Annotated in this window: 55 protein-coding genes and 1 pseudogene (1 of these 56 running past the window's edge); 38 read left to right on the top strand and 18 right to left on the bottom strand. The window is 71.8% G+C overall.

Going from position 1 to position 56,017, the window contains the following annotated elements:
• The 14 genes and pseudogenes from MKK64_RS11800 to MKK64_RS11735 form a co-directional block, all read left to right on the top strand.
• A pseudogene (locus MKK64_RS11800) lies at positions 1-360 on the top strand (TonB-dependent siderophore receptor); its annotated part reaches 357 nt to the left of the window's first position; the annotation flags it as partial.
• A gap of 196 nt (positions 361-556) precedes the next feature.
• Positions 557-2,647: an ABC transporter ATP-binding protein/permease gene (locus tag MKK64_RS11795; protein ID WP_243934991.1), complete on the top strand. Its 2,091-nt coding sequence runs from the start codon at positions 557-559 to the stop codon at positions 2,645-2,647.
• 12 nt (positions 2,648-2,659) lie between these two features.
• Positions 2,660-3,799 (top strand): PLP-dependent cysteine synthase family protein, encoded by a 1,140-nt coding sequence (locus tag MKK64_RS11790; RefSeq protein WP_243934988.1) that lies wholly within the window; start codon positions 2,660-2,662, stop codon positions 3,797-3,799.
• Positions 3,792-4,535 (top strand): YitT family protein, encoded by a 744-nt coding sequence (locus MKK64_RS11785; RefSeq protein ID WP_243934986.1) that lies wholly within the window; start codon positions 3,792-3,794, stop codon positions 4,533-4,535. Before MKK64_RS11790 ends, MKK64_RS11785 begins: the two co-directional genes overlap by 8 nt.
• A 161-nt stretch (positions 4,536-4,696) precedes the next feature.
• Positions 4,697-5,509: a tonB-system energizer ExbB gene (exbB, locus tag MKK64_RS11780; RefSeq protein ID WP_313898907.1), complete on the top strand. Its 813-nt coding sequence runs from the start codon at positions 4,697-4,699 to the stop codon at positions 5,507-5,509.
• 4 nt (positions 5,510-5,513) lie between these two features.
• Positions 5,514-5,948, top strand: a complete 435-nt coding sequence (gene exbD, locus MKK64_RS11775) for a TonB system transport protein ExbD (RefSeq protein WP_243934982.1) — start codon at positions 5,514-5,516, stop codon at positions 5,946-5,948.
• Positions 5,945-6,853 (top strand): energy transducer TonB, encoded by a 909-nt coding sequence (locus MKK64_RS11770; RefSeq protein ID WP_243934981.1) that lies wholly within the window; start codon positions 5,945-5,947, stop codon positions 6,851-6,853. The genes exbD and MKK64_RS11770 overlap by 4 nt, the downstream gene beginning before the upstream one ends.
• Before the next feature lie 102 nt (positions 6,854-6,955).
• Complete coding sequence (locus tag MKK64_RS11765) at positions 6,956-8,317, top strand: M16 family metallopeptidase (protein ID WP_243934979.1); 1,362 nt, start codon at positions 6,956-6,958, stop codon at positions 8,315-8,317.
• Positions 8,314-9,594 carry a M16 family metallopeptidase gene (locus MKK64_RS11760; protein WP_243934977.1) on the top strand — a complete coding sequence of 427 codons (1,281 nt, stop codon included), beginning with the start codon at positions 8,314-8,316 and terminating at the stop codon, positions 9,592-9,594. The genes MKK64_RS11765 and MKK64_RS11760 overlap by 4 nt, the downstream gene beginning before the upstream one ends.
• Positions 9,595-9,673: 79 nt before the next feature.
• A complete protein-coding gene (locus MKK64_RS11755) occupies positions 9,674-10,084 on the top strand; it encodes a hypothetical protein (protein WP_243934975.1) in 411 nt (136 codons plus the stop codon).
• Positions 10,085-10,173: 89 nt separating this feature from the next.
• The gene (locus MKK64_RS11750; RefSeq protein WP_243934974.1) at positions 10,174-11,202 is read left to right on the top strand and encodes a DUF2891 domain-containing protein; all 1,029 of its coding nucleotides are present in this window, start codon (positions 10,174-10,176) and stop codon (positions 11,200-11,202) included.
• Between the two features lie 237 nt (positions 11,203-11,439).
• On the top strand, positions 11,440-11,601 hold the full coding sequence (locus MKK64_RS11745; protein WP_187274833.1) for a YqaE/Pmp3 family membrane protein: 162 nt from the start codon (positions 11,440-11,442) through the stop codon (positions 11,599-11,601).
• Positions 11,602-11,626: 25 nt separating this feature from the next.
• Positions 11,627-11,878, top strand: a complete 252-nt coding sequence (locus MKK64_RS11740) for a hypothetical protein (RefSeq protein ID WP_147727082.1) — start codon at positions 11,627-11,629, stop codon at positions 11,876-11,878.
• A gap of 130 nt (positions 11,879-12,008) precedes the next feature.
• The gene (locus MKK64_RS11735) at positions 12,009-12,212 is read left to right on the top strand and encodes a hypothetical protein (protein ID WP_147727083.1); all 204 of its coding nucleotides are present in this window, start codon (positions 12,009-12,011) and stop codon (positions 12,210-12,212) included.
• 6 nt (positions 12,213-12,218) lie between these two features.
• On the opposite strand, the gene MKK64_RS11730 is transcribed toward MKK64_RS11735, so the two are convergent.
• From MKK64_RS11730 to MKK64_RS11715, 4 genes are read right to left on the bottom strand one after another with little or no spacing between them, the layout of a single operon-like run.
• Positions 12,219-12,401 carry a hypothetical protein gene (locus MKK64_RS11730; RefSeq protein ID WP_243934972.1) on the bottom strand — a complete coding sequence of 61 codons (183 nt, stop codon included), beginning with the start codon at positions 12,399-12,401 and terminating at the stop codon, positions 12,219-12,221.
• Positions 12,402-12,408: 7 nt separating this feature from the next.
• Positions 12,409-12,975: a YceI family protein gene (locus tag MKK64_RS11725; protein ID WP_243934970.1), complete on the bottom strand. Its 567-nt coding sequence runs from the start codon at positions 12,973-12,975 to the stop codon at positions 12,409-12,411.
• Complete coding sequence (locus MKK64_RS11720) at positions 12,972-13,577, bottom strand: cytochrome b (RefSeq protein ID WP_243934962.1); 606 nt, start codon at positions 13,575-13,577, stop codon at positions 12,972-12,974. The genes MKK64_RS11725 and MKK64_RS11720 overlap by 4 nt, the downstream gene beginning before the upstream one ends.
• Positions 13,578-13,628: 51 nt before the next feature.
• A complete protein-coding gene (locus MKK64_RS11715) occupies positions 13,629-14,204 on the bottom strand; it encodes a YceI family protein (protein WP_243935061.1) in 576 nt (191 codons plus the stop codon).
• Positions 14,205-14,341: 137 nt separating this feature from the next.
• Here MKK64_RS11715 and MKK64_RS11710 point away from each other — a divergent pair, with 137 nt between their 5' ends.
• Positions 14,342-15,289: a LysR family transcriptional regulator gene (locus tag MKK64_RS11710; protein WP_243934960.1), complete on the top strand. Its 948-nt coding sequence runs from the start codon at positions 14,342-14,344 to the stop codon at positions 15,287-15,289.
• A gap of 70 nt (positions 15,290-15,359) precedes the next feature.
• Here the strand turns inward: MKK64_RS11710 and MKK64_RS11705 are convergent, their stop codons facing one another.
• A complete protein-coding gene (locus MKK64_RS11705; protein ID WP_243934958.1) occupies positions 15,360-15,737 on the bottom strand; it encodes a hypothetical protein in 378 nt (125 codons plus the stop codon).
• Between the two features lie 97 nt (positions 15,738-15,834).
• On the opposite strand from MKK64_RS11705, the gene MKK64_RS11700 reads away from it, so the two are divergent.
• Entirely contained in the window at positions 15,835-16,773 is a 939-nt protein-coding gene (locus tag MKK64_RS11700) for a LysR family transcriptional regulator (RefSeq protein WP_243934956.1), read from the top strand.
• A 138-nt stretch (positions 16,774-16,911) separates the two neighbouring features.
• On the opposite strand, the gene MKK64_RS11695 is transcribed toward MKK64_RS11700, so the two are convergent.
• From MKK64_RS11695 to MKK64_RS11685, 3 genes are all read right to left on the bottom strand, one after another.
• Positions 16,912-18,564, bottom strand: a complete 1,653-nt coding sequence (locus tag MKK64_RS11695) for an ABC transporter substrate-binding protein (protein WP_243934950.1) — start codon at positions 18,562-18,564, stop codon at positions 16,912-16,914.
• Positions 18,565-18,774: 210 nt separating this feature from the next.
• Entirely contained in the window at positions 18,775-20,406 is a 1,632-nt protein-coding gene (locus MKK64_RS11690; protein WP_243934949.1) for an alpha-D-glucose phosphate-specific phosphoglucomutase, read from the bottom strand.
• Between the two features lie 60 nt (positions 20,407-20,466).
• The gene (locus tag MKK64_RS11685) at positions 20,467-21,087 is read right to left on the bottom strand and encodes a WHG domain-containing protein (protein ID WP_243934947.1); all 621 of its coding nucleotides are present in this window, start codon (positions 21,085-21,087) and stop codon (positions 20,467-20,469) included.
• A gap of 205 nt (positions 21,088-21,292) precedes the next feature.
• Here MKK64_RS11685 and MKK64_RS11680 point away from each other — a divergent pair, with 205 nt between their 5' ends.
• A complete protein-coding gene (locus MKK64_RS11680; RefSeq protein ID WP_243934945.1) occupies positions 21,293-24,712 on the top strand; it encodes an acyl-[ACP]--phospholipid O-acyltransferase in 3,420 nt (1,139 codons plus the stop codon).
• 160 nt (positions 24,713-24,872) lie between these two features.
• A complete protein-coding gene (gene scpA, locus MKK64_RS11675; RefSeq protein ID WP_243934943.1) occupies positions 24,873-27,038 on the top strand; it encodes a methylmalonyl-CoA mutase in 2,166 nt (721 codons plus the stop codon).
• A gap of 17 nt (positions 27,039-27,055) precedes the next feature.
• Here the strand turns inward: scpA and MKK64_RS11670 are convergent, their stop codons facing one another.
• The gene (locus MKK64_RS11670) at positions 27,056-27,259 is read right to left on the bottom strand and encodes a hypothetical protein (RefSeq protein WP_147727153.1); all 204 of its coding nucleotides are present in this window, start codon (positions 27,257-27,259) and stop codon (positions 27,056-27,058) included.
• A gap of 107 nt (positions 27,260-27,366) precedes the next feature.
• Here MKK64_RS11670 and MKK64_RS11665 point away from each other — a divergent pair, with 107 nt between their 5' ends.
• From MKK64_RS11665 to MKK64_RS11640, 6 genes are all read left to right on the top strand, one after another.
• Positions 27,367-27,528, top strand: a complete 162-nt coding sequence (locus tag MKK64_RS11665) for a hypothetical protein (protein WP_187274878.1) — start codon at positions 27,367-27,369, stop codon at positions 27,526-27,528.
• A gap of 311 nt (positions 27,529-27,839) precedes the next feature.
• The gene (locus tag MKK64_RS11660) at positions 27,840-28,454 is read left to right on the top strand and encodes a hypothetical protein (RefSeq protein ID WP_243934938.1); all 615 of its coding nucleotides are present in this window, start codon (positions 27,840-27,842) and stop codon (positions 28,452-28,454) included.
• A complete protein-coding gene (locus tag MKK64_RS11655) occupies positions 28,441-28,815 on the top strand; it encodes a transcriptional regulator (RefSeq protein ID WP_147727150.1) in 375 nt (124 codons plus the stop codon). Before MKK64_RS11660 ends, MKK64_RS11655 begins: the two co-directional genes overlap by 14 nt.
• 48 nt (positions 28,816-28,863) lie before the next feature.
• Positions 28,864-29,589 (top strand): di-trans,poly-cis-decaprenylcistransferase, encoded by a 726-nt coding sequence (locus MKK64_RS11650; RefSeq protein WP_243934936.1) that lies wholly within the window; start codon positions 28,864-28,866, stop codon positions 29,587-29,589.
• Positions 29,590-29,634: 45 nt separating this feature from the next.
• Positions 29,635-31,155: a magnesium-protoporphyrin IX monomethyl ester anaerobic oxidative cyclase gene (bchE, locus tag MKK64_RS11645; RefSeq protein ID WP_243934927.1), complete on the top strand. Its 1,521-nt coding sequence runs from the start codon at positions 29,635-29,637 to the stop codon at positions 31,153-31,155.
• Positions 31,156-31,230: 75 nt separating this feature from the next.
• Entirely contained in the window at positions 31,231-31,761 is a 531-nt protein-coding gene (locus MKK64_RS11640) for an ankyrin repeat domain-containing protein (RefSeq protein WP_243934925.1), read from the top strand.
• Positions 31,762-31,765: 4 nt separating this feature from the next.
• Here the strand turns inward: MKK64_RS11640 and MKK64_RS11635 are convergent, their stop codons facing one another.
• A complete protein-coding gene (locus tag MKK64_RS11635; RefSeq protein ID WP_243934924.1) occupies positions 31,766-32,932 on the bottom strand; it encodes a transglycosylase SLT domain-containing protein in 1,167 nt (388 codons plus the stop codon).
• Positions 32,933-33,246: 314 nt separating this feature from the next.
• Here MKK64_RS11635 and MKK64_RS11630 point away from each other — a divergent pair, with 314 nt between their 5' ends.
• From MKK64_RS11630 to MKK64_RS11580, 11 genes are all read left to right on the top strand, one after another.
• Positions 33,247-34,440, top strand: a complete 1,194-nt coding sequence (locus MKK64_RS11630; protein ID WP_147728787.1) for an inositol-3-phosphate synthase — start codon at positions 33,247-33,249, stop codon at positions 34,438-34,440.
• A complete protein-coding gene (locus MKK64_RS11625; protein WP_243934922.1) occupies positions 34,440-35,372 on the top strand; it encodes an HD domain-containing protein in 933 nt (310 codons plus the stop codon). Before MKK64_RS11630 ends, MKK64_RS11625 begins: the two co-directional genes overlap by 1 nt.
• 95 nt (positions 35,373-35,467) lie before the next feature.
• Positions 35,468-36,652 (top strand): class I SAM-dependent methyltransferase, encoded by a 1,185-nt coding sequence (locus tag MKK64_RS11620; RefSeq protein ID WP_243934920.1) that lies wholly within the window; start codon positions 35,468-35,470, stop codon positions 36,650-36,652.
• Entirely contained in the window at positions 36,652-37,674 is a 1,023-nt protein-coding gene (locus MKK64_RS11615; protein ID WP_243934918.1) for a Gfo/Idh/MocA family protein, read from the top strand. Before MKK64_RS11620 ends, MKK64_RS11615 begins: the two co-directional genes overlap by 1 nt.
• Positions 37,671-39,260, top strand: coding sequence for a YcaO-like family protein (locus MKK64_RS11610; protein WP_243934916.1), 1,590 nt, complete (start codon positions 37,671-37,673; stop codon positions 39,258-39,260). Before MKK64_RS11615 ends, MKK64_RS11610 begins: the two co-directional genes overlap by 4 nt.
• Entirely contained in the window at positions 39,257-40,123 is an 867-nt protein-coding gene (locus MKK64_RS11605; RefSeq protein ID WP_243934914.1) for a sugar phosphate isomerase/epimerase family protein, read from the top strand. Before MKK64_RS11610 ends, MKK64_RS11605 begins: the two co-directional genes overlap by 4 nt.
• Positions 40,120-41,355, top strand: coding sequence for a glycosyltransferase family 4 protein (locus tag MKK64_RS11600; RefSeq protein ID WP_243934909.1), 1,236 nt, complete (start codon positions 40,120-40,122; stop codon positions 41,353-41,355). Before MKK64_RS11605 ends, MKK64_RS11600 begins: the two co-directional genes overlap by 4 nt.
• Positions 41,356-41,372: 17 nt before the next feature.
• Positions 41,373-42,131, top strand: coding sequence for a PIG-L deacetylase family protein (locus MKK64_RS11595; protein ID WP_243934907.1), 759 nt, complete (start codon positions 41,373-41,375; stop codon positions 42,129-42,131).
• Complete coding sequence (locus MKK64_RS11590; protein WP_243934905.1) at positions 42,118-42,777, top strand: uracil-DNA glycosylase; 660 nt, start codon at positions 42,118-42,120, stop codon at positions 42,775-42,777. Before MKK64_RS11595 ends, MKK64_RS11590 begins: the two co-directional genes overlap by 14 nt.
• 145 nt (positions 42,778-42,922) lie before the next feature.
• Positions 42,923-43,960, top strand: a complete 1,038-nt coding sequence (locus MKK64_RS11585) for a lysylphosphatidylglycerol synthase domain-containing protein (RefSeq protein WP_243934903.1) — start codon at positions 42,923-42,925, stop codon at positions 43,958-43,960.
• A gap of 18 nt (positions 43,961-43,978) precedes the next feature.
• Positions 43,979-45,253, top strand: coding sequence for an ATP-binding protein (locus MKK64_RS11580; protein WP_243934901.1), 1,275 nt, complete (start codon positions 43,979-43,981; stop codon positions 45,251-45,253).
• On the opposite strand, the gene MKK64_RS11575 is transcribed toward MKK64_RS11580, so the two are convergent.
• From MKK64_RS11575 to MKK64_RS11540, 8 genes are all read right to left on the bottom strand, one after another.
• Positions 45,244-46,608: a sigma-54-dependent transcriptional regulator gene (locus MKK64_RS11575; protein WP_147727057.1), complete on the bottom strand. Its 1,365-nt coding sequence runs from the start codon at positions 46,606-46,608 to the stop codon at positions 45,244-45,246. The two genes, MKK64_RS11580 and MKK64_RS11575, sit on opposite strands and share 10 nt — an antisense overlap.
• An 83-nt stretch (positions 46,609-46,691) precedes the next feature.
• Positions 46,692-47,030, bottom strand: a complete 339-nt coding sequence (gene fliN / locus MKK64_RS11570; RefSeq protein WP_147727056.1) for a flagellar motor switch protein FliN — start codon at positions 47,028-47,030, stop codon at positions 46,692-46,694.
• 17 nt (positions 47,031-47,047) lie between these two features.
• Positions 47,048-47,659, bottom strand: coding sequence for a FliH/SctL family protein (locus MKK64_RS11565; protein WP_243934899.1), 612 nt, complete (start codon positions 47,657-47,659; stop codon positions 47,048-47,050).
• The gene (locus MKK64_RS11560; protein WP_147728882.1) at positions 47,656-48,708 is read right to left on the bottom strand and encodes a flagellar motor switch protein FliG; all 1,053 of its coding nucleotides are present in this window, start codon (positions 48,706-48,708) and stop codon (positions 47,656-47,658) included. Before MKK64_RS11560 ends, MKK64_RS11565 begins: the two co-directional genes overlap by 4 nt.
• A gap of 50 nt (positions 48,709-48,758) precedes the next feature.
• Positions 48,759-50,375: a flagellar basal-body MS-ring/collar protein FliF gene (gene fliF, locus MKK64_RS11555; RefSeq protein ID WP_147728883.1), complete on the bottom strand. Its 1,617-nt coding sequence runs from the start codon at positions 50,373-50,375 to the stop codon at positions 48,759-48,761.
• Positions 50,376-50,595: 220 nt separating this feature from the next.
• Positions 50,596-50,871 (bottom strand): DUF1153 domain-containing protein, encoded by a 276-nt coding sequence (locus tag MKK64_RS11550; protein WP_147728884.1) that lies wholly within the window; start codon positions 50,869-50,871, stop codon positions 50,596-50,598.
• A gap of 92 nt (positions 50,872-50,963) precedes the next feature.
• Complete coding sequence (locus tag MKK64_RS11545) at positions 50,964-51,644, bottom strand: flagellar hook assembly protein FlgD (protein ID WP_243934892.1); 681 nt, start codon at positions 51,642-51,644, stop codon at positions 50,964-50,966.
• A gap of 13 nt (positions 51,645-51,657) precedes the next feature.
• The gene (locus MKK64_RS11540; RefSeq protein ID WP_243934886.1) at positions 51,658-53,013 is read right to left on the bottom strand and encodes a flagellar hook-length control protein FliK; all 1,356 of its coding nucleotides are present in this window, start codon (positions 53,011-53,013) and stop codon (positions 51,658-51,660) included.
• 264 nt (positions 53,014-53,277) lie between these two features.
• Here MKK64_RS11540 and mnmA point away from each other — a divergent pair, with 264 nt between their 5' ends.
• The 3 genes from mnmA to MKK64_RS11525 are packed head-to-tail and all read left to right on the top strand — an operon-like array spanning position 53,278 to position 55,931.
• Positions 53,278-54,435 carry a tRNA 2-thiouridine(34) synthase MnmA gene (mnmA, locus tag MKK64_RS11535; protein WP_243934884.1) on the top strand — a complete coding sequence of 386 codons (1,158 nt, stop codon included), beginning with the start codon at positions 53,278-53,280 and terminating at the stop codon, positions 54,433-54,435.
• A 51-nt stretch (positions 54,436-54,486) separates the two neighbouring features.
• Positions 54,487-55,137, top strand: coding sequence for a class I SAM-dependent methyltransferase (locus MKK64_RS11530; RefSeq protein ID WP_147729569.1), 651 nt, complete (start codon positions 54,487-54,489; stop codon positions 55,135-55,137).
• Complete coding sequence (locus tag MKK64_RS11525; protein WP_147860349.1) at positions 55,134-55,931, top strand: TVP38/TMEM64 family protein; 798 nt, start codon at positions 55,134-55,136, stop codon at positions 55,929-55,931. Before MKK64_RS11530 ends, MKK64_RS11525 begins: the two co-directional genes overlap by 4 nt.
• The last annotated feature ends 86 nt before the right edge of the window (positions 55,932-56,017 follow it).

Here is a 56,017-nt window from a genome sequence, read left to right as displayed (position 1 = left end):
CAGACCTTCGAGGCCGGGCAGGACACGAATGCCTACAATCTCTACGGCCATCCAAAGCATCTCGCCAGCCTGTGGGGGACGTATACGCTGCAGGACGGCCCCCTCGCCGGGCTGACCTTCGGGGGCGGCGTGCGCTACGTCGGAACCTTCCTGACCTCACCCGATCGCGCGACCGTGTACCGCATCAATGGATACGACACCTTCGACGCCGCGATCTCGTACGACCGGCCCGACTATACGATCAGCCTCAAGGTCGACAACATCCTGAACAGGTACTCGCTCGTGCCGTCCCTGATCACGACCTACCTGGCCCCCATCCAGGGCCGCAACGTGACGCTGCAGGCGACCTACCGCTTCTGACCATCACGACCGACCGCACGGCCCCGCCATGCCAGGCGCCCCGGCCCCGTCGACGACGCGGTCGGGTCGACGCCGGGCGCGGGCCCTCGGCCCGGGCGGGCCGGGGCCGGGTTCGCGACGCGCGGCTCTCGCAGCAGGCCCCGCAGGTCGCTCATGCCGGCCCGGCGGGCCGGCACCAATCGTCGAGGACAATTTCATGATCTGGCTCGGTGCCACCCTCATCGCCGCCTCCGCGGCGGTGCTTTCGGCCGAGGGCTTCGGCCTGGGGTCCCACCGGCTGCTGGCCGGCTTCCTCGTCCTGGCCGCCGCGGCGAGCTTCCGCGCGGGGCCGGTCTCGGCCTTCCACCGGGTGCTGATGGCCCTGTTCGGCTGCGAGGCGGCCGTCCTCGCGCTGAACGTCCTCGCCGATGCGGGCGGCCTGCTCGCGGACCGGCCGCCGGCGCTCACCGTCACCGAGCCGGTGGTGATGACGCTCTGCCTGTCGGTGGCGGCGTTGCGCGTCCTGGCCGGCCTCCCGGTCGTGCGCCGGGCGCTCGCGATCGCCGACCGCTTCTTCGCCTCGCCGGAGCGCACGCACATGACTATCCTCGGCCGACGCCTCGCGATCCCCGACCGGGTGCTCGCGCGCGTCGGCGTCGTCGTGATCGTGCTCCTCAACCAGGTCGTCGTCGTCTTCCAGATCCAGACGCTCCTCATCTCGTCGCGCTTCATGGACGCGCTGCAGGCCTATGACGGCCCGACCTTCTGGCACACGCTCCTCGTCACGATGCCGCTCTGGCTGCTGCCCTACCTCTGCTTTTACCTGCTGCATCATATCCTGACCGCGCTCCTGGCGGTGCGCTGGCGCCGGAGCATGAGCGCCGACTACACCCGGCGCTGGATCGCGACGGGCGCGCATTACCGGATGGGGCTCGCCGGCCCCGGGACCGACAACCCGGACCAGCGCATCCAGGAGGACGTTCCGCTCTTCATCGACGGGGGCCATGGCGGCGGCTCCGGGGTCGTCGACCTCACCTTCAGCGTGATCGGCACGTTCAGCTCGTTACTGGCCTACGCCCTGATCCTCTGGAAGCTCTCGGACAAGCTGCGCCCGTTCGGGCCGGACATCGTCATCCCCGGCCTGCTGCTCTGGGCCGCGGTCCTGTACGCGGTGGTGATCACGGCGGTGACGATCGCGATCGGCCGCCCGCTGATCCCGCTCTCCTTCCGCCGCCAGCACGTCGAGGCGGATTACCGCTACGGCCTCGCGCGCCTGCGCGAGTACGGCGAGCAGATCGCCCTGATGGCCGGCGGACGCACCGAAGCCGGCATCGCCGACCGGCTGTTCGGCCACGTGCAGCGCAACGCCTACGCGATGATCGTGATGACGGCCGGCCTCTCGCTCTTCCAGGTGACCTGCACGCTGCTGAGCCACAATCTGCCCTACATCGCCCTCGGCGCCCTGTTCCTCACGCATCAGGTGACGCTGGGCGACCTCAGCCAGGCTGCCGCCGCGTTCGGGTCGGTGTCCGCCGCGCTGACCTTCTTCTCCGCGCGGTTCACGAGCCTCGCCGCGCTGAAGGCCGTCATCGACCGCCTGTTCAGCTTCGACGACGCCCTCGACCGCATGGCGGCGCCGGGGGGCGGCCGCGTGGAGGTCGGCCGGGACGGGGCGATCGCGCTGGCGGAGGCCGCCATCCGCCTGCCCGACGGGACCGCCCTGGCCGAGGGCCTGTCGCTGCGCTTCGTGCCCGGGGAGAACGTCCTGATCACCGGGCCGTCCGGCACCGGCAAGTCGACGCTGTTCCGGGTGCTGGCCGGGATCTGGCCGCACTGGAGCGGGCGGATGAGCCTGCCGGAGGGGGCAAGCCTCCTCGTGCTGCCGCAGGCGCCCTACCTCCCGGTCGGCTCGCTGCGGGCGGCGGTGAGCTACCCGGCGCCGGCCGACGCCTTCGCGGACGAGGCGGTGGCCGCTGCGCTCCGCGACGCGGGCCTCGGCCACCTCGCCGCCTCCCTCGACCGCGACGAGAACTGGTCGCAGACGCTGTCGGGCGGCGAGCGGCAGCGCGTCGCGATCGCGCGCGCCCTGCTGGCGACGCCCGACTGGCTGCTGCTCGACGAGGCGACCTCGGCGATGGATCCGGCGCTGGAGCGCCAGGTCTACGAGACCCTGAAACGGCGGCTGCCGCAAACGACGCTGATCTCGATCGGCCACCGCGACAACCTGATCGCCCACCATGCACGCCGGATCGACGTGCCGCGCGACGGCGACGGCTTCCGCTGCCCGCTCGCCGCGCAGGCCGCCTGAGCGCGCGGCCCGATGCAGGAGCCTTCGATCGACGGGCACCGCCCGACCCCGGACCGCAGCTGGCTGCGAGACGCCCTCGACGCCGTGGGCGCGGAAGCGGCACGCAGCGCCGACACGCACCTGCTGCGCGTGCCGCTCGCCGGCCGGGCGGGGATCGACCTCTACGTGAAGGACGAATCCGCCCACGCGACCGGCAGCCTCAAGCACCGCCTCGCCCGCTCGCTGTTCCTCTACGGGCTGTGCAACGGCTGGATCGGGCGCGACACCACCGTCGTCGAGGCGTCGAGCGGCTCGACCGCCGTCTCGGAAGCCTACTTCGCGCAGATGCTCGGGCTGCCCTTCGTGGCGGTCATGCCGGCCTCCACCGCGGCCGAGAAGGCGGCGCAGATCGCACGCTTCGGCGGCCGCAGCCACTTCGTGGACGATCCCGCCGCGGTCCACGCCGAGGCCGCGCGGATCGCGGCCGGGACCGGCGGCCACTTCATGGACCAGTTCACCCATGCCGAGCGGGCGACCGACTGGCGGGGCAACAACAACATCGCGCAATCGATCTTCGGCCAGCTGGCGCGGGAGCGCTTCCCCGTGCCGGCCTGGATCGTGGTGGGGGCGGGGACGGGCGGCACCTCGGCGACGATCGGGCGCTACCTGCGCTACCGGGGCCATCCGACGCGCCTCTGCCTCGCCGACCCCGAGGCCTCGGTGTTCCACCGCCACCTCGCCGATCCCGCGGTGACCTCCGCCCGCGGGCCGTGCTCGGTCGTGGAGGGCATCGGCCGGACCCGGCTGGAGCCGTCCTTCCTGCCGCTTCTCATCGACCGCTGGGTCGCGGTGCCGGATGCGGCGAGCCTCGGTGCGGCGCGGGTGCTGGCGGAGGTGCTGGGGCGCTCGTGCGGCGGCTCGACGGGCGCCAATCTCTGGGCCTGCGCGCAGGTGATCGACGGGATGGCGGCGCGCGGCGAGAGCGGCTCGGTCGTCACCCTGCTGTGCGATTCGGGCGAGCGCTACCGCAGCACGCATCTCGACGACGCATGGGTCTCGGCCCGGGGCCTCGACCTGCGCGAGCCGATGCGCGCCATGGCCGCCTTCCTCGCGGGCGTCGCGCCGGTCGGGCCGACGCTCGCGACGCCCCCTCGGAGCTCCGCACATGCCTGAACCGATCGAGGCAGGACCCGCCCGCCGTCACAGCGTCCTGGAGGATGGGCTCGGGATCCTGGTCGGGACGCTCCTGGCCAGTTTCGGCGTGGTGCTCTACGCCCGGGCTGCGCTGCTCGTGGGCGGGGTCGTCGGCCTCGCGCAGGTGCTGGCCTTCATCAGCCCGGTGCCCCTCTGGCTGGGCCTGTTCCTCCTCAACCTGCCCTTCTACGGGTTCGCCCTGCGCACGAGCGGACGCGCCTTCGTCCTGCGCACGCTGCTCGCCGTGACGCTCGAATCCGTGGTCGCGCGGGAGGCTGCCGGCTGGCTCGAGATCGCCGCAATCGATCCAACCTTCGCAGCGGTCGCGGGCGGCGCCCTGATTGGCGTCGGGCTGTTGTGCCTGTTCCGGCACGACACGAGCCTCGGCGGCATCGGCATGCTCTCGGTCTACCTGCAGGCACGCTACGGCCTGCGCGCGGGCGGGGTCCAGATGGCCTGCGACCTCGCGATCCTCGCGGCCGGCTCCTGCCTTCTGCCGGCCCAGAACCTCGTCCTCTCGGTCCTCGGCGCGATCGTGATGAACGGCGTGCTCGTCGTCCACCACCGCGCGGATCGCTACGTCGGCGTCACCCGGGTGCTGCGCACCGGCATGCACGAACCCTCGAAAACTGCGTCACCGAGCTGTCGCTTTTCCAGCCTCGTCCGTCAGAACAGGTGGGACCGACGTGTTCCTGGCTGCAGGGGGACGAAATAATGCGCATACTGACGAGCAATCGCACCGGGGGCCGGGCGAGAGCAACGATAGGGCGGATCGCCGGCACGTTCGGTCTGTTGGCGGCGCTTTGGGCGTTGCCGGTGCAGGCGCAAGGCCCTGTCCCCGCCGCCGACGGCGTCGCGTCGCCTGCGGCGCCGACCGTGGAGGTTCTTCCGGCCACGATCGCCGTGGAGGTCAAGCCCGAGGCGGCCGCCGGCGCCGCGCCGCCGGCGGCCGGGGCCTCGCCGGCCCCGGCGGCCAAGCCGCACCGCGACCTCTCGCCGTTGGGCATGTTCCTGAACGCGGACCCGGTGGTGCAGGGCGTGATGGTGCTGCTCGCCGCGGCCTCGGTCCTGACCTGGACGATCCTGCTCGCCCGGGCGCTGGGCCTTCTGCTGGCCAAGCGCCGCCTGCGGGCGAGCCTCGCGGCGATCCGCGCGGCGACGAGCCTGGACGACGCCGCCCGTCAGGTCCGGCACGGCCTCGGGGCGCAGCTCCTCGTCGAGACCGAGGAGGAGCTCGCCCTCTCCCAGGGATTGCCGAGCGAGGGCATCAAGGAGCGCGTCGCCATCGCCCTCGAGCGGATCGAGGCGGCCGCCGCCAAGCGCATGGCGGTCGGCATCTCCATCCTGGCCACGATCGGCTCGGTCGGCCCCTTCGTCGGCCTGTTCGGGACGGTCTGGGGCATCATGCGCAGCTTCATCGGCATCGCGAACTCCAACACCACCAACCTCGCCGTGGTCGCCCCCGGCATCGCCGAGGCGCTGCTCGCCACCGGCATCGGCCTCGTCGCGGCGATCCCCGCCGTGGTGATCTACAACGGGCTCGCGCGCAGCGTCGTCGCCTACCGCATGCTGGCGACCGACGCGGTGGCCCTGATCATGCGCCACCTGTCGCGCGACCTCGATCGGCGCGAGGCCGGCACCTTCCCGGCGCCCGGCAAGGCCGCCCGGCTGCGCGTGGCGGCGGAGTAGCGCGATGGCCGTCCGGCTCGGATCCCACGCCAACGGCGACCTCGCCGAGAACGCCGAGATCAACATCACGCCGTTCATCGACGTGATCCTGGTGCTGCTGATCATCTTCATGGTCGCCGCCCCCCTGTCGACGGTGGACGTCGCGGTCGAGCTGCCGACCGCGAGCGCGCCCCAGCAGGCCCGTCCCGACAAGCCCGTCTTCGTCAGCGTGCGGTCGGACCTGACCGTGGCGCTCGGCGAGGACGCGGTGGATCGGGCCGCCCTGGGCGGCGCCATCGACGCGGCGACCAAGGGCAACAAGGATGAGCGCGTCTTCCTGCGCGCCGACCGGGGCGTGCCCTACGGCGAGCTGATGGGGGTGATGAACCTTCTGCGGGCGGCGGGCTACCTCAAGGTCGGGCTCGTGGGCCTCGAGGACGTCGGCGGGGGGCAGCCATGATCCACCCGCCGCCGGAAGCCTTCGTGCGCGCCGTCGAGGCGGTGCGCCTGCGCCGGGAGGCGCTGAGCCGCACCCGGTCGCCCGGGCGGATCCTCGGCTGGGCGGCGGCGGCGGGCCTCACCCTCGGCCTGCATGCGGGACTCTACCTCCTCCTGACCCGCCGGGACGATCCGCCTCCCGCCTGGCCGGAGATGCCGGCGGCGGTGATGATCACCCTGTCCCCGATCGCGGTGACCGCGCGCTCGGAGGTCGACAACACCACCACCGGGCCGCCCGCGGACGCCCGCACGCAGGCCGAGCCCGAGCCGGTGGAGGAGGCCCCGCCGCCCCCGGCGCCCGAGCCGGTCGTCGACGTCCCGCCGCCCCCGCCGGACGTGAAGCCGCAGGCCGTGCTGCCTCCGAAGCCGCCCGAGGCGAGGGCGGCCGAGAAGCCGGTCGAGAAGGAGAAGCCGAAGAAGCCGGTCGAGAAGCCCAAGCCCGTCGATCGCAAGCCGAAGCCGGTCGAGACGCGCAAGCCGGTCGAGCGCAAGGAGAAGCCGAGCGTGGCCGCGCGCGCCGGCGGCGGGCCGCGGTCGGATCGGCGGACGGCCGACGTCACCGCGGCCGCCGCCGCCGGGTCGGCGGTGAGCGAGGCCTCGCGGGCGAGCTGGCAGAACGAGGTCCGGGCCAGGATGGTGCGGGCCAAGCGCTTCCCGTCCGAGGCGCGCGGCCAGACGGGCGTCGCGGTGGTCGCCGTCACCTTCGGGGCGGGCGGCAGCGCGTCCGGCGTCAGGCTGGTCACCTCCTCGGGCAACGCCGCCTTCGACGCCGAGGCCATGGCGGTGATGTACCGGGCCGCCCCCTACCCGCCGCCGCCCGGCGGCCGCACCACCAGCCTGACGGTGCCGCTCGTGTTCCGCCGTTAGGCCCCCGTCGCCCGACACGTGGCCGCTCGATGGCGAGCGGTCGCGCCCGCCCGCTCCCCGACCGCCGCGGACGAACCGCGGCTTCCCGCAGAGGCCCCTCCCATGATCCCTTCGACCGGCCCGCATCGCGTCGATCCCGTCCTCGATCCGGGCGGCGCCGCGTCCCCGGGCCTTTCGGTGACCGGCACCCGGCTCGCCAACGGCCTGCAGGTCGTCGCGATCCCCGATCGCCGCAGCCCGATCGTCACGCACATGGTTTGGTATCGCAACGGCGCGGCCGACGACCCGCCGGGCAAGTCGGGCATCGCGCACTTCCTCGAGCACCTGATGTTCAAGGGAACCCGGACCCATCCGGCGGGGCACTTCACCCAGGTGCTGGCGGCGCTGGGCGGCCAGGAGAACGCCTTCACCGCCTACGACTTCACCTGCTACTTCCAGCGCGTCCCGGCCGAGCACCTCGCCCTCTGCATGACCTACGAGGCCGACCGCATGCGCAACCTCGTCCTGACGGACGAGGCGGTGGCGAGCGAGCGCGACGTGGTCCTGGCCGAGCGCGGCATGATCTGCGACTCGGACCCGGGCGCGCTCCTGCACGAGGCCGTCGCGACCGCGGCCTTCCCCGCCCATCCCTACGGCCGCCCGGTGATCGGCTGGCGCCACGAGATCGAGGGCCTCGGGCGCGCGGACGCCCTCGCGTACTACGAGCGCTTCTACACGCCGTCGAACGCCATCCTGGTCGTGGCCGGCAACGCCGAGCCGGAGCGGGTGCACGCCATGGCCGAGGCCGCCTACGGGGCGATCCCGGCGGCCGGGGCCGCGCCGGAGCGCCGCCGGGTGCAGGATCCGCCCGCCCGCGCGCAACGGCGGATCACGCTCGCCGATGCCAAGGTGCGCCAGCCGCACATGGCGCGGGTGTTCGCCGTGCCGTCCTACGGCACGGGCCGGCCCGGCGAGGCGGAGGCCTTCGAGGTGCTGGCCGTCCTCCTCGGCCACGGCCCGACCTCCGTCCTGCACACCCGGCTCGTCGTCGGGCGCCGCTGCGCGACGGCGATCGGCGCCGGGTACTCGGGCGCGCACATGCTGGAGCAGGCGCAGCTGTCGATCTCGGGCGTGCCCGCATCCGGCACCACGCCCGAAGCGCTCGACGAGGCCGTCGAGGAGATCCTGAGCGCGCTCGCCGAGTCCGGCTTCGCGGCCGAGGACGTGGTCCGGGCCAAGCGTCACCTCGTGGCCGCGGCGCTCTACGAGCGCGACAGCCAGTCGTCGCTGGCCCAATGGTACGGCACCCTCCTCGCCTGCGGGCTCGACCTCGAGGCCATCGGCGCCTGGGTGTCCCGCGTCGAGGCGGTGACGCCCGAGGCGCTGCGGGCCGCCCTGCTCACGCTCGACCGGCGCACCGGCGTGTCCGGCTACCTCCGCGACGACGCCGCAGCGGCCCGACTCCCCCGAGAGGCGATCCCATGACGATCCACGTCCCCCCCGTCTCCCTCGCCGAGCGGGTCCGATCGGTCCGCAGCCCCGGCGGGATCGAGGCCTGGCTCTTCGAGGACCACGCCCTGCCGATCCTGTCGGCGAGCATCGGCTTCCGGGGCGGTGCCGCGCTCGACCCGCCGGGCAAGGCGGGCACCGCGCTGCTGATGGCCCGGCTGCTCACGGAGGGCGCCGGCCTCCTCGACAGCGAGGGCTTCGGCCGGGCGCTCGCCGACGACGCGATCCGCCTGTCGTTCGGCCTGGAGCGGGACGGCCTGCGGGCGCGCCTGCGGACCCAGTCCAGCACGGTGGACAGGGCCTTCGCGCTCCTGCGGCTCGCGGTGAACGAGCCGCACTTCGCCCCTGCGCCCCTGGCGCGGGTGCGAAGTGCGGCGACCGCCGGCGTGCGGCAGAGCCTCGCCGATGCCGGCCAGACCGCGCATCTGGCGTTCTTCGCGCGCGGCTTTGCCGGCCACGCCTACGCGAGCCCGGCCGCAGGCGACCTCGCGAGCCTCGAGGCGATCGACGGCGCCGACGTCGTCGCCCTGCATCGCCGCATGCTCACCCGAACGGGCCTCCTCGTCGCCGTGGTCGGGGCGATCGGCCCGGAGGCGCTGGCAGGGTTGCTCGACAAGGCCTTCGCGGACCTGCCCGAGGGCGAGGCGGCGGCCACGCCGCCCGTCGCGCTCGCCGGCCTGGGCGAGCGCGAGGTCGTCCGCCTCGACGTCCCGAACGCCGCGATCGTCCTCGGACGGCCGGGCATCCGCCTCGACGATCCGGACTTCACGGCCTCGCAGGTCGTGAACCACTGCTTCGGCGGCGGCACGTTCACCGCGCGCCTGATGCGGGAGGTCCGGGAGAAGCGTGGCCTGTGCTACGCGATCGGGTCGGGGTTGGACGCCGCCGCGGCGGCCTGCACGCTCAGGATCTCGACCTCGGTCGCCAACGCGCGGGTCGGCGAGACGCTGGCCGTCGTCGCCGACGAGGTCGCGCGGCTCGCCTCGGACGGGATCGGCCCGGACGAGCTGGAGGCGGCCAAGAGCGCCATGATCGGCGCCTACGGGCTGAACTTCGACACCTCGGTGTCGATCGCCGAGCTGCTCCTCACCCTGCAGTTCCAGGGGCGGGGGCGCGATTGGCTCGACGCGCGCAACCGGCGCATCGCCGCGATCACGACGGAGGATGCGGCCCGTGCGATCGGCCGCCTCTTCGGGGACGGGGCGATGCTCACGACGATCGCCGGCGATCCGCCGGCCGGAGCCGACGCCTGACTGGATCGGGACGGCATCCCGCCGGCCCGGCGCCCGCGAGGCGCGCATCGAGACGAGGGGGAGCAAGCGGATGAGGACGATGGTTCATGCGGCCGTGATGGCGGCGGCGATCCTGGCCGAGCCCGGCCTGGCGGCGGCGCAGGCGAGGCGCCCCGATCCCGGCCTGGAGCTCGGCGGCCAGGACTCGCAGTACAACAGCGACACCAAGGCGATGCGCAACCAGCTGCAGGGCGGGGCGAAGGAGCTCGGCGCCGCGGCGGCCCCCGCGCCGGTCCGCAAGGCGGCCCGGCCCGAGAAGACGTTCGGCCCCGACCTGGCCGCCTTCGTGGCCGCCCCGGTCGGCGTGATCGTGACGCCGATCAACGCGGGCCTGCGCGCCTTCGACGCCGCGATGGCGCCCCTGAACGACGCCCTGCGGCCGATCACCGGTCCCCTGGTGCTGGCGCCGCCCCCCACCCCGGTGCCGGTGCCGGTGGGACCCGGCAAGTAGGCGGCCCATCCAGGGGCGCGAAGCAGGACCTCGGGACGCCGCGGGCGGCCCCAGGCCCGGCTTCGCGCCGCCTCGCCGGGAGATCCGCATTGCGCCACCGCTTGACCCCCGAGGTCGCCGCCCGCTTCGCCGTCGTGACGCTCGGGCATGTCACCCGGGAATATCCGAACCACCTGGCCCATGTGCTGCGGGGACCGGAGGATGCGGCCACGCCGGCGACGCTGCACCCGGTCTTTTACGGCAGCTACGATTGGCACTCGTGCGTCCACGGCCACTGGCTCCTGGCGCGCCTGCTCCGCCGCTTCCCGGACAGCGCCGAGGCGCCCGCGATCCGCGCCCTGTTCGATCGCCAGCTGACGGACGAGAAGATCGCCGGCGAGTGCGCCTATCTCGCCGCCCCGACCGCGCGGGGGTTCGAGCGCCCCTACGGATGGGCCTGGCTCCTGAAGCTCGCCGACGAGCTGCGGCACCTGCCGGAGACGCGATGGTCCCGCGCGCTCGCCCCCCTCGCCGGATTGTTCGCGCAACGCTTCCGGGACTTCCTGCCGATCGCCGGCCACCCGGTGCGCGTCGGCACCCACCCCAACACCGCCTTCGGCCTGCGGATGGCCTTCGACCATGCCGAGGGAACCGGCGACGCGGCCCTGGCCGGGCTCCTCGCCGACACGGCCGAGGCCTGGTACGGCGAGGATGTCGACTGCCCGGCCTGGGGCGAGCCGGGGGGCGACGAGTTCCAGTCGCCCAGCCTGATCGAAGCGGAATGCATGCGAAGCCTGCTCCCGTCGGCGCGCTTCCTCCCGTGGCTCGATCGCTTCCTGCCGCGCCTCGCGCACGGCCAGCCCGCAACTCTGTTCGCGCCGGTCGTCCCGACGGATCGCAGCGACGGCAAGATCGCCCATCTCGACGGTCTCAACCTGAGCCGGGCCTGGTGCTTCCGCGCGCTGGCCGAAGCCCTGCCGTCGGGCGATCCCCGCCGGCCGATGATGCTGGAAGCAGCCGAGGCGCATCTCGACGCCAGCCTCCCGCACCTGACGACGCACTACATGGGCGCCCACTGGCTCGCCAGCTTTGCGGTGCTGACGATGGATACGGAAGCCGCGAACGCCCGGGAGGGATGACCTTCGAGCCGGAGGAGCGGGGCGGCCCGGAGCGGCAGCCGAAAACGCCGACCGCCGATCCGCGACGGTCGGTCAAACGACAAAGCATGCCAACCGTTGCGACAGGCTCTCTCACCGCGCCCACGCCGCTTGGGCGAGCCTGAGTCGGAACAAATCGGGCTGAAACAGCCTGAGTGTGCGGGGCAGCATCGGCCGACGCCGTGCGGCCGACAACATCGTCTGGGGATGCGACGCGCCATGGTCATGATCATCATCTGCTTCCTGGCGCCGTGGCTGGCGATGTTCCTGCGCGGGAAGGTGATCCAGGGCATCCTGTGCATCCTCCTCCACATCACCGTCATCGGCTGGATTCCGGCAACGATCTGGGCCCTGGTGGTCACGCGCAAGGAAGCTGCGTAGGGGCGTCGGACCCGGGGAGGCTTTCATGCAGAGCAGGCTCGCGAAGACGATCATCGGGGCGATCCTCGCCGTCGCCCTGGCCGTCGCCGTATCCTACGGCTTGATCACCCAGCAGACCGCCGATCAGATCCAGACGAAGGCCGACCAGACATTGCAGACCGGCCCTGGTGTTCCGCCGGCCGGGCCCGGGCAGCCGGCGCCGGCGCCGCCGAACCCACAGGCGCCGACGCAGCCCGGCACGACGCCGGCAACCCCACCCGCGGCGCCGCGGCCATGAGGAGGTCGCAGCCGGCACCGAGGCGCGAGATGTCGGATCCGCCGCGATGAGGTCGAAGGGCCGCTCCGCATGAGGGCGCCTCCGGACCCGGCAGGCTCCCGGAGTGCACCTCCATCCGAAGGATAGGCCCATGCTGATGACCGTGCTTCTGCTGGCCTTCCTCGGCATCCTCGTGGTGATGCTGGTCACGCGCCGGCATATCGGACGGCTCGGATCGCTGGCGACGCTGATCGCAGCCGCGGCGCTGGCCCTCTGGCTGATCGACAGCGGCCTGGTCCCGGGGTCCAAGGGCCCGCTCGAGGGCGACCGGGCGACGACGTTTCGCGACCGGTGATCGCCGTTAGTCGACGGGCGCGGTCGCGCCGAGATCCCGACCGGCTGCGCCCTTGCGCCGCCGGTCATCCGCGCCTTCGGCTTCGTTCGGCGCGGCCTCGGCCGCGTCGGCTCGGAAATGGCTTCGGCTCGGCGAAGGACGACCGGCAGCGTGCCGGCCGAGGTCGCAGGCAGCCGGCACTTCGAGCATCGCGATCCTAGCGCGCAGCGTCCTTCCGGCGCGCCACGAGATCCAGGTCGACGCCGACCTCGAGGGCGACCCATTGGCCCGACGCCCACGGCCCCTGCCCGACGCCGAAATCGGTGCGCACGAGATCGAGATGCCCGGTGGCGTGAGCGGCATCGCCGGCAAGGGTGAGGCGGAAGGGCAGGGTCGCGTCGCGGCGGATGCCGCGGATCGTGAGGCTGCCGACGGCCTCGTAGGCGTCGCCGCCCCTGGGCACGAAGCGCGTCGCCTCGAAGCGGGCCTGAGGCGTCGCCTTGGTGGCGAACCAGTCGGCCTGCGGCAGGGCCTCGTCACGCTGGACGTCGCCGGTCTCGGCGCTGGCGAGGTCGACGGTCACCAGCGCATGCCCGGTCTCCGGGGCGGCCGGGTCGAAGGCGATCTCGGCCTCGAAGCGCTTGAAGCGGCCCTTGAACGGGACGCCGACCTGAACCCCCGAGAAGCCGAGGCGGCTCTTGGCCGGATCGACGGCCCAATCCGCGGCCTCGGCGCAGGCGGGTGCGGCGAGGATCGCGGCGGCGAGCAGCAGGCGATACGTCATCGGGGCGAAACCTCGCGGCGGGTGGGGCCGAGCGACGGCAGCATCCGCCGCAGGGTGTCGTCCCGCAGGACGAAATGGTGCCGCAGGGCGGCGCCGGCATGCAGCACGAGAAGGGCGATCAGGAACCAGGCGCCGGACGCATGGACCAGCTTCGATCCGGCCTCGACCGCCGCCTTGTTCGGGAGGTCCGTGACGATCGGCAGATGCGGCCAGGGCACGACGCCGTACAGGACCGTCGGGATGTTGAACGGCGAGGCCGAGACCAGCGCCCAGCCGACCAGGGGCATCGCGATGATCAGGGCGTAGAGCACGGCGTGGGCGAGATGCGCCGCGCCCCGCTCCAGGGCCGGCATCGCCGCCGGCAGGGGCGGGGGCCTGTGGAAGGCGCGCCAGCCGAGCCGGAGCAGCGACAGCACGAGCACGGTGATGCCGACCGACTTGTGCCACTGGTAGAGCTGGAACCGGCGCATCGGCGCCAGGTCCGCATGCGTCATCGCGAGGCCGATGCCGAGGAGCGCGAGCACCAGGGCCGCGATCGCCCAGTGGAAGGCGATCGCGACGCGGGTGTACCGGAGCGGGGCAGGGGCCACGGCATCGGGCATGGTCGTTCCTGGCATCGCGATCTCGGGGCCGCGGTCGTGCGCGGCTTGGGCCTATTCGGTGCGCTCGAACGCGCCGGCGATGGTGAGGTGCAGCTCGTCGCCGATCAGCGGCACGTAGGTCTTCACGCCGAATTCCGAGCGCTTGATCGTGCCCTTGGCGTCGAAGCCGACCGTGTACTTCTTGCTCAGCGGGTTCACGCCGGCGCCGACCAGGGTCACGTCGAGGGTCACCGGCTTGGTCACGCCGTGGAGCGTCAGGTTGCCGGCGACCTTGGCCTTGTCCTTGCCCTCGGGCGTGACCTTGGTCGAGACGAAGGTCATCTCCGGGTACTTGGTCGCGTCGAGCCACTGGTCGCCCTTCAGCTCGTCGGTGAGCTTGGAGCTGGTGGTGGTGACCGACGCGACGGGTATCGTGATCTTGAGGCTGCTCTGGGCCGGGCTCTTCGGCTGGAGGTCGAGGGTGCCCGAAACCTCGGAGAAGCCGCCGGAATAGTTCGAGAAGCCCATGTGCGACACGGTGAACCCGACCTGGGTGTGGCCGGCATCGACCGCGTAGGCGCCGGCCTGGATCTGGGCCGGGTCGCGGGTCGGCGGTGTCTGCGCCAGCGCCGGGGCGGCGGCGAGCATGAGTGCGATCGACAGGGCGGAGGGGCTGAAGGGCTTCACGAAGAGCTCCGGGCTCGCTGGCACGGCGGGATGCGCCGTTCGGAGGCGCCGAGATAGGCCGCTTCCCAGCGGGGCGGAAGCGCGGTAACCGGAGACGCATGGTTGCGATTCCGGAAACCTTCACCGGGCATCTCGACGACGTGCGTGCCTTCTGCGCGGTGGTCGACCTCGGCAGCGTGACCCAGGCGGCGGCCTTCGTGCGCGAGACCAAGGGCAGCGTCAGCCGCCGCGTCTCGCGGCTGGAGGCGGTGCTCGGCGTGACGCTGCTGGCGCGAACCTCGCGCGCGGTCTCGCCGACGGCCGACGGGCTGGCCTTCCACGCCCGCGCCCAGGAGAGCCTTGCGCTCCTCGACGAGGCTTTGGAGACGGCGCGCGGCGCCCGAACCGAACCGCGCGGGCACCTGCGCGTCACCGCCTCCATCGATTTCGGCGTCGAGGTGCTGCCCGATCTCGTGGCGAGCTTCCGCGCGCGCTACCCGCAGATCACGATCGAACTGCTGATCACCGACAACCGGCTGGACCTCGCCGCCAACCGCGTCGACCTCGCCCTGCGGCTCGGCGGCGCGCATCCGGACAGCGGCTACATGGCGCCGATCCTCGCCGAGCTGACGATCGGCCTCTACGCCGCCCCGGCCTATCTCGCCCGGAAGCCGGCTCCGGCCGACCTCGCCGGGCTCTGCGACCACGACGTGGTGTTCTCGCGCGAGCGCGTCGGCGCCTCGCAGATCGCGGTGTCGGACCGGCTCGGGCGCGAGGCGCTGATCGACGTGCGCCCGGTGGTGCGGGCGACGGATTTCGCCACCGTGCTGCGGTTGACGCTGGCCGGCGTCGGCATCGGCCACATCCCGAGCCTCGTCGCCGCGAAGGCGCTGGGCGCCGGCACGCTGGTTCCGGTGATGCCCGATTGGGCGAGCCGCGGCGGGACGCTCCGGGCGGTCAGCCTCGCGGGGCGCGAATTGCCGGCGCGGGTCCGGCTGTTCCGCGAGCATGTCCGCGCGGAGGTGGCGCGCGCGTCGTCCGGTCGGCGGCTCCATGATCCGGCCTGACGGCGTCTGCCGGCTCCCGGCCTCGTCGCGAGGCCGGGAGGGTCGGCACGGCCGGGCATGCCCGGAGCGCTCAGTCGACGGCCGCGGCTTCCAGCGTGACGGCCTTGGTCCGGGAGGGCTGGACCAGGATGCGGTCGCCGACGCGGCTGATCTCGATCGTCTCGGCGGGCGAGTCGGCCGGGCGCGGGGTCGAGAGCGTCACGCTCTGGTCGTCGGCCAGGACCGTCTCGAAGCGGACGGCGGGGGCTGCGGCGCGCGGCGCCAGGGTGACGACGACGCGATACCCTTTCGGCTCGGCGGTGTAGTAGGCGACGCCGGACAGGGTCCCGAGGTCGACGCTGCCGGCCGCGGCCGGCTTGATCTCGGCTGCGCCTGCACTGCCGAGGCCGGCGGTGAGGGCGACGATGGCCGCGAGGGCGACGGTGCGGCTGCGAGTCGTGATGGACATGATCGTGAGACCTTCGTGCTGCCAAGGGCCCGATGCCCTTGCCTTGGTCACGAATATGTTCTGCAGTGCAGCATGGATCAAACCGATCGTATCGCTGATGACTATCGATCACATCGATCTTAGCCGCATCGACCTGAACTTGCTCGTCGCCCTCGACGCGATGCTGGCCGAGCGCAGCGTGACCCGCGCCGCGGCTCGCATCGGCATCGGCCAGTCGGCGATGAGCTCGAGCCTCGCCCGCCTGCGCCGGATGTTCGACGACGAGCTGCTGACCCGCGCCCCCGACGGCATGCGGCCGACGCCACGCGCCCTGGCGCTGGCCGAGCCCGTCCGCGCGGCCCTGCGGCAGATCCAGGCGATCGTCCGGCGCGAGGCGGCGTTCGATCCGGCCACGACCGAGCGGACCTTCACGGTCAGCCTGCCGGACAGCACCGAGGTCCTGCTCGGGCCCCGGCTGCTCGGCTACCTGCGCGCCGAGGCGCCGGGCATCCGCCTGCTGCTGCGCTCGGTCGACCGCACGCACATCCTGGAGGAGCTCGACGCCGACCGGGTCGACCTCGCCATCGGCTTCGGGTTCGAGGGGCAGACCCATCACAAGCAGCGCCTGCTCTACCGCGACACCTACGTCTGCCTGTTCGACGCCGGCCAGGTCGGGCTCGCGCCGCCGATCTCCCTGGACGACTACCTGCGCTTCCCGCACATCCTGACCAGCCTGCGCGAGACCGCCCACGGTGTCGTGGACGACGCGCTGGCCAAGCTCGGGCGGGCGCGGACGCTGGCGCTGACGACGCCGCGGTTCCTGGTGGTGCCGTTCCTGGTGCGCGCCGCCCCGGTGATCACGACGATGCACGCGCGGCTCGCCACCTACTTCGCCGACGCGCTCGGGCTGACGGTGAGCCCGGCGCCGGTGGAGCTGGACGCGGTCTCGGTCTCGATGCTGTGGCACGCCTCCTACGACGACGACCCGGCCCACCGCTGGCTGCGGCAGGTGCTGGTGCGGCTGGCGGGCGAGACGGCCGAGGTCGAGCGGCTTTAACGGGGTGGGGCAGGGGGCCGGCGCATCGCCGACCCCGCATCCCTGACCACGCTCTTCCCTCCCCCCTCTGCGGGGGAGGGAGTACCCGTCACGCATCTGCTGCGCGATCCGGTAGCGAAGGAAACCCGCGCCGCCCCATCACGCCAGCGTCGTCAGGTCCTGGAACCAGTGCTGGGCCTGGGTGTAGCCCTTCACCTTCGGCGAGAGCGCGTGCGGGTTGGTGTCGTGCACGACCCAGACCTGCACCGCCTCGTCGACCACGATCTCGTGGATGCGGGCCAGCAGCTTGTCCTGCTCCGCCGGGTCGAGGCTGGCCTTGACCTTGTCGCAGAGCGCATCGACCTCGGCGTTCTTCCAGTGGCTCCAGTTCACGCCGTTCGGGGCGATCTGGCGCGAATCGTAGAAGCGCAGGATCGCGTAGAACGGATCGGAGGTGACGTAGGCGATGTTGCCGGCCGAGACGCCCTTCTGGCTCGGGTCGGCCGCGCCCTGGCGCCAGCCGGTATAGGCGACCTCCAGCTCGACGGTCTTGAACTCGACCTGGATGCCGATCTCGGCCCAGCTCTGCTGGATGAACTCGTTGATCGGCAGGGACAGCATCTGCCCGGTGCCGCCGGTGGGGATCAGGATCGTCGCCTTGACCGGGTTCTTTACCGAGAAGCCGGCCTCCTCCACGAGCGTCTTGGCCGCCGCGACGTCGGTCTTGATCTGGAAGGTCGGCTTGCCGAACCACGGGCTCGACGCCTGCACCTGCCCGACGGCCGGGGCGGCCAGGCCGCCCATCAGCTGCACCACGCCGTCGCGGTCGATCGCGAGGTTGGCGGCCTTGCGCAGGCGGATGTCGCGCCAGGGCGAGCCCTCGACCATCGAGAGGTGGTAGTTCCAGACATGCGGCGTGTCGTTACCGACGATCCGCATGCCGGCGGCCTTCAGACGCGGCACGGCGTCGGGCGCGGGCAATTCGATCAGGTCGACGTTGCCCGACAGGAGCGCGTTCACGCGGGCGAGGTCTTCGGGCACGCAGGCCAGCGTCAGCTTGGCGAGCTTCGGGGCGCGCTTGGGGTTCCAGTAGGCCTCGTTCGCCACGAGCTCGAGGCGGACGCGGGGCTGGAGCTGGCCGATCTTGTAAGGCCCGGTCCCGGAGGGCTGGAACGCGAACTTCGACCAGTCGCGCCCGGCCGCCTCGAACCCGGCCGGCGACGAGATCAGGAACCACAGCATCTGGTAGGGGAACAGGCTGTCGGCGGTCTTCGTCGTCACCTGCACGGTCATCGCATCGAGCTTCCGATACGACGCCACGCCGGGCAGGCGCGGCCTCACCTGGGCGGCCTGGCGCTGGTCGAAGTGCGGCGCCTCCTTGTTGAGCACCTTGTCGAAGTTCCAGATCACCGCGTCCGCATCGAAGGCCGAGCCGTCGTGGAACTTCACCCCGTCGCGCAGGTGGAACGTCCAGTTCTTGCGGTCGGCCGGGTCGCTCTCCCAGGACGTCGCGAGGCCGGGCACCATTCTGCCGGGGCGGTCCGCAACATCGAGCTCCCAGGCGATCAGCGGATCGTAGAGGGTCAGCCCGGTGAACTGGTAGCCGCCCGCGCCCTTGTCCGGCTGCCCGGTGGTGAGCGGCAGGTCCGACATCGAGATGCCGTAGGTCAGGGTGCCCGCGGGTTTGCCGCCGGGCGCCGAGCCCCCCTGGGCGAGGGCGCCAGGCGCGGCGAGCGGCCAGCCCACCCCGAGCGCGCCGAGGGCGGCGCTGCCGAGCATGATGTTGCGGCGCGTGAGCGAAGTCTTGTCCATCGGGCACTTTTCGATCGCGGAACGGGAACGATCCGCGCGTCGAAGGAAACGGCGACGCCCTCCGTCGATCGGACGGCATCACCGATCCACGGGCAAGGAGGACCTCCTTGCGTTCCGCCGCGCGGGCTCGTGCCGACATGGGAGGCACACAATATGCCAAGCGCCGCCCGGCACCTCCGCAACCGGTAGTCTACCGGAATCGGTTCCGGCTCACGTCACCACGCTCGGCTCGGCCCGTCCGGTCAGCGCCTCGATCTCCGCCAGCTCGCGGGCGACGGCGACCAGCGGAGCCAGCACCGCGGCGACCGGCCGCTCGAGCCGGTCCGGCGCCGCCTCGTAGCGCTCGATGTAGACGCGCAGCGTCGCGCCCGCCGTGCCGGTGCCGGACAGGCGGTAGACGATGCGGGCATCCTCCGCGAAGATGACGCGAATGCCCTGGCGCTCGCTCACCGAGCCGTCGACCGGGTCGACGTAGCGGAAATCGTCCGCCGCCGAGACCGTGACGTCGCCGATCCGCCGGCCGGGCAGCTCCGCGAGCTTGTCCCGCAACCCGTCCATCAGCCGGTTGGCGGCGTCCGAGGCGATCTCCTCGTAATCGTGCCGGGTGTAGTAGTCGCGCCCGTACTCCGCCCAGTGCTCGCGCACGATCGCGTCGGCGCGCTTGCCCGTCGCGGCCAGGATGTTGAGCCAGAGCAGCACCGCCCACAGCCCGTCCTTCTCGCGGACGTGGTTCGAGCCGGTGCCGGCGCTCTCCTCGCCGCAGAGCGTGATCAAGCCGGCATCGAGCAGCGTGCCGAAGAACTTCCACCCGGTCGGCGTCTCGTAGGCACCGATCCCGAGGCGGGCCGCGACGCGGTCGGCCGCGCGGCTCGTCGGCATCGAGCGGGCGATGCCGGCGAGCCCGGATGCGTAGCCGGGCGCGACGCTGGCGTGCGCCGCCAGGATCGCGAGGCTGTCGCTCGGGGTCACGAACAGGCCCGGCGCGACGATCATGTTGCGGTCGCCGTCGCCGTCCGAGGCCGCGCCGAAATCCGGCGCGTCGGGGCCGAGCATCAGCTGGTAGAGGTCGTGGGCGTGGACCGGGTTCGGATCGGGGTGGTGGCCGCCGAAATCCTCCTTCGGCTCGCCGTTCACCACCGTGCCGGGCTCGGCGCCGAGCATGCCTTCGAGGATCGCGTGGGCGTAGGGGCCGGTCACCGCGCTCATCGCATCGAAGCGCATGCGGAAGCCGGAGGAGAACAGGCGGCGGATCGCGTCGAAATCGATCAGCTCGGCCATCAGCGCGGCGTAGTCGGCGACCGGATCGATCACCTCCACGACCATGTCGCCAATCCGCGTCGCCCCGACCTGGTCGAGGTCGAGGTCGGGCACGTCGGCGATGCGATATTCCGTCAGCGTCTTCGTCGCGGAATAGATCGCCTCGGTGACGCTCTCGGGCGCCGGGCCGCCGTTGGCGGTGTTGAACTTGATGCCGAAATCGCCGTCCGGCCCGCCGGGATTGTGGCTCGCCGAGAGGATGATGCCGCCGATCGCGCCGGCTTTGCGGATCACGCAGGACGCGGCCGGCGTCGAGAGCAGGCCGCCCCGGCCGACGAGGACGCGGCCGAAGCCGTTGGCGGCGGCGATCTTCAGCGCGGTCTGGACCACCGCGCGGTTGAAGAAGCGCCCGTCGCCGCCGAGCACCAGGGTCGCGCCCTCGCGGCCGGCGACGGACTGGACGATCGCCTGGACGAAGGTCTCGACGTAGTGCGGCTGGCGGAAGTGGGCGACCTTCTTGCGCAAGCCGGACGTGCCGGGCTTCTGATCGGAGAACGGCGTCGTCGGCACGCGTTTCAGGACCATGGTTCGCTCGATCTCTCAGGGACTTTCCGCCCAACAACCCGGTTTCGCGGGAGCGGTCAATCAGCCCGCCGGTTCCGCCGCCAGGAAGCGGGCGACGAGCATCCGCGCGAGGTCCGCGGGGGCGGCGTCGGTCAGCGCCCTGAGCTTGCCCGAGGTCGAGAGCGAGGCGAGCCCGTGCAGCGACGCCCACAGGGCGGCCACCGCCTGGGCGCGCTCGGCGGCGTCGGGCAGCAGCGGCTGCAGCGTTCCGTCGACGAGGCCGGTCGCGGAGGCCAACGCCTCCCAGTACCAGTCCGGCACCGCGGCGCCGCGCGCGGGCGCCTGGTCGGAGACGAGGCTCCAGATCGCCGGATCCGCGGCGACGAAGGCGAGGTAGGCGGAGGCCAGGGCCGCCGCGTTCGCCCGCGGCGACTCCGCCGGGTCGAGGGCCGCCGCGAGCGCGTCCCGCAGCCGGGCGAAGGTGCGGGCGTTCATCCGCAGCAGCACCGCGTCGAGATCGCCGACCGCATTGTAGATCGAGTTCGGCGCGTAGCCGATCGCGGCGGCGAGCGGCCGCATCCCGAGGGCGCGCACGCCCTGGTTCCGGACGATGCCCTCGGCGGCCTCGCAGACCAGCGCGAGGAAGCCGGCCCGGTCGACGTCGCCGCGCGGGCCGGCGGCGCGCTTCTTAACGGTCTTCACGCTATGCATCCGCGGTGTCCCGTGCGGTCGCGCACGGGATGCAGCGATAGATTGCACGGCGTGCAAGAACAAGCTTGCGCACCGCCCGCGATCGCTTAGTTTGCACGTTGTTCAAATTCCGTCGTCCAGCGTGGATCGCACCGGGCCCGGGATTTGACGCGACCGCACGGGTTGAGCCAGTCATGGCCCAGCCGGGGAGACCGCCATGTTCCGTTCGCTGATGACCGCCCGGCGTTTCGCGCCGCTGTTCTGGTGCCAGTTCTTCTCGGCCTTCAACGACAACTTCCTGAAGAACGCGCTCGCCTTCCTGATCCTGTTCAAAGTCTCGCAAGGCGGCGATTCCGACTCCGGCATCCTGGTGACGCTGGCGAGCGCCGTGTTCATCGGGCCGTTCTTCATCCTGTCGGGCCTCGGGGGCGAGCTTGCCGACCGCTACGACAAGGCGGTGATCGCCAAGCGGCTGAAGTTCGCCGAGATCTTCGCCGCCGGCACCGCGGTGCTCGGGTTCTTCCTCGCCTCGGTGCCGATCCTGTTCGTCGCGCTCGGGCTGTTCGGGACGATCGCGGCCCTGTTCGGGCCGATCAAGTACGGCATCCTGCCCGACCACCTGCGCCGCGAGGAGCTGCCTGCCGGCAACGCGCTGGTCGAGGCCGCGACCTTCCTCGCGATCCTGCTCGGCACGATCGCCGCCGGCTTCGCCAGCGCCATGGGCGGCTCGCACCTCGTCTTCGGCGGCCTGATCATGGCCTTCGCCGTGCTGTGCTGGCTCGCGGCGCGGGCGATCCCGCGCACCGGCGAGGGCGCGCCCGACCTGCAGGTCGACCGCAACGTCGCACGCTCCACCGTGGCCCTGCTGCGCGACCTGTGGAGCGACCGCCGCCTGTGGCGCGGCTCGATCATCGTCAGCTGGTTCTGGCTCGTCGGCGTGGTGGTGCTGTCCTTGCTGCCGCTGCTGGTGCGGCACGACTTCAACGGCTCGGAGACGGTGGTCACGTTGCTGCTCGCGGTGTTCTCGGTCGGCATCGCGCTGGGCTCGGGCCTAGCCTCGTGGCTGTGCAGCGGGCGGATCGTGCTGCTGCCCACCCCCGTCGGCGCGCTGCTGATGGCCCTGTTCGGCCTCGACCTCGCCTGGACGGTCGCCCACCATGCACCCGAGCCCGGCGCGATGATCGGCGCCGCCGACTTCCTGCGCACGGGCTCCGGCCTGCGGGTGGCGATCGACTTCCTCGGGCTGGCCATGGCCGGCGGCCTCTACATCGTGCCGTCGTTTGCCGCGGTGCAGGCCTGGACCGACAAGGACAAGCGCGCCCGCATCATCGGCGCCGTCAACGTGATGACCGCGGCCTTCATGGTCGGCGGCACCTTGGCGCTCGCCGCGCTCCAGGGCGCCGGCTTCTCGAGCGCGACGCTGCTGGCGCTCGTGGCGGCGCTCAACCTCGTCGTCGCGGTCGTGGTCCTCGTCACCCTGGAGACGAGCCCGTTCCGCGACTTCCTGTCGATCCTGTTCCGGGCGTTCTACCGGCTCGAGGTGCGCGGGCTCGACAACGTGGAGAAGGCCGGCGCGAACTGCATCGTCGCCCTGAACCACGTCTCGTTCCTCGACGCGCCGCTCGCCCTGTCGCTGCTCGACCAGGAGCCGGTCTTCGCCGTCGACCACGGCATCGCGCAGCGCTGGTGGGTGAAGCCGTTCCTGCGGGTCACCAAGGCGATGCCGCTCGATCCGACCCGGCCGCTCGCCACCCGCTCGCTGATCAACGCGGTGAAGGGCGGCGAGACCCTGATCATCTTCCCCGAAGGCCGCCTCACCGTCACCGGCAGCCTGATGAAGGTCTACGACGGCGCCGGCCTGATCGCCGACAAGTCCGGCGCGATGGTCCTGCCGGTGCGGATCGAGGGGCTCGAGAAGACCGTGTTCTCGCGGCTGTCCCGCGATCAGGTGAAGCGGCGCTGGTGGCCGAAGGTGGTCGTCACGGTGATGCCGCCGGTCAAGCTCGGGGTCGACCCGGAGCTGAAGGGCAAGGCGCGCCGGCAGGCGGCGGGCGCGGCGCTCTACGGCATCATGTCCGAGCTGGTGTTCGACACCACCGACATCGACCGGAGCGTGATGACGGCGCTGATCGCGGCCGCCGAGCGCTTCGGCTGGCGCCGCACGGCGCTGGAGGATCCGGTCTCGGGCAAGCTCACTTATTCGCGCCTCGTGATGGGCGCCAACATCCTCGGCCGCAAGCTGATGCCGTTGGCGGGGGAGGGGCGGGCGATCGGGCTGATGCTGCCCAACGCCAACGGCGCCGCGGTGACGTTCTTCGCGCTGGCCTCCGCCGGCCGGGTGCCGGCGATGATCAACTTCTCGGCCGGCGCGGCCAACATCCTCTCCGCGTGCACGGCGGCGCAGGTGACGAAGATCCTCACCTCGCGCGCCTTCATCGAGAAGGGCCGCCTCGGGCCCCTCGTCGAGGCGATCAAGGACAAGGTCGAGCTGATCTACCTGGAGGACGTGCGCGCCACGATCACGACGGGCGACAAGATCCGCGGGCTGCTGGCGGCGCGCAGGCCCCTCGTGGCGCGGACCGGAGAGGATGCGGCCGCGATCCTGTTCACCTCCGGCTCGGAGGGGACGCCGAAGGGCGTGATGGTCGCCAACCGCGGCATGCTCTCGAACGTCGCCCAGGTCGCGGCCCGGATCGATTTCGGGCCATCCGACAAGGTGTTCAACGTGCTGCCGATCTTCCACGCCTTCGGGCTGACCTCGGCGCTGGTGCTGCCGCTGGTCTCGGGCGTGCCGGTCTACCTCTACCCGTCGCCGCTGCACTACCGGATCGTGCCGGAGCTGGTCTACGGCTCGAACGCCACGGTCCTGTTCGGCACCGACACCTTCCTGACCGGCTACGCCAAGGTGGCGCACGCCTACGACCTGCGCAGCTTGCGCTACGTCGTGGCCGGCGCCGAGCCGGTGAAGGATTCCACCCGCCGGACCTACGCGGAGAAGTTCGGCCTGCGCATCCTCGAGGGCTACGGCGTCACCGAGTGCGGACCGGTGGTCGCGGTCAACACGCCGATGTTCAACCGCTTCGGCACCGTCGGGCGCCTGGTGCCGGGCATGGAGCACCGCCTCGACCCGGTCCCCGGCATCGAGGAGGGCGGCCGCCTCGTGGTGCGCGGCCCCAACATCATGCTCGGCTACCTGCGCGCCGAGAACCCCGGCGTGCTGGAGGCTCCCGTGGATGGGTGGCACGACACCGGCGACATCGTCGCCATCGACGCGCAGGGCTTCGTCGCGATCAAGGGCCGCGCCAAGCGCTTCGCCAAGATCGCCGGCGAGATGATCTCGCTCGCCGGCATCGAGGCGACCGCCGCCGACCTGTGGCCGGACAGCCCGAGCGCGGTGGCCGCGGTGCCGGACGCGCGCAAGGGCGAGCGGCTGGTGCTGTTCACCCAGCGCAAGGACGCGACGCGCGCCGCCTACCAGACCTTCGCCAAGGGCCGGGGCGCGCCCGACCTCGCGATCCCGGCCGAGGTGGTAGTGGTCGACGCGATCCCGATGCTCGGCACCGGCAAAGTCGATCAGGTAGCGGTGACCAAGCTCGCGAAGGAGCGCGCGGGCGGGCAGGAGGCGACGGCGGCGTGATCGCCTGAGAGCCAACACTTCATCTTCCCTCCCCCTCTGCGGGGGAGGGGTGCGACCGGAATATCCTGTCGCCGTGTCGCCTTGTCGAAGAGGGCTGTCGCGTCTGATCGGGTCTCGCCTATAATGGCGAAAAGTCCGGCCCCCTTCGAAGAGCCCGCCCATGACCTCCCGCATCCCGAACTTCGCCGAGATCGCCTGGGGCGCGGACGCCGTCGCCGTGCCGCCGCCGCCGTCGGGGGAGCCGTGGATGACGCCCGAGGGCATTCCGGTGAAGACCCATTACGGGCCGGACGACCGGGCCGGGCTGGAATTCGTCGACACCTATCCGGGCGTCGCGCCGTACCTGCGCGGGCCGTACCCGACGATGTACGTCACCCAGCCCTGGACGATCCGCCAGTATGCCGGCTTCTCCACGGCCGAGGATTCGAACGCGTTCTACCGGCGCAACCTCGCCGCCGGGCAGAAGGGCCTCTCGGTCGCCTTCGACCTCGCGACCCACCGCGGCTACGATTCCGACCACCCGCGCGTCTCGGGCGACGTCGGCATGGCCGGCGTGGCGATCGATTCGATCTACGACATGCGGACGCTGTTCTCCGGCATCCCGCTCGACGAGATGACCGTGTCGATGACGATGAACGGCGCGGTGCTGCCGATCCTCGCGCTCTACATCGTCGCCGCCGAGGAGCAGGGCGTGCCGCCGGAGAAGCTCGCCGGCACGATCCAGAACGACATCCTCAAGGAGTTCATGGTCCGCAACACCTACATCTACCCGCCCAAGGGCTCGATGCGGATCATCTCGGACATCTTCGCCTACACCTCGCAGAAGATGCCGAAGTTCAACTCGATCTCGATCTCCGGCTACCACATGCAGGAAGCGGGCGCGACGAACGACCTCGAGCTCGCCTACACGCTGGCCGACGGCGTGGAGTACATCAAGGCGGGGCTGGCGGCCGGGCTGACGATCGACAAGTTCGCCCCGCGGCTGTCGTTCTTCTGGGCGATCTCGACGAACTACTTCATGGAGATCGCCAAGATGCGGGCCGCGCGCCTGATCTGGGCCAAGCTCGTGAAGGAGTTCGAGCCGAAGAGCGAGAAGTCGCTGCCGCTGCGCACCCACTCGCAGACCTCGGGCTGGTCGCTGACCGCGCAGGACGTGTTCAACAACGTCACCCGCACCTGCATCGAGGCGATGGCGGCGACGCAAGGGGGCACCCAGTCGCTCCACACCAACGCGCTGGACGAGGCGCTGGCCCTACCGACCGACTTCTCGGCGCGCATCGCCCGCAACACCCAGCTGTTCCTGCAGCAGGAGAGCGGCACCACCCGCATCGTCGACCCGTGGGGCGGCTCGTACTACGTCGAGAAGCTCACCGCCGACATCGTCGCCCGCGCCTGGGAGCACCTGCGCGAGGTCGAGGAGCTCGGCGGCATGGCCAAGGCGATCGAGGCCGGCATCCCCAAGCTCCGGATCGAGGAGGCGGCGGCGCGGGCCCAGGCCCGGATCGATTCCGGCCGCCAGACCATCGTCGGCATCAACAAGTTCAAGCCCGACGACGAGATGAAGATCGAGCTGATGCGCGTCGACAACGGCAACGTGCGCACGCTGCAGATCGACAAGCTCAAGCGTCTGCGCTCCGAGCGCGACCAGGCCGACGTCGATGCGCGGCTCGCCGCGCTGACCGCGGCGGCGGAAGGGGAGGGCAACCTGCTCGAGCTCGCCGTCGAGGCGGCGCGCGCCAAGGCGACGGTGGGCGAGATCTCGGATGCGCTGGAACAGGCCTGGGGCCGGCACCGGGCCGAGATCCGGTCGATCTCGGGCGTGTACAAGCGGGAGGTGGGTGGCATGTCGCCAGCGGTCGAGCAGGTGCGGGGGCTGGTCGAGGCCTTCGAGGAGAACGACGGGCGCCGCCCGCGCATCCTCGTCGCCAAGATGGGCCAGGACGGGCACGACCGCGGCCAGAAGGTCATCGCCTCGGCCTTCGCCGACCTCGGCTTCGACGTCGACATCGGGCCGCTCTTCGCGACGCCGGCGGAGGCCGCGCGGCAGGCGGTGGAGAACGACGTCCACATCGTCGGCGTGTCGTCGCTGGCGGCCGGCCACCTGACGCTGGTGCCCGAGCTGAAGGCTGCGCTGAGCGAGCAGGGCCGCGGCGACGTGATGATCGTGATCGGCGGCGTGATCCCGCCCGGCGACTACGATGCGCTCTACGCCGCCGGCGCCTCGGCGATCTTCCCGCCGGGCACGGTGATCGCGGAGGCCGCGGTCAAGCTGATCGAGGAGCTGAACGGCCGGCTCGGCTACGCCGCCCGGCAGGCCGCCGAGTAGCGCGCCCCCAAAGAGCGCTATTCCGAAGGCGTCTGCGTCTGCGAGGCCGGCGCCGACGGCGTGATCGAGCCGGTGGCCTCGGGGCCGCCGGCGCGGAACATGGCCTGGGCCGACTGCTCCGCCCGCTCGCGATCGAGCTTCTGCGCAGCCAGCAGCGCGCAGACCACGAGTAGGCCCACCCCGAATACCGCCTTGGCCGTCGTCCAGATGCGATCGAGCATGCCAAATGGTGGCATGCCGTCGGTTAGCGGGATGACAACGCCGGCGCTTTTCCCGCGGCCCGGCGCGCCGATCGCCCGGGCGATCGGGCGCCGGGCCGAAGCAACTGTTGCGCTACTTGGTCTTCTTGCCGGCGGTCTTGATCGCGGCGCTGACCATGTCCTTCGTCGAGGGCGCCGCAGCAATCGTCTTCGAAACCACCTTCTTCGGTTTCTTCGTCTCGCGATTTCCGCGCTTGTTCTCGGATGCCATCATGCTCTCCCGCTGGTGATCGCGGCGATGATGGCACGGTTTTACGAAATCGCGCCCTACAAAACACTTGCCTCGCGCATTCGCGAGACGCGCGAAGACATCTGGGCGGAATGCCCGGGCCCTCGCGACGGGCCCCGTCGGCGGGCGGGCCGCATTCGCGGCGCGCAGCCCGTCACGGCGGTCACCGACGACGAGGTCGCGCCGCCCCCTGATCCACGAATGCCAGCGACTTCGCCACAAATGAAACCAACGGTTGTAATAATTCGCTTGCCGCGTATGCGGCCTCGGGTTACTTTGCAATGCAAAGCACGATTCGACGCCGGAGAGCCCATGCACGACCTCGACAAGGCGCTGGCCGACATCGTCGCCATCCGCTCGCAGATCGCGCGGGACACCGCGTTCCGCGGCCTCGGCTCGGCGGCCCTGGCCGCCACCGGGGCGCTCGCCCTGGCGACCGCGTGCGGGCAGGCGCTCTGGCTCGGCGATCCGGACGCGCGGCCGCTTCTGTTCTTCGGCCTGTGGATCGCGACGGCCTGCGCAGCGGGCGGCCTCATCGGCATCGAGACGGTTCGGCGCTCGCGCCAGCTGCATTCGGGCCTGGCGGACGCGATGGTGTGGAATGCGATCGAGGGGTTCATGCCCGCCGCCGGGGCGGGCGCCTGCCTCGCTCTGGTGATCGCGCGCTTCGCCCCCGATCAGGTCTGGATGCTGCCGGGCCTGTGGCAGGTGCTGGTCGGCCTCGGCCTGTTCGCCTCGGCGCGGATCCTGCCGCGGGCGGTGCAGGGCGCGGGCGCGTTCTACCTTCTCGCCGGCCTGACCGCGTTGGCGATCGCGGGCGAGACCCGGGCGCTCTCGCCCTGGCTGATGGGCCTGCCCTTCGCCATCGGGCAGGGCTGGCTCGCCGTCGTGATGTCCGGCACCGGAGGCGGCGATGGCGATCTCTGATCGGGCCGACGGCCGCTTCTCCTACGACGGTCTCGATCGGGTGATCCACGAGAAGGCGCGGCTCAGCGTGCTGACCTCGCTCGTCGGCCATCCGAAGGGCCTGGCGTTCCCCGACCTGAAGCGCCTGTGCGGGCTCACCGACGGCAACCTCAGCCGCCATCTCGCGGTGCTGCAGGAGGCCGATCTCGTCAGCCTGGAGAAAGGCCACGCCCATAACCGTCCGCAGACCCTGTGCCGGCTGACGCCGGCGGGGCGGGCCCGTTTCCTCGAGTACCTCGGCGTCCTGGAACAGGTGGTGCGCGACGCCGCCAAGGCCGCCCGCCTGCCGGAATCCGGCCACCTTAACACCACCCCGGCCTGACGGCCGACCGCCCGCCATCCGCGCCGCCCCCGACCGGAGCCTTCCACGATGCAAAGCCCCACCGACACCAGGCCGGGCCTTCACGCCGCGATCATCATGGACGGCAACGGGCGCTGGGCGACCCGGCGCGGGCTGCCGCGCGCCGCCGGGCACCGCACCGGGGTCGAGGCGATCCGGCGCACCGCCGAGGCCTGCCCCGAGCACGGGATCGGCACGCTGACCCTCTACGCCTTCTCCAGCGACAACTGGCAGCGCCCGGCCGACGAGGTCGGCGGCCTGATGCGGCTGCTGCGCGTCTACCTGCGCAACGAGACGGCGCGGCTCGCCCGCACCGGCACCCGCCTCAGCGTCGTCGGCCGCCGCGACCGGCTGCCGACCGGGCTCCCCGAGGCGATCGAGCGGGCCGAGGCCGCGACCGCCGCCGGGCGCAAGCTGCACCTGCGCATCGCCGTCGACTATTCCGCCCGCGACGCGATCCTCGCCGCCGCCGCGCGGCTCGCCGGCCAGCCCGCCTCGCGCGAGGCGTTCGGAGCGGAGATCGCCGGCGCGATGCACGGCTCGCCGGTGGACGTCGACCTGCTGATCCGCACCGGCGGCGAGCAGCGCCTCTCCGACTTCATGCTGTGGGAGGCGGCCTATGCCGAGCTCCACTTCACCGAGCGGATGTGGCCCGATTTCGGCGAGGCCGACCTCGCGGCCGCGATGGCCGAATTCACCCGCCGCGACCGCCGCTTCGGCGGCTTGAGCGCACCGAAGGTCTCGGCCGCGGCCTAAGCCCGCTTGACCGTCCCGCGAAATCGAAGCCCCCAGGAGAACGCGTTGAAGATTCTCTTGGTGAACGTGCCGCACCCCGCGATCGGCAGCCGGATTCCGGACGATCACCTGCCGCCGCTCGGATTGCTGGCGATCGGTGGCCCGTTGCTGGACGACGGCCACGACGTTCGCCTGATCGATGCGGAATTCGGCCCGATGCCCTTGCCCGACCTCGTCGCCAGGATCGTCGGCGAGGCGCCGGACGCCGTCCTGTTCGGGCATTCCGGATCGACGTCCGGCCATCCCGTCATCGCCGAGGTTTCGCGCGGCGTCGCCGAGGCCCTGCCGGGAACCGTCATCGTCTATGGCGGCGTGTTCCCGACCTACCATTGGCGCGAGGTGCTGGCGGACGAGCCGCACGTCACCGCCATCGTGCGCGGCGAGGGCGAGGAGACGGCACGCCAACTCATGGCGGCGGTCGGATCCGCAAGACCGCTCGCGGAGGTCGACGGCATCGCCTTCCGCGCCGCGGACGGCATCCATGCGACCGCGCCGGCACCGGTGATCCGCGATCTCGATGCCTACCGCGTCGGTTGGGAACTGATCGACCACGCGCGTTACAGCTATTGGGGCGGGTTGCGTGCGGTCGTCGTGCAGTTCTCCCGAGGCTGCCCGCATTTGTGCACTTACTGCGGCCAGCGTGGCTTCTGGACGCGCTGGCGGCATCGCGACCCCGTTCGTTTCGCGGCCGAACTCGCGCGCCTCCATCGCGAGCACGGCGTGCGGGTGATCAATTTCGCCGACGAGAACCCGACCGTTTCGAAGAAGGCTTGGCGCACGTTTCTCGAAGCTCTGATCGCCGAGAACGTCGATCTCATCCTCGTCGGATCGACGCGGGCCGACGACATCGTCCGCGATGCGGACATCCTGCCACTCTACAAGCAGGCCGGCTGGGAACGCTTCCTGCTCGGTCTCGAAAGCACCGACGCGCAGACGCTGGCACTGATCCGCAAAGGTGCCACGAAGGCGGTCGACCGGGAAGCGATTCGGCTGCTGCGGCAGAACGGCATCCTCTCGATGGCGACCTGGGTCGTCGGCTTCGAGGAGGAACGCGACATCGACTACTGGCGCGGCCTGCGCCAACTCCTCGTCTATGATCCCGATCAGATCCAGATGCTGTACGTGACGCCGCATCGCTGGACGCCGTATTTCAAGCTTGCGGCGAATCGCCGGGTGATCAGGACAGACCGCCGGCACTGGGATTACAAGCATCAGGTGCTCGCGACCCGTCACATCCCACCCTGGCGGGTGCTGCTCTGGTTCAAGCTCATCGAGGTGATCGTTCAGGCGCGACCGAAAGCGCTCGCGCGCGTGCTGTTGCATCGAGACCGGCGTCTCCGCCACGCCATGCGCTGGTATACGCGGATGGGGCGCCGGGTGTGGTCGCACGAGATCATCGACTGGCTGCGCGCCCCGCCCGCGAGAGAAGGCCCCACCGCCGCCGGGTTGTGGGGCGTCCCGCAGGATGGCGAGGAAGAATCGATGACGGTAGCGCGCACGCACCTCCCCGTGGTTGCGGCAGAGTGAGCGATGGTGGGCTGGACAGGACGGGGGGTCGGCGCCAGATCGGCGGTGTCGCTCCCCTGGCTCGAAGATCGCTGCATGTCCGCTGACGCGTCCCCGCCCGCCCTTGACGACGAGACCGTCGCCTTCGCCGGTCGTCTGTTCCAGTATGCGCGGATGGGGCATGCCGCCGAGCTGGCGGAGTTGTTCGGGCAGGGGCTTCCGGCCAACATCCGCAACGACAAGGGCGACAGCCTGCTGATGCTGGCGGCCTACAACGGCCAGGCCGAGACCGCCCGCGTCATCCTGGAGGCCGGCGGCGACCCGGAACTTCCCAACGACCGCGGCCAGACCCCGCTCGCCGGCGCCGCCTTCAAGGGCGACGTCGCGATCGCGACGCTGCTCCTCGCCCACGGTGCGGCGGTGGACGGCACCGGCGACGGCAGCCGCACCGCGCTGATGACCGCGGCGATGTTCGACCGCACCGAGATCGTCGACCTGCTGCTCGCCCACGGCGCCGACCCGGACCGCCGCGACGCCGCCGGCCAGTCGGCCGCCGACATGGCGCAGGCGATGGGCGCGCAGAACACGCCGGCTCAGCTCGCGAACGCGAAGCGATCCGGCGCCTGAACGATCACTCGCCGTCGGGAGGCAGCGCTTCGGTGACCTGGACGCGCTGGGCCGGCGGCTCCGCCGCGGGCTCGGCCGTCTCGACCGCGGCCGCGACGGCGGCGACGCCCTCGTAGCGCGACAGACGCCGGTCGATCATACCGTCGATGCGGTCGTAGACCTCGGCCACCGTGAGGTGGCGCCGCGCCTTGCCGGCGGCCTTGTCGGCCTTCTGCGTGAACAGCGCCCGGTTGGCCCGCGCCGCGCTGCGGAACTCGCGCTCGGCGACCTCGTCCGGGCGGTCGGCGCTCATCGTCAGGAATCGCCCGGCGCTCGACGTGCCGAGGAAATGCGCGAAGTACAGCTCCGACGTGGTCAGCGCCCGGCCGACGCGCGCCTCGATGCGCCCGCGGTCGCGCTTGATCAGCTCCGCCGCCATCAGCGCGGCGACGTAGGGGTCCTTGCGCAGCGACAGCACCCGGTCGCGCATCGGCGCGGCGACGGTGATCGCGGCGCCGCGGCCCTTCACGGCGGCCGCCTCGGCGTCGAGGCCGTAGCGAGCGCCGAAGTCGCGGATCATCTCGAGCCAGGTGGCGGTGACGAACTGGAACAGGCCCTCGGCCGACGAGGTCTGCGCCTTCACGTCGGTCGCGAAGCTGGATTCCTTGTCGGCCAGCGCCATCAGGTAGACCGGGTCGACGCCCGCTGCGGCGGCGGCCTTCAGGATCGTGTCGACGATCCGGCGCGGCACGCCGACCTTACCGAAACGGATGGTGTCGTCGGTCTCCGGCGACGGCTGGGGCAGGGCGGCGAGGTCGCCGGCGATCAGCGCGCTGGTGGCCGGTTCCTGCTCGATGACGGGAACGCCGCTCCACTCGGAGGGGTTGTGGGAAGGTCCGGCGCTGGCCAGATCGATCGCGGCGCGGGGACGCTCGTCGATCCGGTCGTGGGCCGAGGCCGCCGGCGCGAAGGCGGCCTGCGGCACGACGAACCCGGCGAGCAGGGCGGCCAGCCCCAGCGCGGCGCTCCTGCGGCGCAGGGCGGACGGGCGGCGAAATCCGGCCTCGTTCCGCTGCGTCCCGCACACGGCCCGCGGCAGCCAAACCACGGTGTTCACTTCACAATTCGACTCGATAGGCACGAGTCGGCTCACGTCGTCGGCGCAGAGCGCCGGCTCCGGGAAAACCCCCATTGCTGGTCCTTTTCGTGCCGCGGCGTTCATCGGCCGGGCTTCGATCAAGCGGCGGCTCTATCGCCGGATGCCGTGACCACAATGGGACGGCTCGGTGATCCAAGCGTGGCACGCTTAAGGAGCGGTTAACGCTCTCTTTTCACGCATTCTTAACCAGCCGTTCGGGTCCCATTCAGCCCTAGGTTGGCACAAAGATGTCGCATTCGGGCTTGGAACGTTGCACCCGAGCGCCAGTTAGCATGGGCCACGCAGGGCGGTCCGCATCGGCCCGTTCGAAGTCCCTGCGTCCGAAGCGTTTAAGGAATTTTCTCCCCATGAGCATGCAGACCGGTCGTCGCGTCGGCGTTGCGTTCGTCGGCATGGGTGGCGCCGTCGCCACCACAGCCATCGCCGGCATCGAGATGATCAAGTCCGGATCGAACCGCCTCGACGGTCTGCCTCTCGCGGGCGTCGCAGTCGCCGGAATGGCCGACTACAAGGATCTCGTCTTCGCCGGATGGGATCTGAACGGTGACGATCTCGCCTCCGCCGCGCAGGGGCACGGCGTGCTCACCAAGCAGGACATCGAGAACGGTGCCCAGGTGCTGAAGGGCATCCAGCCCTGGCCGGCCGTGGGCAGCGCGAAGTTCTGCAAGAACATCGACGGCGCCAACCGCATCGTCGCCGCCGACCATCGCGAGGCGGTGTCGATCATCGCCGCCGACCTCCGCCGCTTCAAGCAGGAGAGCAACCTCGACGAGGTCGTGGTGGTGAACCTCGCCTCCACCGAGCGCTGGCCCGACCTCACCGCCGCCGTGCTCAACTCGACCGAAGCCTTCGAGAAGGGCCTCGATACCAGCGACGAGCACATCTCGCCGGCGATGCTCTACGCCTATGCGGCGATCAAGAGCGGCGTGCCCTACGCCAACTTCACCCCGAGCATCGCCGCCGACGTGCCGGCGCTGCTGTCGCTCGCCACCGAGATGAACGTTCCGGTGGCCGGCAAGGACGGCAAGACCGGCCAGACCATGATGAAGACGGTTCTCGCACCGGCCTTCAAGGCGCGCGCCCTTCACGTCGACGGCTGGTTCTCGACCAACATCCTCGGCAACCGCGACGGCCTCGCCCTCAACGACCCGGCCTCGCTGCAGTCGAAGATCAACACCAAGGGCACGGTGCTCGACTCGATCCTCGGCTACCCGGTCGAGGATCACCTGGTCCACATCCACTATTACCGCCCGCGCGGCGACGACAAGGAAGCCTGGGACAACATCGACATCACCGGCTTCATGGGCCAGCGCATGCAGGTGAAGGTCAACTTCCTGTGCAAGGACTCGATCCTCGCAGCCCCGCTCGTCATCGAGATCGCCCGCGTCCTCGACCTCGCCAAGAAGCGCGGCGACGGCGGCGTGCAGGAGCAGCTCTCGACCTTCTTCAAGGCGCCGATGGTGAAGAACGGCCACGGTCCCGAGCACGATTTCGGGAAGCAGGGCAAGATGCTGCTCGATTGGCTGGACGGCGACCGCTGATGTCGGACGGCGTTCCGGCGACCGGCGCGTCCGGGCCTGCGGCGCCCGCCGAGCTGCGCGACCTGCTCGTCGAGATGAACGATCTCAAGCGCGTCCGGTCCGCCGGACGCGTCGGCTCCATCGCGGAACGTCTGTTCGCGCAGGGTTGGAGTGCCCTGACGGGCGGAACACCCGCCGAGGATGTGGCGCTCGACGTCGCCGCAACGGCTCTGGCCGCAACGCGGCTGTGCGATCTCGATGCCGCATTCCTGGCCGCTGCGGGCCTGCCGGACGCGGCCGTGTCGGGCGTCCTCGTCGAGGGGTTCGACAGCGTCACGACGGCACTCGATCCTCACCTGCGCGATGCGCTTCGCGACCGGCTTCGCCATCGTGCCGAGCATCGGCAGGGCACGGTGCCGGGTTTCGTCGCAGCCCTGGCGCAGCAGCCGCGGGCGGGTGTCACCTGTCCCGGGCGTCCCCGCATTCTGCTCGAGCCCCCCGAGAACCATGCCGAGCACTGCCTCGTGGTCGCGGTCTACGGTGTCGTGCTGAGCCCGTTCTACCGGGCCGATCCGGCGACCGTGTTCCTCGCTGCGATGGCGCATCACTTCCACAACGCCGCGATGCCCGATGCCGGCTTCACCGGCGAGATGCTGCTCGGCGACCATCTCGGCCCGATCATGGCGCGGACGACCCAATGGGCGCTCGACGAGCTCGACGGCCCGCTGCGGGAATCGGTCGAGCGGGCTCGCGCGGTGCTGCCGGACGACGCGACGGCGGAAGGCCGGGCGTTTCATGCGGCCGACTGCATCGACCGCGTGCTGCAGATCGCGCAGCACCTGCGCGCGGCCTCGCTCACCATGGGCACGGTGCTCGACGAGATGGAGCTGGTCCATGCCGGGCCGGTCAAAGGCTTCCACGATCGCGTGCTCGCGGATATGCGCATTCCGTAGAACCGACGTCGCGGCGTTCGTTCCGCGACGGACATACGACGCCATTCCCGCCATGCCGTTCCTGCCGTGACCGCGCCCGCGGCATCAGAGTTCCGATGATTCCCTTCGACCTGCGGTCGCCCGCGACCGGCCATGCGCTGAAGCCCGACACCGCGCATTCCCTGCGCGATGCCGACGCCGGCGAGCGCTGGCCGGTGGTCGACGGCATCCCCTATCTCCGGGTCGGCCGCGCCGACCTCGTCGCCCGCGTTCTCGCGCATCTCGACGCCGGCGAGGGCGACGCGGCGCTCGCGCTTCTGCTCGCCGATCAGGACGATTGGTGGACCGGCCCGCCGGCCGAGCCGGCCGACCTCTCCGCGCTGATCGCCGGCCGCGCCACGGCGACCCTGCGCGATGCCGTCCGCCTGCTCGGCTGGGGCCGCGTCGGCGATTATTTCCTGCACCGGTGGAGCGACCCGACCTATCTCGCCGGCCTCGCCCTGCTCGAAGCGCACTGGAACGATCCGGTCTGCGTCTTCGAGTTCGCCTGCGGCATCGGCCACTACCTGCGCACCCTGAAGCAGCGCGGCTGCAAGGTCGCGGGCGCCGACGTGGTCTTCGCCAAGCTCTGGGTCGCCCGGCACTGGGTGGTCGGCGCCGGTGCGCAGCTCGTCTGCTTCGATGCCGGCTCGGCGCATTGGCCGATCCCGGGCGCGCCGGTGGACCTCGTCGTCTGCAACGATGCCTTCTACTTCCTCGACGAGAAGGCGACGCTGCTCGACAACCTCCGCCAGAACGCCGGCGACGACGGCTGGCTGGCGCTCAGCCACATCCACAACAGCGACCGCCCCGGCTTCTCGGCCGGCCGCGCCGTATCGGCCGACGAGATCGCCGAGCTGTTTCCCGACGCCCTCGTCTACGACGACGCCGAGCTGACCCGAGCCCTGGTCGCGGCGCGGGCGCCGAGCCCGCGCGCGCCGTCGGAGCTGCGGGCCTGCGAGGCGTTCTCGGTGGTCGCCGGGCCGGGGATGCGGCCGGCGCCGCGTTCCGTCGTGGACGGGCTGACGCTGCCGAAGGCCGGCGCCGACCTCGTCCTCAACCCGCTCTATCGCCGCGACGAGACGGGCGGGTATGCCATCGCGTGGCCCTCGGAGCGCTACGAGGCCGAGTACGCGCCGCACGTCACCTACCCGCTGCGATCGCACGGTCCCGAAAGGCTGGTCTTTTCCGGCGGCGTCGAGGCGGCGGAGGCCGGACGCGTGCGCAGCCGGGAATTCGTCGACCTTCCGGAGCGCTGGTGATGGATGCCGTCCGCTGGGGCATCGTCGGCTACGGCTGGGTCGCCCGCGACTACATGGCGCCGGGCATCCGCGCCGCCGGGCACCGCCTCGTCGCGGTGTGCGACCCGGGGGCGGCCTCCCGCGCCGCCGCCGAGGCCGAGGGCGCCCGCGCCTACGACAGCCTGGACCGGCTGGTCGCCGACCCGGAGATCGAGGCGGTGTACGTCGCGACGCCCAATCACCTCCACCGGCAGGCGGTCGCGGCGCTGGCGGCGTCGGGCAAGGCGATCCTGTGCGAAAAGCCGATGGCGGCGAGCCTCGGCGACGCCGAGGCGATGGCCGCGGCGGTCGCACGGTCGGGGGCGTTCTACGGCACGGCGTTCGATCAGCGTCATCATCCCGGCCATCGCGCCCTGCGCGACCGGATCGCCGATGGCCGGCTCGGCACGGTGACGGCGATCCGCATCGTCTACGCCTGCTGGCTCGGGCGCGACTGGGCGGCCTGCCCCGGCCAGGACAACTGGCGCATCGATCCGGCGCAGGCCGGCGGCGGCGCCTTGATGGATCTGGCGCCGCACGGGCTCGACCTCGTCGACTACCTCCTCGGCGAATCGCTGATGGACATCGCGGCCCTCACGCAGGCGCGGGCCCAGGATTACGCGGTCGACGACGGCGCGCTGCTGATCGGGCGGACCGAGAGCGGGGTGCTGGCGAGTCTCAACGTCGCCTACAACTGCCCCGACGCGCTGCCGCGCCGCCGCCTCGAGATCGTCGGCACCAAGGGCCTGCTCACCGCGATCGACACGATGGGCCAGACCGCCGGCGGCACCGTGACCTTCACCGACGGTGCGACCGGCGCCTCCGAGCCCGTCGCCTTCGACGCCGAGGCGTCGCCCTTCACCGAGCAGGTCCGGGCCTTCGGCTCGGCGCTGCGGCGTCCGGCGGAGCGGGAGGCCTACTCGGCGGCACGCGACCTCCACACCATGCGGCTGATCGCGCGGGCCTACGGCGCGCTCGCCCCAGCAGACGGACCGAACACGTGACCGAGAACGACCAGGACGACCGCGCCCGCGATCCGCGCATCAAGGCGCCGCGGCCCTACAGCTTCGGCGGCGCGCGCCGGATCGAGGGGCTGCCGCAGAACCTGCCGGAGCCGGTGCGCGCCTATCTCGACATCCTTCCGCCGGGCCGGATCGTCGGGTTCCCCCTGGCGCCGCTCGACCGCACCGGCATCCCGGTCTGGTTCGTCTCGCTGTTCCTCGACGATCCGTTCTTCGTCGGCGCGATGCCGTCCGGCATCGGCTACGGCGCCACCGACGACGAGGCGCTGATCGGCGCGGTCGCCGAGATCGCCGAGAACCTGATGCCGTCACTCGCGGTGATGCCGCGCAAGAAGGAGCGCGCGAGCTACCACGACCTCGTCAAGGTCTACGGCGCCGGCTCGGTCGCCGACCCGCTGACCCTCTGCCTGCCGGCCGGCTCCCCGGTGGGGCGCGACACGGTGCTGGAATGGACCGCGGCGACGCGCGCCAGGACCGGTGCGATCGTGCTGATGCCGCTCGACATCGCGGCCACCGATTATTTCGAGCTGTCGGAGGGCTACAAGCCCTTCACCAACTTGATCACCAACGGCCTCGGTGCCGGGCCGGACGTGCCGTTCGCGCTCGGCCACGGCGTCCTCGAGCTGCTGCAGCGCGACGGCAACGGCCTCCTGTTCCGTGCGCTCGACCAGGGCGTGATGCTCGACGTCTCGGAGGGCCTCGGACCCGAGACGCGGGCGATGCTCGACCGCCTCGACGCGCTCGGCATCCGGGCGCTGCCGAAATTCGCCACCGACCAGTTCGGGCTGACCAACCTCTACGTCGTCGGCTACGACAAGGAGCCGGCCGACGCCCCGGTGCCGATCGCGCTCTCGGCCTGCGGCGAGGCCTGCGACCCGGATCGCGAGCGGGCCTTGCGCAAGGCGCTGCTCGAGTTCCAGGCCGCCCGCGTGCGCAAGGCTTTCGGCCACGGGCCGCTCGCCTTCGCCGAGCGGGTGACGCCGCCGGGCTACGTCGGCGCGTTCATCGAGAAGGCGCTGCCGAGCCTCGACCTCGAGGAGAGCCGGGCGCTGAAGGCCATGCTCGAATGGATCGTGCTGCCCCCCGAGGGCCTGCGCGACGTCCTGAAGGACACGGTCTATTCCAAGCGGGCGACCAAGGCGTTCACCGACCTGCCGACGACCCCGGCCGCCGACGGTCACGCGCGCGGCAAGATCGCCTGCGACCGGCTCGACGAGGCCGGGTTCGACATCCTCTACGTCGACTGCTCGCCGGTGGGCGGCGCGGTCGGCGTTGTCAAGGCGATCGTGCCGGGGCTCGAGGTCGAGACCATGAGCTACTACCGCATCGGCGAGCGCAACGCCCGCAAGCTGATCGAGCGCGACCACCCGCTGATCACGTTCGGCACCCCGAGCGAGACCCTGCTGCCGGTTCGCCTGACGCCGGAGGCGATCGAGCGCTTCGGCGGCCAGCCGCTGTTCGACACCGCGCTGGCGGAGTCGATCGTCGGCAGCCACTATCCGCTCTACCGCGAGCCGGAATCGCACCATGCCCCGTTCCGGCTGGAGCAGACGGGGAGGGCCGCGTGACGCTTCGCTTCGCCTACAACACGAACGGTGCGGCCAACCACCGGCTCGACGACGCGATCGACATGATCAAGGGCGCCGGCTACGACGGCGTCGCCCTGACGCTCGACATCCACCACCTCGACCCCTTCGCGGAGGGCTGGGCGACGGAGGCCGGCCGGGTTGCGAGCCGCCTGGAGAAGCTGGAGCTCGGCTCGGTGATCGAGACCGGCGCCCGCTTCCTCCTCGATCCGCGCGCCAAGCACGAGCCGACGCTCGTCACCGCAGACGCCTCGGCCCGCGCGCGCCGCGTCGGCTTCCTCAAGCGTGCGATCGACATCGGCGCGATGCTGCATTCCGAGGCGGTCTCGTTCTGGGCCGGGGTGCCGCGACCGGGCGTCGACCCGGCCGAGGCGCGGGGCTGGCTCGTCGAAGGCTTGACCGAGGTCGTGGCCTACGCCGCCGAGAAGGGGGTGGTGCCGTGCCTCGAGCCCGAGCCGGGCATGCTGATCGAGACGCTGGACGACTTCGCCGCGCTCGAGGTGGGAGGCCTGCGCCTCGCCCTCGATACCGGCCATTGCCTCGTCACCGGCGAGCGCGACCCGGCGGCGGCGGTCCACGAATTCGCCGGACGCATCGGCACGGTGGCGATCGAGGACATGAAGCGCGGGGAGCACATCCACCTGCCCTTCGGCGAGGGCGACATGGACGTGCCCGGCATCCTCGAGGCGCTGGAAGCCATCCGCTACGACAAGCTGATCTGCGTGGAGCTGTCGCGCGAGAGCCATCGCGCCGACGCGATGATCCCGGCCTCGCTCGAATACCTCCGCAGCTGCCGGCGCGACGGGCCGCCCCTTCCGGACGACCAGGAGACCCGGCGGCAATGAGGATCTGCTTCGTCAGCCGGCGCTACTTTCCGGCGATTTCCGGCATGAGCGTCTACGCGCAGAACCTGCTGCGCGAGCTGGTCCAGGCCGGCCACGACGTGACGATGGTCTCGCAGTATCGCGGCGACGCGTTCGGCACCCGCGTCTACGGCGGCGGCCCGCCGCCCGCGGTGCCGGGCGTGCGGGTGATCGGCCTCGAGCAGGTCGGCGAGCAGACGAGCGGCGACTTCGAGCGCGACATCGACACGATGGTCGCGACCATCCGCGACGAGCACGCGCGCAAGCCCTTCGACGTCCTGCACGCGCAGTACGGCTACCCGACCGGGTGGGCGGTGCTGCTGGCGTCCAAGGCGCTCGGCGTGCCGAACGTGGTCTCGATCCAGGGCGGCGACGGGCACTGGGTCGGGTCGTGCTGCGAGACCCATCGGGTCGCGATGTGCGCGGTGCTGGCCCATGCCAACGCCCTGCTGATCGGCGGCGCCTCCTTCGTCGACGAGGTCTGCGACCGGCTCGGCTCGGACCCGGCCCGCTTCACCATCGTGCCCGGCGCCGTCGACACCGCGCGGTTCGCCCGCGGCGGCGACGGCCTGCCGGCGCCCCATGACGGACCGGTCCGCCTGTTCTATCACGGCCGCGTCGACCGCCGGAAAGGCGTGCTCGACTTTATCCAGGCCCTGGCGATCCTGCGCGAACGCGGCACGCCGTTCGCCGCCACGATCTCGGGCATCGGCCCCGACGTGGAGTCCTCGCACGCGCTGGCCGCGGAACTCGGGTTCTCGGACGCCAAGATCCGCTTCACCGGCTACGCCGATTACGACACCGTTCCGAGCCTCTATCGACAGGCCGACGTCTTCGTGTCGCCGACCTACGCGGAAGGCTTCTCCAACACGATCCTGGAGGCGATGGCCGCGGGGCTCGCGGTCGTGTCCTGCCACGCGGTCGGCGTCTCGGACTGCCTGCGCGACGGGGAGAACGGCCTCCTGACGATGCCCGGCGACGTGCCGGCGCTGGCCGAGGCGCTGACGCGGATCGTCACCGACGCGACCTTGCGCCGCCGCCTCGCCGGGGCCGCCCTGGAGGAATGCCGCCGGGTGTACTCCTGGACGGCGGTCGGGCGGCAGATCATGGCGGTCTACGGCGAGGTCGTGCACGCGGCCCCGGCGACGAACTTCGCGGACACGCTCCCGCACGATCCGGCCTGCCGCTTCCGCGCCGAGCCGCACCTGCTCTAGCCGCAAGCCCTGATCCGATGCCCACCGCGCTCGCCCTGTCTCCCCACCTCGACGATGCCGCCTTCTCCTGCGGCGGCACGATGGCGACCCTGGCCGCGTCGGGCTGGCGCGTGGTGATGGCGACGGTGTTCACGCAGAGCGTCCCCGGCCCGACCGGGTTCGCGCTCGCCTGCCAGCTGGACAAGGGGCTCGACGCGTCGGTGGACTACATGCGCCTGCGCCGCGCCGAGGACGAGGCGGCGGCCCGCTGCCTCGGGGTCGAGGTGCGTCACCTGCCGTTCCGCGAGGCGCCGCACCGCGGCTACGGCTCGGCGCCGGACCTCTTCGCCGTGCCCCGTGCCGACGACGGCATCGTCGAGCACCTGGTCCCCGCCTTCCGGGCGCTGCTCGACGACATCGCACCGGACCTGATCCTCGCGCCGCAGGCGATCGGCGGCCATGTCGACCACCTGCAGGTGGTCGCGGCCTTCCGCAGGACCGGGTCGCGGCAGCCGGTGCTGTGGTGGCGGGATTTCCCCTACACGGTGCGCGACACCGTGCCGAAGGCGCCGCTCGCCGCCTCCTTCGCCGGCCTGCCGGTCCGCCAGGTCGACCTCGATCGGGCCGCGCAGGAGGCGAAGGCCGAGGCCTGCGCCGCCTACGCGACGCAGCTCGGCTTCCAGTTCGGCGGACGCGCGGCGCTGATGGACCGTCTCGGCGCCGAGGGCGGGTGCGAACGCGTCTCGGTCGCGGGCATCCTGCCCGACGGCTGTCCCGGTTTCGATGCGGCCGCCTGAGCCCGGCACGCCGAAGAGCTTGGCCGACCCGGAGGTTCTGGCGGCGCGACGGGCGATCCGCGATGCCGGTCACGTCGCGCCGCTCCGCGCGATGGCAGCCCGGATCGCCCGAGAGTTCGACGCCCCCGTTCCCGACCCGGATCCCCTCGACGGCGGCATCCACGCACGCCTGCTGCTCCTGCTGGAGACGCCGGGACCGGCGATCGTCCGCACCGGCTTCGTCTCGCGCGACAACCCCACCGGCACCGCGGCCAACCTGTTCCGCTTCCTCGCGGAGGCGGGGATCGCGCGGGCCGACACACTCATCTGGAACGCGATCCCGTTCGTGATCCATGCCGAGGGCGCCCTGAACCGGGCGCCGCGCCGCTCCGAGATCCGTGCCGCGGCGCCCTGCCTCGCCCCGCTGCTCGCGCTCCTGCCCGACCTCGCCGTCGTCGTCCTGTCCGGCCGCGTCGCCGGCATGGCGCGGGAGACCATCGCCGCGCTGAGGCCGGGTCTTCCGATGGTCGTGATCCCGCATCCGAGCCCGACCTACGTCTGCACCGCGCCGGACGTGGCCGCGCGCATCCGCGCCGGGTTGGGCGAGGCCGGCGTCATCCTGCGGACATGCGGCACGGCGAGAACCGGCTTTTCCGTGCCCGATTGAGAACGAGCCGGTGCGGTCGCTGGCCTTGGAGCGCCGATGGTTCTACATGCGGGGCAACGGGCAACGGCCCGAAACATCCGGCATCGAACCCGCGGCCCGCTCGCTGGCCGGGCGGGATATCCGGCGGAGGCGGACGCCGATCGGAATGAACGTCCACGATCAGCATCGCGGAACGCGCGATCATGCCGAGACGGCCGCGCCAGACGCGCCGATCCCGGCCGACGCCACGGCGGGCAAGGGCCGGCGCAGCCGCTACGCCTGGCTCGGCACCGCGGCGAGCATCATCCTGTTCGCCGTCTCGCTCGGCGTCCTGTGGAAGCTGGTCCAGACCGTCACCTGGGCGGATCTGCGCAAGGCGTTCGTCGAGGCCAGCTCCGACCAGCTCGGCCTCGCCTTCCTGTTCGTCTTCGTCAGCTACCTCTTCCTCACCGGCTACGACGCGCTCGCCCTGCGACAGTTGCGGATCAAGGTGCCCTACCGGATTACCGCGCTCGCCTCGTTCACGAGCTACGCGGTGAGCTTCACGCTCGGCTTCCCGCTGCTGACCGCCGGCACGATCCGTTACTGGATCTATGCGCGCCAGGGCCTCACCGCGGCGAAGATCGCCGCGCTCACGGTCATCGCCGGCTTCACCTTCTGGCTCGGCATGGGCGTGGTGCTGGGCTTGAGCCTGATCATCGAGGCGAGCCAGCTCGCGGGCCTCGCCTTCACGTCGATCCGGATCAACCAGGGCGTCGGGCTGTTCGCGCTGGCCCTGGTGCTCGGCTATCTCGGCTGGGTCTCGGCCAAGCGCCGGCACGTCACCATCCGGCAATGGCGCCTGGAGCTGCCGGGCGCCTCCGTCTCCCTGGGGCAGATGGTGGTCGGCATCGGCGACGTCTGCGCGGCGGCCGCCGTGCTGTACGTGCTGATGCCGGCGGGCCTCTCCATCGGCTTCACCACCTTCCTGGCGATCTACGTCCTCGCGGCGATGCTCGGCATCGCCTCGAACGCGCCCGGCGGGCTCGGCGTGTTCGAGGCGACGATCCTGCTGGCGCTGTCGAGCCTGCCGCGGGAGCAGGTGCTGGGCTCTCTGCTGCTGTTCCGGATCTGCTACTACGTCGTGCCCTTCGTCACCGCGCTGGCGATGCTCGGCGCCTACGAGATCGTGAAGCGGGCGGGCGGCGCGCGCGGAGAGCCGTGAGCCTCGGCGGCCGCGAGCATGCCTGAGGCCGCCACGAGCCGGGCGGCCTGGACCAGCGCGGCGACGGCGGTCTCGCTCGTCGGTCTCTTCGCGTACCACCGCGGCCTCCTCGACGGGCCGATGATCGCGGCGGGGCTCGCGGCGATCTGCGTCGGCGGCTTCCTCGCCACCCGCGGGCGCGACGCGATCGCCGCCGCACCGAGCCTGCGCCAGACCGATCGCCACGCGGTCGCCGAGGCGCTGCTCGCCAACATCCCCGACCCGGTGATCCTCATCGACCGCCGCGCGGTGGTGATCGAGGCGAACCCGGCGGCGCGGGCCCTGCTGCCGGCCTTGCGCCTGCGCCACCCGCTCTCCTTCGCCCTGCGCGCGCCGGACGTGCTCGACGCGGTGGAGGCGGTGCTGCGGACCGGCGCGCCCGCGAAGACCACCTACGCCGTCCGCGTGCCGACCGAGCGCGCCTTCGAGGTCCAGATCGGCGCGCTGCCGATGCCGGAGGGCGGCCAGCCGAACGTGGTGCTGTTTCTGCGCGACCTCACCGCCGCGCGGCGCCTTGAGGCGATGCGGGTCGATTTCGTCGCCAATGCCAGCCACGAGCTGCGCACGCCGCTGGCCTCGCTCCTCGGCTTCATCGAGACGCTGCAGGGCCCGGCCCGTGCCGACGCGCCGGCCCGCGAGCGCTTCCTCGGCATCATGCACAGCCAGGCGCAGCGGATGACCCGGCTGATCGACGACCTGCTCTCGCTCTCGCGGATCGAGCTGCGCGAGCACGTGGCGCCGACCCAGGTGGTCGACCTCGGCACGATCGCCCGCCAGATGGTCGATGCGCAAGGGGCGCTCGCGGCGGCCCGCGGCGTCGCGGTCGTCCTGGAGGCGGGGGAGGGCGCGTATCCGGTGCTCGGCGAGCCGGACGAGCTGCTGCGCGTCGTCGAGAACCTGATCGAGAACGCGGTGAAGTACGGCGGCCGCAGCGTCGTCGTCGGCCTGGCGCGGACGCGCGACGCGCTGCTCGGCAGCCGCATCGTGCTGAGCGTGCGCGACGACGGGCCGGGCATCGCCCCCGAGCACCTGCCGCGCCTGACCGAGCGCTTCTACCGCATCGACGTGGCGTCGAGCCGCCAGAAGGGCGGCACCGGGCTCGGCCTCGCCATCGTCAAGCACAGCCTCAACCGCCACCGGGGCCGCCTCGCCTTCGAGAGCGAGGTCGGTGCCGGCACGGTGGTGCGCGTGACGCTTCCCGAGCACCGCCCCCGCGCCGCGGCGGAGCCGACGGCGGAGGCCGATCAGCCGTAGGCGGCGATCGCCCGGGCGGAGCCGGGCTCGGCCACCTCGAGCCCCGAGCCGACATACTCGTTGAGCTTGTTGCGCAGCGTCCGGATCGAGATGCCGAGGATCTTGGCCGCATGGGTGCGGTTGCCGAGGCAATGGTCGAGGGTGTCGAGGATCAGGTCGCATTCGACCTGCGCCACGGTGCGGCCGACGAGCCCGCGGGTCGCGGCTTCCGCCACCTGGGCCGCGCGCGTCGCGGCACCGACCGGCGCGGCGATCGAGTCGCCCTCCGGCGTCAGGATCGCGTCGGCGCCGATCTCAGGGCCGGAGGCGAGCAGCACCGCCCGGTGCAGGGTGTTCTCGAGCTCGCGCACGTTGCCGCGCCACGGGTTCTTCAGCACCATCTCCTGCGCCGCCCGCCCGAGCGGCCGCACCGGCACGCCGTTCACCTCGGCATACTTCTTGGCGAAGTGCGCGGCGAGCTCGAGGATGTCGGCCGGGCGCTCGCGCAGGGGCGGCAGGCGCAGGTGGACGACGTTGAGGCGGTAGAACAGGTCCTCGCGGAACGTGCCCTTGCGGACCTCCTCGGCGAGGTTGCGGTTCGAGGTGGCGAGCACGCGGATGTCGACCTTGACCGGGGCCGAGCCGCCGACGCGGTCGATCACCCGCTCCTGCAGCGCCCGCAGCAGCTTGGATTGCAGGCGGACGTCCATCTCCGAAATCTCGTCCAGCAGCAGCGTGCCGCCGTTGGCCTCCTCGAAGCGGCCGATGCGCCGGGCGACCGCGCCGGTGAAGGCGCCCTTCTCGTGGCCGAACAGCTCGGATTCGAGCAGGGCCTCGGGGATCGCGGCGCAGTTGACCGAGACGAACGGCTTGTTGCCGCGTGCCGACTTCTGGTGGACGTGGCGGGCGAGCACCTCCTTGCCGGTGCCGCTCTCGCCGGTGATCAGCACCGAGGCCTCCGAGCGGGCGATCTGCTCGGCCAGGCGCACCACCTTCTCCATCGAGGCGTCGCGCCAGACGAAGGCGCGTCCGTCCGCCGAGACCGCCTCGAGCACGGCGGCGATCAGGTCCGGGTCCGGGGGGAGGGGGATGTACTCCTTGGCGCCCGCCTGGATCGCGGCGACGGCGGCCTTCGCGTCGGTGGTGACGCCGCAGGCGACGACCGGGGTGCGGATGCGCTCCTCGCTCAGCGCCGCGACGAGGTCGCGGATCGAGAGCCCGACATCGATCATGATGAGGTCGGCGCCCTTGGCGCGCAGGACGTTCAGCCCCTGCGCGACGCCGTCGGCCTGGGTCACCGCCGCCCCGCGGTTCATCGCGATCTTCGAGGCGGTGATCAGCTCGCCGTTGAGCCGTCCGATAATCAAGAGCCGCATCGCGGTGTCTCCGTTCTAACTGTGTCGGCGCCGCGGACCGCCCCGTCGTGCACGGCGGAGCGCGGGGCCCGGGTCTCAAGAGGTCAGCGGTCGCCCTTGACGATCTCGGTCATCGTCACCCCGAGGCGATCCTCGACCAGGACGACCTCGCCGCGGGCGACGAGGCGGTTGTTGACGAAGATGTCGACCGCCTCGCCGACCTTGCGGTCGAGCTCCAGCACCGCCCCGGGGGCGAGGCGGAGCAGGTCGCCGATCGGCATCCGCACGGCACCGAGCACCGCCGACACCATCACCGGCACGTCGAAGAGCTGCTCGAGGTCGGAGGCGCTCTTGGGCGTCGTCGGCACGTCGCGGATCGAATCCTCGCCCGCGAAGGCCGGATCCTGGTCGCCGAGCTGCGGCAGGCTGAAATCGTCGGACATCGGGCTCTTTCGATCTCTCAGGGTTCGACGGCGGTGCCGAGGGCATCGAGGACCGCGGCCTCGATGCGGGCGCGCTCGCGCACGATCCCGCCGTCGGCCCACTCGATGCGGGCGTCGCCCGACGCCATGTCGGGATCGCCCAGCACGACGAGGCGGCCCTCGTAGCCGCGCTCGCGCGCCAACCGCTTCATCAGCCCCTCGGCCTCCTCGACGAGGCCGTCATGGACGCGCACGACAAGGTGCGGCACGCCGCGCAGGTGCTGGAGGGCGGCACGCGCCGCCTCGCCGATCGCGGCGAGCGGCCGGGCGTCGAGGGCGTCGCCCGCGATCTTGCGGGCGAGCAGCACCGCCACCTCGACCGCCTGGTCCTCGCGCGCCACGTCGCGGGCGTCGGCCTGCGCGATCAGCCCGGCGGCGGCGAGCGACAGGCGGGTCATCGCATCGGACAGCCGCGCCTGCGCCTGGGCCTCGGCCTGGGCGCGGCCCTCCTGCACGCCGCGGGCGTGGGCGTGGGCGGCGGCCTCGTCGGCGGCCTCGGCCGCGCGCACGCTCTCGCGGCTCGGCTGCGGCCGGCGGAAGTCGGTCTCGAACAGGAACGGCGTCTTGGCGGGAGCGGGCTTGGCGTTCAATAGACCAGCTCCTCCTCGGCGCTGTTCTTGGCGATCATGATCTCGCCCTTGTCGGCGAGGTCCTTGGCGAGCTCGGTCATCTTGGCCTGGGCCTCGTCCACCTCCTTGAGGCGGATCGGGCCGATCGAGCCCATCTCGTCGGTGAGGTTCTTGGCGGCGCGGGTCGACATCTGCGCCAGGAAGAAGCCGCGCACGCGCTCGTCGGCGCCCTTCAGAGCCCGGCACAGGGTCTCGTTGTCGACCGAGCGCATCAGCGTCTGGACGCTGCCGGGATCGAGCTTGAGCAGGTCCTCGAAGGTGAACATCAGCTCGCGGATGCGCTTGGCCGAGCCGCGGTTGCCCTGGTCGAGGGCGGCCAGGAACCGGCCCTCGGTCTGGCGGTCGAAGGCGTTGAAGACGTCGGCCATCATCTCGTGCGCGTCGCGGCGGGCGGATTGCGCGATGGTGGCGACGAACTCGACGCGCAACGTCTCCTCGATGTGGCGGAGCGCCTCCTTCTGCACGGTCTCCATCCGCAGCATCCGGTTGAGCACGTCGATGGCGAATTCCTCCGGCAGCAGGGTGAGCACCTTGGCCGCGTAGTCGGAGCGCACCTTCGACAGCACCACGGCGACGGTCTGCGGGTACTCGTTGCGCAGGAAGGCGGCGAGGATCTCGGGATCGACCTGGGCGATCGAGGCCCAGACCCGCTTGCCCGAGGCGCCCTTGATCTCGGCCATGATCATCGAGACCTGCTCGGTGGGGAAGATCTTCAGCAGCAGCGACTCCGTGCGCTCGAAGTTCGAGGTGATGCCCCCGCCGGTCGACAGCCGCGAGACGAAGTCGATGATCAGCTTCTCGACCGTCTCGGCCTCCAGCGATCCGAGCTGGACCATCGCGTGCGAGACCGTCTTGATCTCGTCCTCCTCCAGGCGCTGCCAGATCGGCGCCCCCTCGGCCTCGCCGAGGAGCAGCAGCAGCGCGGCGGCACGTTGCGGCCCCGGCATCGACGCGAACGCCGATCCCCCGAGGTCCTGCAAGCTCTCACCCAGTCCCGCACCCGCCGCCATCGTCCCGTCCCCTCCTCAAAGCCACTCGGTCGTCGTTCGCATCGTGCCGGCTACGGCGTTTCCTGGATCCAGTTGCGCAGGACCTCGACCGTCTCGGACGGGCTGGCGCGGACCATGTCGACCACCCGCTGCACGGTGTCGGCCTGGATCTGCCCGTTGATCTTGGCGAATTCCATCAGCCGGGCGGTCTGGTTCTCCCGCGGCACCAGGATCGTGCCGCCGGCTTCGATGTCCACCCCGCCCGCCGCGCCCGCCGCACCGAGCAGCGGCGTCGCCGCCGGGTCGGAGGCGAGCACGCGGCGCAGCAGCGGACGCACGACGACGAGCAGCACGATCAGGGTGAGCAAGGCGAGCACGCCGAGCTCGACGAACCGCATCACGTCTTCCTTGGTCGGGCTGAGCAGCGACTGGATCAGCGTCGGCTCGACGAAGTCGGCCGGGGTCGGCGCCTCGGCGAAGCGCAGGTTCACCACCTCGATCTGGTCGCCGCGCGCCTTGTCGAAGCCGACGGTGCTGCGCACCAGGGCCGCGATCCGCTCGATCTCGGCCGCTGGCCGGGGCTGGTAGGCGACCTTGCCGTCGGGGCCGGGCGCGTAGGCGCCGTCGACCAGCACCGCCACCGAGAGGCGCTTCACCCGGCCGCCCTCGACCACCTCGGTCCGCGTGACCTTGGAGATCTCGTAGTTCGTGGTCTCCTCGTTCTTGTTCGAGGAATCCTTCGGCGCGGGCGCCTTGTCCTGGGCCGCGCCGGGAAGCTCGTTGCCGACGCTGACCGAGCCCTCGTTGTTGGCGGTCTGCGAGGCCTCCGTGCGGGTCTGGCTCGAGCGTACCACGCGGCTCTCGGGGTCGAAGGTCTCCGAGCGGCTCTCGACGCGGTTCATGTCGAGCTCGGCCGAGACCTGGACGCGGGCACGGCCCGGCCCGACGATGCCGGCGACGATCTCCTCGATCTGCGAGCGCAAGCGGCGCTCGAGTCCGGTCTGCTTCTCCTCGAAGGCGCCGGCCTCGCCCTGCTCGCCGCGGGCGCCGTCGGCCAGGAGCCGGCCGCGCTCGTCGACGATCGAGACGCGCTCGGGCTTCAGGCCCTCGACCGCGGAGGCGGCCAGGTGCCGGATCGCGCGGACCTGGCCGGCATCGAGGTCGCCCATCAGCTTCAGGACGATGGCGGCGCTCGGCAGCTCGCGGTCGCGCTCGAACAGGCGGCGCTCGGGCAGGACGAGGTGGACGCGGGCGGCCTGGACCCGGCCGATCGCCCGGATCGAGCGCGACAGCTCGCCTTCGAGCGCGCGCAGGTGGTTCACGTTCTGGACGAAGTTGGTCGACGAGAACGCGTCGCCCTTGTCGAAGATCTCGTAGCCGACGCCGGCCTGGCTCGGCAGGCCCTTGCCGGCGAGGTCCATGCGCAGGCGGGGCAGGTCGGCGCGCGGCGCCATCACGGTCTGGCCGGTGTCGCCCCGGGTCTCGTAGCGGATGCCGCGGGCATCGAGGTCGCGCACCACGGCGGCCGCATCCTGGGCCGACAGGTCGGCGAACAGCACGCCCATGTCGGGGCGCGAGACCCGCAGGATCACGAAGGCGAAGAAGCCGATGAGGGTCAGCGTCACCGCCGCCATCGCGGCGAGGCGCGCCGGTCCGAGCTTGGTGACGAGATCGAGAACCGGCTTCACGGCTGTTACGCGCCCACCCCAGGCGGGCGCCGCGATCGGCCCCGCCCGGCAGAATTTGCCCAGGCCGTGGTTAGCGGGCGGTTAACGAATGGCCGCCGCCCCTCCATCGCCGAGCCTCTCCAAGCAGCGAAGCCGCATCCGCGGGAGGCGGATGCGGCTTCGCGTGAAACCGGCGGCGACCGCGCGGGCTGAACCGCGCCGGCCGGGGCACGGGGTCGAGTCAGTGGCGGTAATGCTGGATGCGCGTGGTGCGCAGGCCGGCAAGGCCGTGCTGGTCGATCGAGAACTGCCAGCTCAGGAACTCCTCGGTGGTGAGGGTGTAGCGCTGGCAAGCCTCTTCCAGGCTAAGGAGACCGCCGCGGACGGCGGCCACCACTTCGGCCTTCCGGCGGATCACCCATCGACGGGTGCTCGTGGGCGGCAGGTCGGCGATCGTCAGGGGACTTCCATCGGGCCCGATCACGTATTTCACTCTCGGGCGGTGCGGTTCGGTCATGATACGCTCTACAACTCGACTGACCTGTCGAGCCATCAACCTACTTGCGCGGGCTTAAAACATGTTGAAGCGGATCACTCGGAATTGATTCGTTATCCCGAGGTTGTGGACAACCCGATCCCGGTGACGCTGGAGAGCGGCACGCGCGAGGTGCCGATGACCAGGACCGGGTTGGCCCCGCTGAGGTCGACCTCGTCCACGGTGCCGGTCGTCTCGGTCGCGACCGAGACGGCGGCGCCGGTCGCATCGGTGGCCGAGACCTTGATCGAGTAGGTGCCCGCCGCCGAGGCGAGCCCGGACGAGTTCTTGCCGTTCCAGGAGAAGGTCTGGGGGCCGGCGGCGAGCGACGTCGTCTGGGTGCCGACGACGTTGCCTTTGGAATCGGAGATCGTCACCACCGCCTTGGTCGCCGCGCGCGCCGGCGTCAGGCTCCAGGTCGCGGAGCCGTCCTTGAGGTCGGCCGTGGTGCCGTCGGTGGTGATGGTCTTGCCGATGTAGCTTGTGGCCGAGGCCGAGCTCGCCGCCTTGCTGCTCGCCAGGATGCTGTCGAGGCGGTCGTTGCCCTTGAGCTGCTGCTCCACCTGCGCGAACTGCACCAGCTGCTGGGTGAACTGGTTGGTGTCCATCGGGTCGAGCGGGTTCTGGTTCTTCAGCTGCGTCGTCAGCAGGGTCAGGAACTGCGTGAAGTTGCTCGCCAGCGTCGCGCTGTCGGCGGTCTTGCCCGCGCTGCTCGATGAGGCCGCACTGGTCAGGCTGGAAATGCCGCTGGTCATCGTGGGAGCCTCCTCAGATTCGGATGTCGAGGCCGCTCAGGCCCCGGAGCGCGCGCGTCGGCGCGATCTCCGCGACGGCGGCCTCGGAAGGGGTGCCGGGCGAAGCGCTGCCGCGGCCGGGCTGCCCGCCGCGCTGCGCGGTCTCCCCGCCGGACCCGCCGTCGCTGCGCAGCGACATCGTGATGCCGCCCTGCGACGGGTCGAGCCCGGCCTGGGCTAGTGCCTGCTGCAGGCTGCCGGCATCGCGCTGGAGCATCGCCAGGGTCTCGACGCGCTCGACGACGAGATGCGTCGTGACGGTGCCCTTGTCCTTGTCGATGTCGAGGGTGACGTCGACGCGGCCCAGCTCGAGCGGATCGAGCCGGATCTGGAACTCGCTCGATCCGGCGAGCGACCGCAGCCCGATCGTCATCGGCACCTGACCGAGCGGCACCGGCGCCGCTGTCGGCTGGGCCGCGGCCTTGTCCGCGGCGATCGGCGAGGAGCCGGACGGCGCGGCCTGGGCCTTGGCGACGGGGTGCGGCGTCGCGGGGCCGGCCGACGCGGCGTCGGTGAGCGCGGCGAAGAGGTCGGCCTTGGCCGCCGTGCCCGGCCCGGCATCCGCGCCGGCCACCGCATCGTCGCCCGTCGCGTCCGCGGGCGATGCCGTCCCGCCGGCGATCTCGGCCAGCCCGGCGGCCGCCGTCGTGCCCGCGACGCCGACGCCGACTGCCGCCGTCGCGCCGGTGCCGGCCGACATCGCCTTCGCGGCGGCGCCGAGACGCGTCGGAGGCGCAGCGGCGAGGACGAGCGCGAGGGTCGGGGTCGCGAGAGCGACGTCGGCCGCCTTCGGGTCGGCACCCTTCGCGTCGGCGGCCTTCGCGTCGGTGACCTTGCCGTCCTCGGTCTCGGCCGCCACGGTCTTCGTCGGCGCCGGCTTGCCGGCGGAGGCCGCCGAGGCGTCCTCCGTCGGCGGCGCATCGTCCTGGGCCGGCGCTTCCGCCTCGGGCTGGGTCGGGCCGGCATCGCGGGCGGTCGCCGCCGTGCCAAATCGCGAGGGAGCGGGATCGGACGGCGCGGCACCCGCGCCCGGCGCGGCCGGATCCGCCTTCGCGGATGCGTCGCGGATTGCAGCGGCGCGGGCCGTTTTGGCGTCGGCGGCAGCGAGGTCGGCGGCCTTGGCGCGGTCGGCCCGGCCGGCGGCGGTCGCGTCCGCGCTGCGCTGGCGCTCGGCGGCGTTGCGGGCCTGGGCGTTGTCCTTGGCGGTGGCGGCTTCGAGATCGCGGCCGAAGCGGGCATGCGCCGCCGCCGCATCCGCCAGGTCGCGCGTCGTCGCGCGGGCGGATGCCCGCGCCGCCGCATCCACGAAGTCCGTCGTTCCCACCGCCATGCACGCTCTCCTGCGGGAGGCGGAGCAAGCGACAGGCCAGCGCGTGCGCCGAGCCAAGATACTGAGAAACATCGTCTTTCGGCGACGGACCGGCTGGGGGATCATGCCGCCGCGGGCCGATGCTGCCGCGTGCCCGGCAGGACTTGCCGGGGCGGTCGACCGCGGCGATCGGGACGCGCCCTGGAAACGCCGAACGACACACACTATAGACAGGCCCGTGCGGCGGGATCTTCGCAGACCCGTGCCGCCGTCAGACCCGGCGCCATGAACTCCCTCGATCTTGCCAAGCCCCCGCACGAGACGCGCGTCGTCGTCGCCATGTCCGGCGGCGTCGATTCCTCCGTCGTGGCCGGGCTGCTGAAGCGCCAGGGCTACGACGTCGTCGGTATCACCCTGCAGCTCTACGACCACGGCGCCGCGACCCATCGCAAGGGCGCCTGCTGCGCCGGCCAGGACATCCACGACGCCCGCCGCGTCGCCGAGCGCCTCGGCATTCCGCACTACGTCCTCGACTACGAGGACCGCTTCCGCGACGCGGTGATCGACCGGTTCGCCGAGAGCTACCTCGCCGGCGAGACGCCGATCCCGTGCGTCGAGTGCAACCGCTCGATCAAGTTCCGCGACCTGCTGGCGACCGCCCGCGACCTGGACGCCGACTGCCTCGCCACCGGCCATTACGTCGCGAGCCGGGCGCTGCCGGGGGAGGGCGGGCGCCGCGCGCTCTACCGCGCCCTCGATCCGGCGCGCGACCAGAGCTACTTCCTCTACGCCACGACGCAGGACCAGCTCGACTTTCTGCGGTTCCCGCTCGGCGAGCTGCCCAAGGACGAGACCCGGCGCCTGGCGCGCGAGCTGGAGCTGGTGGTGTCGGAGAAGCCCGACAGCCAGGACATCTGCTTCGTGCCGCAGGGCCGCTACGCCGACGTGATCGCGCGGCTCCGCCCCGACGCCGCGCGGCCGGGCGAGATCGTGGATCTCGACGGCCAGGCGCTCGGGCGCCACGAGGGCATCATCCACTACACGGTCGGCCAGCGCCGCGGCCTGCGCGTGGCCTCGCCCGAGCCGCTCTACGTGGTCCGGCTCGAGCCCGACACCGCCCGCGTGGTGGTCGGCCCGCGCACCGCGCTGGCGACCCACCGCATCCGGCTCACCGACGTGAACTGGCTCGGGGCACCGGGCCTCGTCTCCGACATGGCGGTCGCGGTGCGCGTGCGCTCGACCCGCGAGCCGCGCCTTGCCCGGCTCGACTACGACCCCGCGACCGGCGCCGCCGAGATCGTCCTGGCCGTGCCCGAGGACGGGGTCTCGCCGGGCCAGGCCTGCGCGATCTACGCCGACGAGACCCCGCGCGGACGCGTGCTCGGCGGCGGCACGATCCGCCGCATCGACGCGGCCTCGGCGGGCGCGGCGAGAGCCGCGTGATCCGACGCGGCCCGCTCTGAACATCCCCCTCGAGACCGGAAGAGAACACGAATGCTGAGCGAGCCGGAGGCCGGGCCGAGCACCGCCCTGATGCGCAAGGCCTATGCCCGCTGGGCGCCGGTCTACGACGTGGTCTACGACAAGCTCACCGAGCCGGCCGCCCGGGCCGCGGTGGCCGCCGCCGCCGAGAGCGGCCCGCGCATCCTCGAGGCCGGCGTCGGCACCGGCCTGTCGCTCGGCTACTACCCGCGCGCCAGCTTCGTCTGCGGCGTCGACCTGTCCGAGGACATGCTGAAGCGCGCCCGCCGCAAGGTGCAGCGCCGCGGCCTTACCCACGTAAAGGGCCTGCAGGTGATGGACGTCTGCCGCCTCGGCTACGCCGATGCGTCGTTCGACGCGGTGGTGGCGCAGTTCCTGATCACCCTGGTGCCCGACCCGGAAGCCGCCCTGTCCGAGTTCCTGCGGGTGGTCCGCCCCGGCGGCGGCATCGTGCTCGCCAACCATTTCGGGCAGACCGAGGGACCGGTGGCGAAGGTCGAGGAGATCGTCGCGCCGCTCTGCACGAAGATCGGCTGGTCGTCGGACTTCAAGTCGACCCGGATCGAGGCCTGGGCGCGGCGCAACGGCGTCGAGTTCATCGGCGTCGCGCCGACCTTCCCGGGCGGGTTCTTCAAGATCCTGCGGATGCGTAAGCCCGCGTGACCGCGGCCGGCGCGACGCCGCCCGAGCGTCCGCGCTCCGCCCGCCGCCGCGCGCTGCGCTGGCTGCCCCTGGCGCTGCTGATCGCGCTGTCGATCGCCGTGCTGGTCTCGGGCGCGTCGCAGCTCCTCAGCCTCGACCGGCTGCTCGAGTCGCGGCAATGGCTGCGTGCCTTCGTCGAGGCGGACCGCCCGCGCGCCCTCGTGCTGGCCTACCTGATCTATGTCGGCTCCGTCGTCGTCTCGGTGCCGGCGACGCTGATCCTCACTATGGTGTGCGGCTTCCTGTTCGGCATCGTCACCGGCGCGATCGTCGCCGTCTGCGCCGCCACCACAGGCGCCGCGATCGTCTTCGCGATCGGCCGCGGGCCGGCCTCGGACCTGCTGCGGCGGGTGGCCGGCCCGCGGCTCGGCGCGCTCGCCGAGGGGTTCCGCAACGATGCCTTCGGCTACATCGTGTTCCTGCGCCTGTTGCCGCTGTTCCCGTTCTGGATGACCAATCTCGGGCCGGCCGCGTTCGGCGTGGCGCTGCGCACCTTCGTGCTCGCCACCGCCTGCGGCCTGCTGCCCGGCGCCTTCGTCTACGCGGCGACCGGCGCCGGCATCGAGGACGTGGTCGCGGCCCATGCGGACGCGAAAGCAGTATGCCTGTCCGCCGGCGGCAGCGATTGCGACAACGCGCTGAGCTTCCGCGCGCTGGTGACGCCGCGGATGGTGATCGGCCTCGGCGGCCTCGGCCTGTTCGCGCTGCTCTCGATCGGCCTGCGGCGGCGCTTCATCCGGCGCAACGCGGGCTGATCCGCGGGACCGCTCGACCTTTGCGGGACGCGATTATCCCCACGCTGCGTACTGAAAATCGCGTTCGCGCGCCGATCCCGGGGGTG

Origin of the sequence: Methylobacterium sp. E-025 (assembly GCF_022829705.1) — a bacterium.
Taxonomy (GTDB): domain Bacteria; phylum Pseudomonadota; class Alphaproteobacteria; order Rhizobiales; family Beijerinckiaceae; genus Methylobacterium.
The sequence above is the reverse complement of the archived record's forward strand: the minus strand, read 5'-3'. Positions and strand labels throughout refer to the sequence as shown.

Coding starts and splice junctions, on each gene's coding strand:
- MKK64_RS11795 (WP_243934991.1), top strand. CDS start 557: ATGATCTGGCTCGGTGCCACCCTCATCGCCGCCTCCGCGGCGGTGCTT.
- MKK64_RS11790 (WP_243934988.1), top strand. CDS start 2,660: ATGCAGGAGCCTTCGATCGACGGGCACCGCCCGACCCCGGACCGCAGC.
- MKK64_RS11785 (WP_243934986.1), top strand. CDS start 3,792: ATGCCTGAACCGATCGAGGCAGGACCCGCCCGCCGTCACAGCGTCCTG.
- exbD (WP_243934982.1), top strand. CDS start 5,514: ATGGCCGTCCGGCTCGGATCCCACGCCAACGGCGACCTCGCCGAGAAC.
- MKK64_RS11770 (WP_243934981.1), top strand. CDS start 5,945: ATGATCCACCCGCCGCCGGAAGCCTTCGTGCGCGCCGTCGAGGCGGTG.
- MKK64_RS11765 (WP_243934979.1), top strand. CDS start 6,956: ATGATCCCTTCGACCGGCCCGCATCGCGTCGATCCCGTCCTCGATCCG.
- MKK64_RS11760 (WP_243934977.1), top strand. CDS start 8,314: ATGACGATCCACGTCCCCCCCGTCTCCCTCGCCGAGCGGGTCCGATCG.
- MKK64_RS11755 (WP_243934975.1), top strand. CDS start 9,674: ATGGTTCATGCGGCCGTGATGGCGGCGGCGATCCTGGCCGAGCCCGGC.
- MKK64_RS11745 (WP_187274833.1), top strand. CDS start 11,440: ATGGTCATGATCATCATCTGCTTCCTGGCGCCGTGGCTGGCGATGTTC.
- MKK64_RS11740 (WP_147727082.1), top strand. CDS start 11,627: ATGCAGAGCAGGCTCGCGAAGACGATCATCGGGGCGATCCTCGCCGTC.
- MKK64_RS11735 (WP_147727083.1), top strand. CDS start 12,009: ATGCTGATGACCGTGCTTCTGCTGGCCTTCCTCGGCATCCTCGTGGTG.
- MKK64_RS11730 (WP_243934972.1), bottom strand. CDS start 12,401: ATGCTCGAAGTGCCGGCTGCCTGCGACCTCGGCCGGCACGCTGCCGGT.
- MKK64_RS11725 (WP_243934970.1), bottom strand. CDS start 12,975: ATGACGTATCGCCTGCTGCTCGCCGCCGCGATCCTCGCCGCACCCGCC.
- MKK64_RS11720 (WP_243934962.1), bottom strand. CDS start 13,577: ATGCCCGATGCCGTGGCCCCTGCCCCGCTCCGGTACACCCGCGTCGCG.
- MKK64_RS11715 (WP_243935061.1), bottom strand. CDS start 14,204: ATGCTCGCCGCCGCCCCGGCGCTGGCGCAGACACCGCCGACCCGCGAC.
- MKK64_RS11710 (WP_243934960.1), top strand. CDS start 14,342: ATGGTTGCGATTCCGGAAACCTTCACCGGGCATCTCGACGACGTGCGT.
- MKK64_RS11705 (WP_243934958.1), bottom strand. CDS start 15,737: ATGTCCATCACGACTCGCAGCCGCACCGTCGCCCTCGCGGCCATCGTC.
- MKK64_RS11700 (WP_243934956.1), top strand. CDS start 15,835: ATGACTATCGATCACATCGATCTTAGCCGCATCGACCTGAACTTGCTC.
- MKK64_RS11695 (WP_243934950.1), bottom strand. CDS start 18,564: ATGGACAAGACTTCGCTCACGCGCCGCAACATCATGCTCGGCAGCGCC.
- MKK64_RS11690 (WP_243934949.1), bottom strand. CDS start 20,406: ATGGTCCTGAAACGCGTGCCGACGACGCCGTTCTCCGATCAGAAGCCC.
- MKK64_RS11680 (WP_243934945.1), top strand. CDS start 21,293: ATGTTCCGTTCGCTGATGACCGCCCGGCGTTTCGCGCCGCTGTTCTGG.
- scpA (WP_243934943.1), top strand. CDS start 24,873: ATGACCTCCCGCATCCCGAACTTCGCCGAGATCGCCTGGGGCGCGGAC.
- MKK64_RS11670 (WP_147727153.1), bottom strand. CDS start 27,259: ATGCTCGATCGCATCTGGACGACGGCCAAGGCGGTATTCGGGGTGGGC.
- MKK64_RS11660 (WP_243934938.1), top strand. CDS start 27,840: ATGCACGACCTCGACAAGGCGCTGGCCGACATCGTCGCCATCCGCTCG.
- MKK64_RS11655 (WP_147727150.1), top strand. CDS start 28,441: ATGGCGATCTCTGATCGGGCCGACGGCCGCTTCTCCTACGACGGTCTC.
- MKK64_RS11650 (WP_243934936.1), top strand. CDS start 28,864: ATGCAAAGCCCCACCGACACCAGGCCGGGCCTTCACGCCGCGATCATC.
- MKK64_RS11640 (WP_243934925.1), top strand. CDS start 31,231: ATGTCCGCTGACGCGTCCCCGCCCGCCCTTGACGACGAGACCGTCGCC.
- MKK64_RS11635 (WP_243934924.1), bottom strand. CDS start 32,932: ATGGGGGTTTTCCCGGAGCCGGCGCTCTGCGCCGACGACGTGAGCCGA.
- MKK64_RS11630 (WP_147728787.1), top strand. CDS start 33,247: ATGAGCATGCAGACCGGTCGTCGCGTCGGCGTTGCGTTCGTCGGCATG.
- MKK64_RS11625 (WP_243934922.1), top strand. CDS start 34,440: ATGTCGGACGGCGTTCCGGCGACCGGCGCGTCCGGGCCTGCGGCGCCC.
- MKK64_RS11620 (WP_243934920.1), top strand. CDS start 35,468: ATGATTCCCTTCGACCTGCGGTCGCCCGCGACCGGCCATGCGCTGAAG.
- MKK64_RS11615 (WP_243934918.1), top strand. CDS start 36,652: ATGGATGCCGTCCGCTGGGGCATCGTCGGCTACGGCTGGGTCGCCCGC.
- MKK64_RS11600 (WP_243934909.1), top strand. CDS start 40,120: ATGAGGATCTGCTTCGTCAGCCGGCGCTACTTTCCGGCGATTTCCGGC.
- MKK64_RS11595 (WP_243934907.1), top strand. CDS start 41,373: ATGCCCACCGCGCTCGCCCTGTCTCCCCACCTCGACGATGCCGCCTTC.
- MKK64_RS11590 (WP_243934905.1), top strand. CDS start 42,118: ATGCGGCCGCCTGAGCCCGGCACGCCGAAGAGCTTGGCCGACCCGGAG.
- MKK64_RS11585 (WP_243934903.1), top strand. CDS start 42,923: ATGAACGTCCACGATCAGCATCGCGGAACGCGCGATCATGCCGAGACG.
- MKK64_RS11580 (WP_243934901.1), top strand. CDS start 43,979: ATGCCTGAGGCCGCCACGAGCCGGGCGGCCTGGACCAGCGCGGCGACG.
- MKK64_RS11575 (WP_147727057.1), bottom strand. CDS start 46,608: ATGCGGCTCTTGATTATCGGACGGCTCAACGGCGAGCTGATCACCGCC.
- fliN (WP_147727056.1), bottom strand. CDS start 47,030: ATGTCCGACGATTTCAGCCTGCCGCAGCTCGGCGACCAGGATCCGGCC.
- MKK64_RS11560 (WP_147728882.1), bottom strand. CDS start 48,708: ATGGCGGCGGGTGCGGGACTGGGTGAGAGCTTGCAGGACCTCGGGGGA.
- MKK64_RS11550 (WP_147728884.1), bottom strand. CDS start 50,871: ATGACCGAACCGCACCGCCCGAGAGTGAAATACGTGATCGGGCCCGAT.
- MKK64_RS11545 (WP_243934892.1), bottom strand. CDS start 51,644: ATGACCAGCGGCATTTCCAGCCTGACCAGTGCGGCCTCATCGAGCAGC.
- MKK64_RS11540 (WP_243934886.1), bottom strand. CDS start 53,013: ATGGCGGTGGGAACGACGGACTTCGTGGATGCGGCGGCGCGGGCATCC.
- mnmA (WP_243934884.1), top strand. CDS start 53,278: ATGAACTCCCTCGATCTTGCCAAGCCCCCGCACGAGACGCGCGTCGTC.
- MKK64_RS11530 (WP_147729569.1), top strand. CDS start 54,487: ATGCTGAGCGAGCCGGAGGCCGGGCCGAGCACCGCCCTGATGCGCAAG.